At 45.3% G+C, this 56,028-nt stretch carries 66 protein-coding genes (1 of these 66 only partly in view); 18 read left to right on the forward strand and 48 right to left on the reverse strand.

All coding sequences use genetic code 11. The features are described 5' to 3' along the window. The first annotated feature begins 805 nt into the window (after positions 1-805). On the forward strand, positions 806-1,876 hold the full coding sequence (locus ACRN9H_RS16370; protein ID WP_432315151.1) for a porin: 1,071 nt from the start codon (positions 806-808) through the stop codon (positions 1,874-1,876). A 206-nt stretch (positions 1,877-2,082) separates the two neighbouring features. Here the strand turns inward: ACRN9H_RS16370 and parC are convergent, their stop codons facing one another. Genes parC through nudF form a run of 7 tightly spaced genes read right to left on the reverse strand, consistent with a single transcriptional unit; the run spans position 2,083 to position 10,050 of the window. Further along, positions 2,083-4,359 (reverse strand): DNA topoisomerase IV subunit A, encoded by a 2,277-nt coding sequence (gene parC / locus ACRN9H_RS16375; protein ID WP_432315153.1) that lies wholly within the window; start codon positions 4,357-4,359, stop codon positions 2,083-2,085. Further along, positions 4,352-5,536, reverse strand: coding sequence for a PQQ-dependent sugar dehydrogenase (locus ACRN9H_RS16380; RefSeq protein ID WP_432315265.1), 1,185 nt, complete (start codon positions 5,534-5,536; stop codon positions 4,352-4,354). Before ACRN9H_RS16380 ends, parC begins: the two co-directional genes overlap by 8 nt. Positions 5,537-5,584: 48 nt before the next feature. Further along, positions 5,585-7,471 carry a DNA topoisomerase IV subunit B gene (gene parE, locus ACRN9H_RS16385; protein ID WP_432315155.1) on the reverse strand — a complete coding sequence of 629 codons (1,887 nt, stop codon included), beginning with the start codon at positions 7,469-7,471 and terminating at the stop codon, positions 5,585-5,587. A gap of 56 nt (positions 7,472-7,527) precedes the next feature. Next, positions 7,528-8,103: a YqiA/YcfP family alpha/beta fold hydrolase gene (locus tag ACRN9H_RS16390; RefSeq protein WP_432315157.1), complete on the reverse strand. Its 576-nt coding sequence runs from the start codon at positions 8,101-8,103 to the stop codon at positions 7,528-7,530. A 36-nt stretch (positions 8,104-8,139) separates the two neighbouring features. After that, positions 8,140-8,979: a 3',5'-cyclic-AMP phosphodiesterase gene (cpdA, locus tag ACRN9H_RS16395; protein WP_432315158.1), complete on the reverse strand. Its 840-nt coding sequence runs from the start codon at positions 8,977-8,979 to the stop codon at positions 8,140-8,142. Between the two features lie 15 nt (positions 8,980-8,994). Further along, a complete protein-coding gene (locus ACRN9H_RS16400) occupies positions 8,995-9,435 on the reverse strand; it encodes a DUF1249 domain-containing protein (protein ID WP_432315160.1) in 441 nt (146 codons plus the stop codon). A 12-nt stretch (positions 9,436-9,447) separates the two neighbouring features. Beyond that, positions 9,448-10,050 carry an ADP-ribose diphosphatase gene (gene nudF / locus ACRN9H_RS16405; protein ID WP_432315162.1) on the reverse strand — a complete coding sequence of 201 codons (603 nt, stop codon included), beginning with the start codon at positions 10,048-10,050 and terminating at the stop codon, positions 9,448-9,450. Positions 10,051-10,292: 242 nt separating this feature from the next. Here nudF and tolC point away from each other — a divergent pair, with 242 nt between their 5' ends. Beyond that, positions 10,293-11,600, forward strand: a complete 1,308-nt coding sequence (gene tolC / locus ACRN9H_RS16410) for an outer membrane channel protein TolC (protein ID WP_220773800.1) — start codon at positions 10,293-10,295, stop codon at positions 11,598-11,600. A 100-nt stretch (positions 11,601-11,700) separates the two neighbouring features. Here the strand turns inward: tolC and ACRN9H_RS16415 are convergent, their stop codons facing one another. The 3 genes from ACRN9H_RS16415 to ACRN9H_RS16425 are packed head-to-tail and all read right to left on the reverse strand — an operon-like array spanning position 11,701 to position 13,873. Then, positions 11,701-12,408, reverse strand: a complete 708-nt coding sequence (locus ACRN9H_RS16415; protein WP_432315163.1) for a TIGR04219 family outer membrane beta-barrel protein — start codon at positions 12,406-12,408, stop codon at positions 11,701-11,703. A 2-nt stretch (positions 12,409-12,410) separates the two neighbouring features. Further along, positions 12,411-13,379: a DUF2333 family protein gene (locus ACRN9H_RS16420; protein WP_432315165.1), complete on the reverse strand. Its 969-nt coding sequence runs from the start codon at positions 13,377-13,379 to the stop codon at positions 12,411-12,413. 11 nt (positions 13,380-13,390) lie between these two features. Continuing rightward, positions 13,391-13,873, reverse strand: a complete 483-nt coding sequence (locus ACRN9H_RS16425) for a copper chaperone PCu(A)C (protein WP_432315167.1) — start codon at positions 13,871-13,873, stop codon at positions 13,391-13,393. A gap of 33 nt (positions 13,874-13,906) precedes the next feature. Here ACRN9H_RS16425 and ACRN9H_RS16430 point away from each other — a divergent pair, with 33 nt between their 5' ends. Continuing rightward, positions 13,907-14,644 carry an enoyl-CoA hydratase gene (locus ACRN9H_RS16430; protein WP_432315169.1) on the forward strand — a complete coding sequence of 246 codons (738 nt, stop codon included), beginning with the start codon at positions 13,907-13,909 and terminating at the stop codon, positions 14,642-14,644. A 127-nt stretch (positions 14,645-14,771) separates the two neighbouring features. Here ACRN9H_RS16430 and ACRN9H_RS16435 read toward each other — a convergent pair whose 3' ends face one another. From ACRN9H_RS16435 to dusA, 3 genes are all read right to left on the reverse strand, one after another. Next, the gene (locus ACRN9H_RS16435; protein ID WP_432315171.1) at positions 14,772-14,972 is read right to left on the reverse strand and encodes a PspC domain-containing protein; all 201 of its coding nucleotides are present in this window, start codon (positions 14,970-14,972) and stop codon (positions 14,772-14,774) included. 144 nt (positions 14,973-15,116) lie between these two features. Beyond that, positions 15,117-15,407 (reverse strand): hypothetical protein, encoded by a 291-nt coding sequence (locus ACRN9H_RS16440; protein WP_263189446.1) that lies wholly within the window; start codon positions 15,405-15,407, stop codon positions 15,117-15,119. Between the two features lie 207 nt (positions 15,408-15,614). Then, the gene (gene dusA / locus ACRN9H_RS16445; RefSeq protein ID WP_432315173.1) at positions 15,615-16,634 is read right to left on the reverse strand and encodes a tRNA dihydrouridine(20/20a) synthase DusA; all 1,020 of its coding nucleotides are present in this window, start codon (positions 16,632-16,634) and stop codon (positions 15,615-15,617) included. A gap of 120 nt (positions 16,635-16,754) precedes the next feature. Here dusA and ACRN9H_RS16450 point away from each other — a divergent pair, with 120 nt between their 5' ends. From ACRN9H_RS16450 to ACRN9H_RS16465, 4 genes are all read left to right on the forward strand, one after another. Then, complete coding sequence (locus ACRN9H_RS16450; protein WP_432315175.1) at positions 16,755-17,822, forward strand: tyrosine-type recombinase/integrase; 1,068 nt, start codon at positions 16,755-16,757, stop codon at positions 17,820-17,822. A gap of 227 nt (positions 17,823-18,049) precedes the next feature. Further along, complete coding sequence (locus ACRN9H_RS16455; RefSeq protein ID WP_432315177.1) at positions 18,050-18,745, forward strand: hypothetical protein; 696 nt, start codon at positions 18,050-18,052, stop codon at positions 18,743-18,745. Beyond that, positions 18,738-19,310, forward strand: a complete 573-nt coding sequence (locus tag ACRN9H_RS16460) for a hypothetical protein (RefSeq protein ID WP_432315178.1) — start codon at positions 18,738-18,740, stop codon at positions 19,308-19,310. The genes ACRN9H_RS16455 and ACRN9H_RS16460 overlap by 8 nt, the downstream gene beginning before the upstream one ends. Further along, a complete protein-coding gene (locus tag ACRN9H_RS16465) occupies positions 19,297-20,385 on the forward strand; it encodes a hypothetical protein (protein WP_432315180.1) in 1,089 nt (362 codons plus the stop codon). Before ACRN9H_RS16460 ends, ACRN9H_RS16465 begins: the two co-directional genes overlap by 14 nt. A 4-nt stretch (positions 20,386-20,389) precedes the next feature. Here the strand turns inward: ACRN9H_RS16465 and ACRN9H_RS16470 are convergent, their stop codons facing one another. From ACRN9H_RS16470 to ACRN9H_RS16620, 31 genes are all read right to left on the reverse strand, one after another. Further along, a complete protein-coding gene (locus tag ACRN9H_RS16470) occupies positions 20,390-20,602 on the reverse strand; it encodes a hypothetical protein (RefSeq protein WP_432315182.1) in 213 nt (70 codons plus the stop codon). A 22-nt stretch (positions 20,603-20,624) separates the two neighbouring features. After that, positions 20,625-22,523, reverse strand: a complete 1,899-nt coding sequence (locus tag ACRN9H_RS16475) for a hypothetical protein (RefSeq protein WP_432315184.1) — start codon at positions 22,521-22,523, stop codon at positions 20,625-20,627. Position 22,524: 1 nt separating this feature from the next. Beyond that, positions 22,525-22,827, reverse strand: a complete 303-nt coding sequence (locus ACRN9H_RS16480; protein ID WP_432315185.1) for a hypothetical protein — start codon at positions 22,825-22,827, stop codon at positions 22,525-22,527. Beyond that, complete coding sequence (locus ACRN9H_RS16485; RefSeq protein WP_432315186.1) at positions 22,827-23,777, reverse strand: hypothetical protein; 951 nt, start codon at positions 23,775-23,777, stop codon at positions 22,827-22,829. The genes ACRN9H_RS16480 and ACRN9H_RS16485 overlap by 1 nt, the downstream gene beginning before the upstream one ends. A gap of 11 nt (positions 23,778-23,788) precedes the next feature. Next, positions 23,789-26,308 carry a hypothetical protein gene (locus ACRN9H_RS16490; protein ID WP_432315188.1) on the reverse strand — a complete coding sequence of 840 codons (2,520 nt, stop codon included), beginning with the start codon at positions 26,306-26,308 and terminating at the stop codon, positions 23,789-23,791. A gap of 18 nt (positions 26,309-26,326) precedes the next feature. Next, the gene (locus tag ACRN9H_RS16495) at positions 26,327-26,698 is read right to left on the reverse strand and encodes a hypothetical protein (RefSeq protein ID WP_432315190.1); all 372 of its coding nucleotides are present in this window, start codon (positions 26,696-26,698) and stop codon (positions 26,327-26,329) included. A 63-nt stretch (positions 26,699-26,761) separates the two neighbouring features. Next, positions 26,762-31,033, reverse strand: coding sequence for a phage tail tape measure protein (locus ACRN9H_RS16500; protein WP_432315192.1), 4,272 nt, complete (start codon positions 31,031-31,033; stop codon positions 26,762-26,764). 146 nt (positions 31,034-31,179) lie between these two features. Further along, on the reverse strand, positions 31,180-31,905 hold the full coding sequence (locus tag ACRN9H_RS16505; protein ID WP_432315194.1) for a hypothetical protein: 726 nt from the start codon (positions 31,903-31,905) through the stop codon (positions 31,180-31,182). Beyond that, positions 31,902-32,327 (reverse strand): hypothetical protein, encoded by a 426-nt coding sequence (locus ACRN9H_RS16510; RefSeq protein WP_432315196.1) that lies wholly within the window; start codon positions 32,325-32,327, stop codon positions 31,902-31,904. Before ACRN9H_RS16510 ends, ACRN9H_RS16505 begins: the two co-directional genes overlap by 4 nt. A gap of 22 nt (positions 32,328-32,349) precedes the next feature. Continuing rightward, entirely contained in the window at positions 32,350-32,919 is a 570-nt protein-coding gene (locus tag ACRN9H_RS16515; RefSeq protein ID WP_432315197.1) for a hypothetical protein, read from the reverse strand. Positions 32,920-32,921: 2 nt separating this feature from the next. After that, a complete protein-coding gene (locus tag ACRN9H_RS16520) occupies positions 32,922-33,287 on the reverse strand; it encodes a hypothetical protein (protein WP_432315198.1) in 366 nt (121 codons plus the stop codon). After that, on the reverse strand, positions 33,280-33,603 hold the full coding sequence (locus ACRN9H_RS16525; protein WP_432315200.1) for a DUF2190 family protein: 324 nt from the start codon (positions 33,601-33,603) through the stop codon (positions 33,280-33,282). Before ACRN9H_RS16525 ends, ACRN9H_RS16520 begins: the two co-directional genes overlap by 8 nt. A 75-nt stretch (positions 33,604-33,678) precedes the next feature. Then, positions 33,679-35,760: a ClpP-like prohead protease/major capsid protein fusion protein gene (locus ACRN9H_RS16530; protein ID WP_432315202.1), complete on the reverse strand. Its 2,082-nt coding sequence runs from the start codon at positions 35,758-35,760 to the stop codon at positions 33,679-33,681. After that, positions 35,660-37,243 carry a phage portal protein gene (locus tag ACRN9H_RS16535; protein WP_432315203.1) on the reverse strand — a complete coding sequence of 528 codons (1,584 nt, stop codon included), beginning with the start codon at positions 37,241-37,243 and terminating at the stop codon, positions 35,660-35,662. The genes ACRN9H_RS16530 and ACRN9H_RS16535 overlap by 101 nt, the downstream gene beginning before the upstream one ends. Before the next feature lie 21 nt (positions 37,244-37,264). Then, positions 37,265-37,468 (reverse strand): hypothetical protein, encoded by a 204-nt coding sequence (locus ACRN9H_RS16540; protein WP_432315204.1) that lies wholly within the window; start codon positions 37,466-37,468, stop codon positions 37,265-37,267. A 42-nt stretch (positions 37,469-37,510) separates the two neighbouring features. Further along, positions 37,511-39,508: a phage terminase large subunit family protein gene (locus ACRN9H_RS16545; RefSeq protein WP_432315206.1), complete on the reverse strand. Its 1,998-nt coding sequence runs from the start codon at positions 39,506-39,508 to the stop codon at positions 37,511-37,513. Then, positions 39,483-40,016 (reverse strand): terminase small subunit, encoded by a 534-nt coding sequence (locus ACRN9H_RS16550; RefSeq protein WP_432315208.1) that lies wholly within the window; start codon positions 40,014-40,016, stop codon positions 39,483-39,485. The genes ACRN9H_RS16545 and ACRN9H_RS16550 overlap by 26 nt, the downstream gene beginning before the upstream one ends. Next, entirely contained in the window at positions 39,970-40,305 is a 336-nt protein-coding gene (locus ACRN9H_RS16555) for an HP1 family phage holin (RefSeq protein WP_432315210.1), read from the reverse strand. Before ACRN9H_RS16555 ends, ACRN9H_RS16550 begins: the two co-directional genes overlap by 47 nt. Continuing rightward, positions 40,286-40,534 (reverse strand): Rz1-like lysis system protein LysC, encoded by a 249-nt coding sequence (gene lysC, locus ACRN9H_RS16560; RefSeq protein ID WP_432315212.1) that lies wholly within the window; start codon positions 40,532-40,534, stop codon positions 40,286-40,288. The genes ACRN9H_RS16555 and lysC overlap by 20 nt, the downstream gene beginning before the upstream one ends. Continuing rightward, positions 40,416-40,919, reverse strand: coding sequence for a hypothetical protein (locus tag ACRN9H_RS16565; protein WP_432315214.1), 504 nt, complete (start codon positions 40,917-40,919; stop codon positions 40,416-40,418). The genes lysC and ACRN9H_RS16565 overlap by 119 nt, the downstream gene beginning before the upstream one ends. After that, positions 40,909-41,433 carry a lysozyme gene (locus tag ACRN9H_RS16570; RefSeq protein ID WP_432315216.1) on the reverse strand — a complete coding sequence of 175 codons (525 nt, stop codon included), beginning with the start codon at positions 41,431-41,433 and terminating at the stop codon, positions 40,909-40,911. The genes ACRN9H_RS16565 and ACRN9H_RS16570 overlap by 11 nt, the downstream gene beginning before the upstream one ends. Before the next feature lie 445 nt (positions 41,434-41,878). Beyond that, positions 41,879-42,556, reverse strand: coding sequence for a hypothetical protein (locus ACRN9H_RS16575; RefSeq protein WP_432315218.1), 678 nt, complete (start codon positions 42,554-42,556; stop codon positions 41,879-41,881). Positions 42,557-42,877: 321 nt separating this feature from the next. Further along, positions 42,878-43,492, reverse strand: coding sequence for an oligoribonuclease (orn, locus tag ACRN9H_RS16580; protein WP_432315220.1), 615 nt, complete (start codon positions 43,490-43,492; stop codon positions 42,878-42,880). Between the two features lie 8 nt (positions 43,493-43,500). Beyond that, positions 43,501-43,854, reverse strand: a complete 354-nt coding sequence (locus ACRN9H_RS16585) for a hypothetical protein (protein WP_432315222.1) — start codon at positions 43,852-43,854, stop codon at positions 43,501-43,503. Beyond that, positions 43,841-44,059: a helix-turn-helix domain-containing protein gene (locus ACRN9H_RS16590; protein ID WP_432315224.1), complete on the reverse strand. Its 219-nt coding sequence runs from the start codon at positions 44,057-44,059 to the stop codon at positions 43,841-43,843. Before ACRN9H_RS16590 ends, ACRN9H_RS16585 begins: the two co-directional genes overlap by 14 nt. A gap of 55 nt (positions 44,060-44,114) precedes the next feature. Continuing rightward, a complete protein-coding gene (locus tag ACRN9H_RS16595; RefSeq protein WP_432315226.1) occupies positions 44,115-45,371 on the reverse strand; it encodes a tyrosine-type recombinase/integrase in 1,257 nt (418 codons plus the stop codon). Continuing rightward, positions 45,361-46,047, reverse strand: a complete 687-nt coding sequence (locus ACRN9H_RS16600) for a replication protein P (RefSeq protein WP_432315228.1) — start codon at positions 46,045-46,047, stop codon at positions 45,361-45,363. The genes ACRN9H_RS16595 and ACRN9H_RS16600 overlap by 11 nt, the downstream gene beginning before the upstream one ends. Continuing rightward, on the reverse strand, positions 46,044-46,793 hold the full coding sequence (locus tag ACRN9H_RS16605) for a helix-turn-helix domain-containing protein (RefSeq protein ID WP_432315230.1): 750 nt from the start codon (positions 46,791-46,793) through the stop codon (positions 46,044-46,046). Before ACRN9H_RS16605 ends, ACRN9H_RS16600 begins: the two co-directional genes overlap by 4 nt. A 168-nt stretch (positions 46,794-46,961) precedes the next feature. Next, a complete protein-coding gene (locus ACRN9H_RS16610) occupies positions 46,962-47,567 on the reverse strand; it encodes a hypothetical protein (RefSeq protein ID WP_432315232.1) in 606 nt (201 codons plus the stop codon). A gap of 157 nt (positions 47,568-47,724) precedes the next feature. Continuing rightward, positions 47,725-48,348 carry a hypothetical protein gene (locus ACRN9H_RS16615; RefSeq protein WP_432315234.1) on the reverse strand — a complete coding sequence of 208 codons (624 nt, stop codon included), beginning with the start codon at positions 48,346-48,348 and terminating at the stop codon, positions 47,725-47,727. Between the two features lie 31 nt (positions 48,349-48,379). Next, the gene (locus ACRN9H_RS16620; RefSeq protein ID WP_342900756.1) at positions 48,380-48,583 is read right to left on the reverse strand and encodes a Cro/CI family transcriptional regulator; all 204 of its coding nucleotides are present in this window, start codon (positions 48,581-48,583) and stop codon (positions 48,380-48,382) included. A gap of 59 nt (positions 48,584-48,642) precedes the next feature. On the opposite strand from ACRN9H_RS16620, the gene ACRN9H_RS16625 reads away from it, so the two are divergent. Beyond that, entirely contained in the window at positions 48,643-49,365 is a 723-nt protein-coding gene (locus ACRN9H_RS16625) for a S24 family peptidase (protein ID WP_432315236.1), read from the forward strand. Here the strand turns inward: ACRN9H_RS16625 and ACRN9H_RS16630 are convergent. Further along, entirely contained in the window at positions 49,357-50,484 is a 1,128-nt protein-coding gene (locus ACRN9H_RS16630; protein WP_432315238.1) for a hypothetical protein, read from the reverse strand. The two genes, ACRN9H_RS16625 and ACRN9H_RS16630, sit on opposite strands and share 9 nt — an antisense overlap. 152 nt (positions 50,485-50,636) lie before the next feature. Between ACRN9H_RS16630 and ACRN9H_RS16635 the strand changes: the two genes are divergently transcribed. Genes ACRN9H_RS16635 through ACRN9H_RS16680 form a run of 10 tightly spaced genes read left to right on the forward strand, consistent with a single transcriptional unit; the run spans position 50,637 to position 54,723 of the window. Further along, positions 50,637-50,990 (forward strand): hypothetical protein, encoded by a 354-nt coding sequence (locus ACRN9H_RS16635; protein ID WP_012196661.1) that lies wholly within the window; start codon positions 50,637-50,639, stop codon positions 50,988-50,990. After that, positions 50,987-51,247, forward strand: coding sequence for a pyocin activator PrtN family protein (locus tag ACRN9H_RS16640; protein WP_006082040.1), 261 nt, complete (start codon positions 50,987-50,989; stop codon positions 51,245-51,247). Before ACRN9H_RS16635 ends, ACRN9H_RS16640 begins: the two co-directional genes overlap by 4 nt. Before the next feature lie 25 nt (positions 51,248-51,272). Continuing rightward, on the forward strand, positions 51,273-51,620 hold the full coding sequence (locus ACRN9H_RS16645) for a hypothetical protein (RefSeq protein ID WP_432315240.1): 348 nt from the start codon (positions 51,273-51,275) through the stop codon (positions 51,618-51,620). 30 nt (positions 51,621-51,650) lie between these two features. Continuing rightward, positions 51,651-52,280 (forward strand): hypothetical protein, encoded by a 630-nt coding sequence (locus ACRN9H_RS16650; RefSeq protein WP_432315242.1) that lies wholly within the window; start codon positions 51,651-51,653, stop codon positions 52,278-52,280. Further along, positions 52,277-52,666: a hypothetical protein gene (locus tag ACRN9H_RS16655; protein ID WP_432315243.1), complete on the forward strand. Its 390-nt coding sequence runs from the start codon at positions 52,277-52,279 to the stop codon at positions 52,664-52,666. The genes ACRN9H_RS16650 and ACRN9H_RS16655 overlap by 4 nt, the downstream gene beginning before the upstream one ends. Continuing rightward, positions 52,663-53,313, forward strand: a complete 651-nt coding sequence (locus ACRN9H_RS16660) for a hypothetical protein (RefSeq protein WP_432315244.1) — start codon at positions 52,663-52,665, stop codon at positions 53,311-53,313. Before ACRN9H_RS16655 ends, ACRN9H_RS16660 begins: the two co-directional genes overlap by 4 nt. Next, complete coding sequence (locus tag ACRN9H_RS16665) at positions 53,310-53,618, forward strand: hypothetical protein (protein WP_432315246.1); 309 nt, start codon at positions 53,310-53,312, stop codon at positions 53,616-53,618. The genes ACRN9H_RS16660 and ACRN9H_RS16665 overlap by 4 nt, the downstream gene beginning before the upstream one ends. Next, on the forward strand, positions 53,619-53,888 hold the full coding sequence (locus tag ACRN9H_RS16670) for a hypothetical protein (RefSeq protein WP_432315248.1): 270 nt from the start codon (positions 53,619-53,621) through the stop codon (positions 53,886-53,888). It begins immediately after the preceding gene. Further along, positions 53,885-54,115 carry a hypothetical protein gene (locus ACRN9H_RS16675; RefSeq protein WP_432315249.1) on the forward strand — a complete coding sequence of 77 codons (231 nt, stop codon included), beginning with the start codon at positions 53,885-53,887 and terminating at the stop codon, positions 54,113-54,115. The genes ACRN9H_RS16670 and ACRN9H_RS16675 overlap by 4 nt, the downstream gene beginning before the upstream one ends. After that, positions 54,112-54,723: a hypothetical protein gene (locus ACRN9H_RS16680; protein ID WP_432315251.1), complete on the forward strand. Its 612-nt coding sequence runs from the start codon at positions 54,112-54,114 to the stop codon at positions 54,721-54,723. The genes ACRN9H_RS16675 and ACRN9H_RS16680 overlap by 4 nt, the downstream gene beginning before the upstream one ends. Positions 54,724-54,903: 180 nt before the next feature. On the opposite strand, the gene ACRN9H_RS16685 is transcribed toward ACRN9H_RS16680, so the two are convergent. The 3 genes from ACRN9H_RS16685 to ACRN9H_RS16695 all read right to left on the reverse strand — a co-directional run. Further along, positions 54,904-55,035, reverse strand: coding sequence for a hypothetical protein (locus ACRN9H_RS16685; protein WP_432315253.1), 132 nt, complete (start codon positions 55,033-55,035; stop codon positions 54,904-54,906). Between the two features lie 21 nt (positions 55,036-55,056). Continuing rightward, positions 55,057-55,422: a hypothetical protein gene (locus ACRN9H_RS16690; protein WP_432315255.1), complete on the reverse strand. Its 366-nt coding sequence runs from the start codon at positions 55,420-55,422 to the stop codon at positions 55,057-55,059. A gap of 473 nt (positions 55,423-55,895) precedes the next feature. Next, a protein-coding gene (locus ACRN9H_RS16695) for a GNAT family N-acetyltransferase (protein WP_432315256.1) crosses the window boundary here: on the reverse strand, positions 55,896-56,028 show its final stretch. Its footprint extends 398 nt past the window's final position; only the last 133 of its 531 coding nucleotides appear in the window; the start codon falls outside the window, past its right edge; its stop codon occupies positions 55,896-55,898.

Raw genomic sequence — 56,028 nt, forward strand, 5'->3', positions numbered from 1 at the left:
CCCAGCGTTCATCGGTTAGCATAAGTCTTGGCATGGCTTGAGGTTATGGTTACTTTTGGCGAAGCAAATTATAACGTCTTGCCATGCTGTCTAAAAATCACTCTCGAAAGATCAACAGACCCTAGCCTTATCCATCACAATAAGCATTGATTACTCACCACAGTAACAAGGTCACCACGAGTGCCTAACACCGCCATAAATAGCGAAACACTTAAAATCCACAGCATTATTGGCTATGCCCCCATATGAAAATACTAAGACTATGGTCTATGGTCGCGAGATGCGTTTGTATAAAGTACGATACAAAACTATATAAAGCAGCGGCTTTATAGGAACAATGATTCACCTTGTTAGATATTGATTTAAAAGGGATATCAAGCATAAAAGTACAAGGTTTTTTTGATAAAAACGTGTACTCAGCCGCTTTAGCAGTTCAAACTATCTTCCAAACCATAAATCCAACGCAGATATCACTGATTTGCTAGAGTATTAGTATATGCTACAGTTATTTCCGCCGATGTACCGCTTAATACTATTTAGTCACACCTACCACTTAAGTATTATGTAAATAAAGCGGTTTTACCTCCTTTAGATAAATTTGTCGTCAAGATATGCAAAAATGTCCTAGAAATAGCCCAATTAGAGTCAAGGATAGCCAAAAACATGATCTGTACCACAGCTAAAGAATCGTAAAACTGTAAAACTCGGCCACAACTTTTGTTACCAATATTAAGTAGCAAATGTGTTAAACCACACAAAAACCATTAAAAATGGATAAGAACTTAGGTTCGAGGGAGCACAAAACATGAAAAAGACATTCATCTCTGCATCAGTTGCATCTGTACTGGCATTGGCTTCATTCGGTGCGCTAGCCGAAGGCCCAAGCTTCTATGGTCGTTTAGACCTAGCAGTAACGAATACTGATTCAAGCACTACCCTACAAGGCAGCACCAAGGGCGCAACGATTGGCGAAAGCGGCACTTACCTTGAAAATAACTTCTCATGGTTAGGCGTAAAGGGCTCTGAAAAAGTTGCTGACGGCGTAGATATTATTTACCAAATGGAGTTTGGTGTCGATAACACGACTAACTCAGGCAATACCTTTAACGCTCGTAATACTTTCTTAGGTTTTAAAACCGTTGCTGGTACTGTATTAGCGGGTCGTAATGACACAGTATTCAAACAAGCCGAAGGTAACATCGACGCATTTGGTAACACAAACGCCGATATGGACCGTTTAGTGAGCGCTCAAGCAGGCCCAGGTCGTAGCGGTGATGGTGTATGGTACTACTCACCTAAAATTGCTGATTTAGTAACACTGAATGCGACTTACCTGTTTGATGATAACTACGGTACAACTGAAAGCATGTATGCTGCTAGTGCAACCTTAGGCGATAAAGCTTTTAAAGAGCAAAACTATTATCTAGCCGCAGCTTATAACAAAGCGATTGATGGTGTAGATGCTTACCGTGGTGTTGCTCAAGTTAAGTTGGGTGACTTTACTGTAGGCGGCTTATTCCAAAACGCTGAAAGTATTGAAAATGACAGCCGTGACGGTAACACATACCTTGTTAACGTAATTTACAAACTCCAAAACGGCGTAAACCTGAAAGCGGAATACAGTAAAGACGAAGCTGGTTTTGGTAGCTACTTTAAAAACGCATCAGCCGGCATGATTACTGGCAATTATAAGACCGCAGATTTAGATGACGTTAACATTGATCAAATTACCATTGGTGCTGATTACCGCTTAGTTAAATCAACGCTATTATTTGCACACTACGCACATTATGAAGGCGACTTCACACAAGCGGGTATTAAGCAAGATTTGACTGAAGATGATGTCGTTTCTGTAGGCGTACGTTACGATTTCTAATCTCTAATTAAAGAGATAATTAAAAACCTACTGTAGTCATACAGTAGGTTTTTTTATATCTCTAATCTGACTAGCGATTGACATTCGATAATGAAAACAAAAAAGCCACCGAAGTAAGACTCAGGTGGCTTTAGCGAATCTATTACGAGTTGATATATTGCAGGTGAGTGCATCGCACTCTTGAGCACTTTTAATCCATCAAAGCATTAAATGCTCGCTAATGGCTCGCCGCCGTCACCGAGTTCAACGCTATCGACACGTTGTAAGCCTCGCGGTAACTTGGCCCCACGGCGACCACGCTCGCCACGATAGTGCTCTAAATCGCTCGGCTTAAGTGTGAGCTTGCGCTTACCCGCCCACAGAGTGACCGGAGTATCGCTTGGCACGAGCTGCAAGTGCGTCATTAACTCGTCGCGACTCTTCGCTCTTTCTGTCGGGATGCCGATAATCTTATTGCCTTTACCTTTAGATAACTGTGGCAGAGCATCAAGGGAGAACAGCAACATCCGACCTTCGTTCGTAATGGCTAAAAGTGACATTTCTTTAGTACGATCAATCAACTTAGGTGTTAATGATTTAGCGTTTGTGGATAAACTGAGCAAAGCCTTACCCGCTTTATTGCGCGACACCATATCGTTGTATGAACAAATAAAACCATAACCAGCATCAGTCGCTAACAAGTAGCATTGGTCCTCTTCCCCCATCAACACATGTTGCATGGTTTCACCAGGCGCCATATTAAAACGAGTGGTAATTGGCTCGCCTTGGCTACGTGCCGAGGGCAACGTATGGCTATCGGTTGCAAATGCCCGTCCAGACGAATCAATAAATACCGCCGCTTGATTGCTACGCCCCATTGCGCTGCACAGATATTGGTCACCAGACTTATAGGACAGAGATAACGGATCAATATCATGGCCTTTAGCGCAGCGTACCCAGCCTTTTTCAGATAAGACGACTGTTACGGCCTCTGTTGGGGTTAACTCTTGCTCAGTTAAGGCGCGTGACTCATTACGCAATACTATGGGTGAGCGACGATCGTCACCATAGGTTTGTGCATCTTGGATTAATTCTTTTTTGATTAAAGTCTTTAGGCGACGCTCAGAGCTCAATAACTGCTCGAGTTTTTCACGCTCGGCTTCAAGTTCATTTTGCTCGGCGGTGATCTTAAATTCTTCTAGCTTGGCTAAGTGACGTAACTTTAACTCAAGAATCGATTCTGCTTGTTTATCACTCAGTGAAAAACGTGCCATTAACTCGACTTTAGGTTCATCATTAAAACGAATAATCTCAATCACTTCATCAATATTGAGAAACGCGATCATTAATGCTTCGAGAATATGTAGCCGCGAGACGACCTTGTCTAAGCGATATTCTAAACGGCGTTTAACCGTATCGACTCGGAATTCTAACCATTCAGTTAATAAGGTTTTTAGCCCTTTAACCCGTGGTCGACTATCTAGACCCAGTACGTTTAAGTTAACTCTAAAACTCTTTTCTAAATCCGTGGTCGCAAATAGATGTGCCATAAGCTGATCACAATCGACACGGTTTGAACGGGGCACAACCACCAGACGCACCGGACTCTCATGGTCAGACTCATCGCGTAAATCCGCCACCATAGGCAACTTTTTTGCCAGCATTTGGTTAGCAATTTGTTCTAAAATTTTGCCGCTACTGGCCTGATGCGGCAATGCAGTAATAATAATTTCACCGCCATCAACGGTGTAAACTGCGCGCGCGCGTAAGGACCCGCGCCCAGATTCATAAATTTTTGCAATATCGGCCGAGGGGGTAATGATCTCCGCTTCAGTTGGATAATCAGGGCCCGGTACAAAGGCCATTAATTGCTCGAGCTCTAACTTTGGATCATCCAGCAAGGCAACACAGGCCGAGACCACTTCTCTGACGTTATGCGGCGGAATATCTGTCGCCATACCCACGGCAATACCCGTGATCCCATTGAGTAATATATGCGGTAAACGAGCTGGCAACACTTTAGGTTCTTTTAACGTACCGTCAAAGTTTTCGCCCCATTCAACCGTGCCTTGACCCAGCTCACTGAGTAACACTTCAGAAAACTTAGATAGACGCGCCTCGGTATAACGCATGGCCGCAAATGACTTTGGATCGTCAGGTGCACCCCAATTACCTTGACCATCAACCAATGGATAACGATAAGAAAATGGCTGCGCCATCAATACCATCGCCTCATAACAGGCGCTATCGCCGTGGGGATGATACTTACCTAATACGTCACCAACGGTACGTGCCGATTTTTTATGTTTCGATTGAGCAGATAAACCTAACTCACTCATTGCATAGATAATTCGGCGCTGTACAGGTTTAAGCCCATCGCCAATATGTGGCAAAGCGCGATCCATAATGACATACATGGAATAATTCAGATAAGCCTCTTCGGTGAAGCGCCGTAATGGCATTTGCTCCACCCCATCGAGACTTAACTTGATTGCGTCACTCATCTTTTTCTAGTTCCTGTGGTGCTTCAGTACTATCGCTATTCGTTTCATTTTTGAAGAACAAACGATAAACGTTACCTTTTAAATCATCTGAAATGTACATCACGCCATCATCGGCGGATAACAATGCAAAGGGACGAGCGACGGGGAATTCACCATCGAGGAAACTGACAACCGTTTCACGGCTCACCACTTTTTGATCTTCAATCTTTAGCATAACCACTTGGTAGCCCACTTTACTCGAGCGATTCCAAGAGCCATTTTCGGCAATAAACAACTGGTTATGATACATAGACGGAAATTGACTGCCGCGATAAAAAGCTAATCCTGTTGGCGCCACATGTGCAGGCAACTCAAATACAGGGACAGTAATTTTTAAGTTTTTAGGTCTTTGATAGGCAGGCTCAACAACCGTACTAGCGTGTAAATAAGGAAAACCGTAATGACTACCGATGACATCCACACGATTGATTTCGTCGGGGGGTAAAATATCGCCCATCCAATCACGACCTTGGTCAGCAAACCATAATTTGCCATCGATGGGCGACCAATCAAATCCATTGGCATCGCGTACACCAGCAACAATTTGCTCACTGGCACCAGTATCGACATTAATCGCTATAATACTGCTATAAGGCACTGGGGCTTCACATACGTTACAAGGCGCACCAATCGATACATATAAACGGCCATCTGGACCAAAGTTAATCGCCCGAGAGCTCTTCTTTTCTGAGTAAGGTAAATCGCTATAAACTTCTTTTGGTCGACTTGGACGACGCAACCTTTGTTCGATATCAACAAAGCGTACAATTTGGTTTTCAGTAGCAACAAATAAGTCACCATTGTGAAATGCGATAGCATCTGGTGACGTCATCCCTTTAACAATCACATAGCGTTTATCAACATTGCCGTCTTGATTGGTATCAACTAAAGCGTGGATTGTGCCGCTTTTATGGGAGCCAACAAATAACGTACCATTGGTGCCCATTGCCATCTGCCTAGCATCGCCCACATCCGAGGCATAAAGTGATAAACCAAAGCCTTTAGAGACGGTTATCATTATCGACTGAGAAGCCGCTAAGGCGCTATTACTCGTCAATAACGAACTGCTTATCAATACCAGCAAACAGCTAGAGAGCAAGATTAAGCATCTATAATTATTAGTTTTTTTATACAACATTGTCATTTTATGCCTATGTTTTATTGTTATCGGCAATAGTGCACAACATTAAAGTAAAGCCATGTCACCCTTATCTTCAAGCCAGTTCTTACGGTCTGGTGAACGCTTCTTCGCCAGTAGCATATCCATCAGAGCATCGGTCTCTTCGCTGTCATCTATGGTTAACTGTACTAAACGACGGGTGTTCGGGTCCATCGTTGTCTCACGTAATTGTAAAGGATTCATCTCGCCCAAGCCCTTAAAACGCGTGACTTGTACTTTACCCTTTTTATTCTCAGCAGCAATACGGTCTATAATTGCGGCTCTTTCTGCTTCATCCAAAGCATAATAAACCTCTTTACCGATATCGATACGAAACAACGGCGGCATGGCAATGTACACATGGCCCTGTTCAACTAAGATCCGGTAATGCTTCAAAAATAGCGCACATAATAAGGTCGCAATATGCAACCCATCTGAGTCGGCATCGGCAAGAATACAAATTTTGCCATAACGTAACTCCGAGATATCACTGCTATCAGGATCGCAGCCAATCGCAACCGAAATATCGTGAACTTCCTGCGAAGCTAATACCTGTGAGGCATCGACCTCCCAAGTATTTAGGATTTTACCTCGCAGCGGCATGATGGCTTGAAACTCGCGATCGCGAGCCTGTTTAGCACTGCCACCCGCAGAGTCCCCTTCGACGAGAAATAACTCTCCTCGCATCGGATCTTGGCCGCTACAATCGGTCAACTTACCCGGTAGTGCAGGGCCTGAGGTGACTTTTTTACGGGCGACTTTTTTGGCAGCCTTTAACCGACGCTGCGCATTATTAATGCACATGTCGGCTAACGATTCCGCTAACTCGGTATTCGAGTTAAGCCACAGTGAAAAAGCATCGCGCACCACGCCAGAAACAAAAGCGGCGCATTGACGGCTAGAAAGTTTTTCTTTCGTCTGGCCAGCAAATTGTGGTTCTTGTATCTTCACCGACAAAATAAATGCTGCCCGATCCCAGATATCTTCAGGAGAGAGCTTGATGCCACGGGGAATTAAGTTTCTGAACTCACAAAATTCCCGCATAGACTCTAATAAACCTTGGCGAAAACCGTTTACATGGGTACCACCTAGTGGCGTGGGGATTAAGTTAACATAACTCTCACCGATTGACTCGCCGCCCTCTGGTAACCAAGTAATCGCCCAATCGGCGGCTTCCAACTGTGCCTTAAAGCTGCCAACAAAGGGTTCTTCAGGCAACATCAAATTATCGCCGATAGCGGCTTTTAAATAATCTGTCAGACCACTTTCATAAAACCACTCATGGACTTCATTGGTTTGTTTATTGGTAAATTTAATCCGTAAACCGGGGCACAATACGGCTTTAGCGCGCAGTAGATAAATCAGTTTAGAATTAGAAAAATTCGCCGAATCAAAATAACTCGGATCGGGCCAAAAATGCACTCGGGTACCCGAATTACGGCGACCACAGGTACCAGTTGGACGTAACTCCTCAACCTTAAAACCATTTTCAAAAGCAATATCATATACTTGTCCATCACGGCGTACTGTCACTTCAACACGGCGCGATAATGCATTGACGACTGAAATACCCACGCCGTGCAAACCACCCGAGAATTGGTAGTTTTTATTCGAAAACTTACCACCTGCATGCAGTTTGGTGAGGATCAACTCAACCCCTGGAATACCTTCTTCAGGGTGAATATCCACCGGCATACCACGGCCGTCATCGGTCACTTCAAGGGAGTTATCTGTATGTAGAATGACTTCAATTTTGGTTGCGTGGCCCGCCAATGCTTCATCAACACTGTTATCGATAACCTCTTGGCCTAAATGGTTGGGTCTGGAGGTGTCGGTATACATACCTGGACGGCGTTTAACAGGATCGAGTCCGTTGAGAACTTCAATGGCGTCAGAGGTGTATTGATTCGTCATAGGGCACGCTATAGGTTGTAATATCCGGCCATGTTGCGGCTGTGGATGTCGGTTTGTCAAGGTAACTGTAAAAATTGGCTTACAGTTTGCAAGTGCGATGCATAACCCATAAAACTATGGTCGCCTCCTGCTTCAATTCGTAATTGACAGTGATGATATTTATTTAGTGCTTCACGATAATCGAGCACTTCATCACCTGTTTGCAATAATACCAAAAAACGGTCCGGATTGCGGATAATAGCGGTATTAAATTCAGCAACTTCCGCTTTATGCTCAGGTAGGACGACATAATGCTGTTTTGTATAAGGATTAAATTGTGGCCCCATAAATTCATCAAATAATTCAAAGGGTTTTACCGCTGGATTAACTAACACCGCTTTGCCACCATAGGTTTCGGCTAAATAGCTAGCAAAATATCCGCCTAACGATGAGCCTATGTAAGCTAATGGCTCTTTGGCATCGATAGCCGCCTCAACATAAGTGGTTAACAGAGCCATGGCAGCCTTGGGTGTATTGGGTAATTGGGGTTGATGAAAGGCGATTAAAGGATGATGTTGCGCCATATACTTAGCGGTTATCACTGCTTTGTCTGAAAATGGTGAACTATTGAATCCATGAATATAAAGCAGCATATATACCCAAATATCCTCAGGCTGCGGCTATTATGGTTAATACCCGCTAGAGTTGTTGTCGGGGGAAAAAAGGTTACCCGGTACGCGATACACTTTAGTGCTGATGCTACCATCGGCCTTCAGCTCCAGCAAACGATAACCCGGCTGGATACTATCTAAAGCAAAATAAGGTGATAGCGGTTTAAATTGAATACAAGTGGAAGGTGTCGCCATCAACTGTAGGTTGCCATGAGGCCCCTTGTGATGGGTATCGATAGATTGATGAACGTGCCCCCAGAGTAATCCTTTAACCTGCGGATACTGGGCCACTCGCGCTAAAAATTCGGCGCCATTGTCCATACAGTGCTGATCCAGCCAAGTACAATTAACTACGATGGGATTATGATGCATCACCAACAAGGTGTGCAAATGAGGATGCGCCGCAATAGCCTTATCAATTAACTCAAACTGACAATCGGCCATATTGCCACCGGGTTTTCCGCGCACAGTCGAATCTAACATGAGTATTTGCCAATTGCCCGCCAGAATTCGCTGCTGCCCAAAAATCTGTTCACCTTGCATATGCAAATACATGATCCGCGGATCATCATGATTTCCAGGCAAATAATGACAAGGTAAACCAACAGGCTTAACGGCTTTTACAAATTGTTGGTACGATTCAGCTGAATAGTCTTGGCTCAAGTCGCCAGTAGCAAGCATCAAGTGAGCCGGATAATCCACAGCTCTAATGGTATTTAGCACAGCAGCCAAACTCTTTCCGGTATTGACCCCTAAAAGCTGAGCTTCAGGATCGGCAAAAAGGTGCGGATCAGTGATCTGCACTATACGTAAACTTTCTCCTTCAGTTATGGAGTAAGAGACAGCCTCTTTCAGCACATTGAATACCCAATTCTAAGGTTGGCACACTACGCTATATTGGTAACCAATCTTTAATAACTCTTCCAGGAATGCATTTACCTGGTACTTTTCATCACTTTGATACATACGGACATTTGGGTAATCATACACTGGGCGTAATTGATAAATCTGCTGACTAGTTAACACTTCTGCTAATTTAGCATCATGATAAATTCTCACTAACACCTTGGGAGTATTGATAAAGTCTTTAATAGCCAGTGGGCGTGATATCTCAACTAATTGAGTATATTTGGTATTTTCTAAAATACGCATTACTAATATACCAAACTCGCCTTCGAGGCGCCATGATTCACCGACAGCAATCTCTAACGGTAACCATTTCAACATATGACTATAGTTACGCCCGCACAGCGCTAAAAAGTGGCTAACGTTGGGTTTATAGCGTTGTTTTAACTGTAGATTCGAAGCTGTCAAATTATTCCCAACTTAACGCAGTTGTTGATAGTTTAATTGTAACCATTGCAATCCAATCACGGTAGAGGCATTGTCTATCTCACCGTTAAGCATACTATTATAGGCTTGCTCACGGCTCATGACATGCAATCGAATATCTTCATGCTCCTCAGCTAATCCATGCAATCCACGGGCATTACTCGAGTCGATATCAGCCCAATAGAAATAGAAACGTTCTGTGCTACCACCAGGACTCGCCAAATAACTATTAATAAAATGCATACTGTTAGCGACAAGACCGGTTTCTTCGAATAACTCGCGGTGGGCAACATCCACGGCCGTTTCTTCGGGTGCAATCATACCCGCGACGAGCTCCATAAGCCAAGGAGATTTAGTGGTTGCTAATGCAGGAAAGCGTACTTGTTCGATAAGCACTATCTTATCTTGTTTAATATCATAGGGCAGCACCACAACAGCATGACCCCGTTCAAATACTTCACGGGTTACCGGCTGACTCCAACCACCGGCAAATAATTTATGTTTAAAGGTGTACTCATCCAGTGAAAAAAAACCTTGATACAAGGATTTTTTCCCTATGATCTCAATATCTTTTTGCGAAAAAAAAGCGGGTTTCATGCTCTATCCTCAAAAATTAAATTTGCGCCTATAATCAAGGCAATTTGACACATTTTTAAAATAAAATCTGTTACACTTCGAATTTGACTTGAAAGCGTTAGAGTTCTTAGAATCTAGGTCATTAAGTTTTAGCTGTATCGGGAAGCGTCGGGAAGCGCAAACCGCCTTGATAAAGGCATTACTAGTCTAAACAAAGTTAAAATGTTCTCCCTTGGGGGGATTTTGTCTAATAAGGACAGCAAATGAAATTTAAGATCCATACTTTATGCGCAGCATTAACGCTTGCGGCCTCTGCTTCAGTGGTACAAGCTGACGATTTACTGCAGATTTATCAACAAGCACTGACAAGCGATCCACTGGTATTACAAGCTCAGGCCCAGCGTAATGGTTTGTTTGAAGAAATCGAGCAAAATCGCGCACCTTTGTTGCCAACCATTAGTGCTAACGTCGGTTATGACAAAGCATGGAATGATCCAAAAGTTGATACAAGCGGTCTAGTCGGTAGTCTTACATTAAATCAAGTCATCTATGATCACAGTGCTTGGGTAGGTTTAAGCCTAGCTGAAAAAGCCGCATCTCAAGCCGATTCAGCTTACGCATCAGCACTACAAAACTTGATTACGCGCATTACTAAAGCCTATTTCGATGTGTTAACGGCTAAAGATAATTATGAATTTCAAGGTGCTGAAAAGCGCGCCATCGAACGCCAATTAGAGCAAACTAAACAGCGTTTCGCGGTAGGTTTAACAGCCATTACCGATGTCCATGAAGCTCAAGCACAATATGACTTAGCCTCAGCGACAGAAATTTTAGCTGAAAACAGACTGGCTAATAGCTATGAAGCCTTACGTGAAATCACCGGTATCGATCATAAGACCATTAATGTATTAGATACTAATCGTTTCTCGGCTGTCACACCTGCGCCTGCATCATCGAGTGAGTGGTTAAAAATCGCTGAAACCAATAGCATAGATCTCATGACTCAGCGTATTGGTAAAGATATTGCCCAAGAAACCATTAAGCTATATCAAGCGGGCCACATGCCATCTTTAAGCTTAAATGCGGGTTACAACAAAGGGCTTGAACAGAAAACTGGTAATATCAACGATCCTGATTTCGATAATGTTAACGTGGGTGTTAACTTAAGCATTCCGATTTTTGAAGGTTTTAAAGTCAGTTCACAAGTTAAGCAGGCGCAATTTCAATATGTAGAAGCGAGTGAAAAACTTGAACAAGTCTACCGTGGTGTAGTGAAAGATGTTCGCAATAACTACAACAACGTCGGCGCATCGATAAGCTCAATCAAGGCTTATGAGCAATCAGTATTGTCATCAGAAAGTGCGTTAAAAGCCACTCAAGCCGGTTTTGAAGTGGGTACTCGTACTATCGTTGACGTATTAAACCGTACCCGCGACTTGTACGATTCAAAGCGTCAATTATCAGATGCACGCTACAGCTATATCAACTCGATTGTGGCACTAAAGCAAGCTGCTGGCACATTGAATGAAGATGATGTTATTGCTATCAACAATGGTTTAAAAGCCGAGTAATATCGCTCTCGATATTAAAACTTGCTTTGAGACTTATTTTTGAGACATAAAAAAACCGCCAATTAGCGGTTTTTTTATGTCTAAACCCTAACGTAAAGGATTAGAAGTCGATTTCTACACCAGCAAAGTATCCCTTGAATGTAGTATCTGCACTCACACCCGAGAAATTGCTCACATCAAATAGAAACTCACGATAACCCACACGAACGCGTGTATCGACGGTCACGCCGTCAAATTCCCAGCCAAGACCAACTGCATAGTCATAGACACTTGACTCGCTAGCGCCAACCATCAAATCTGCAAAACCAAATAAGCCTATACCAGGAATACCCACTTCACCGCTGGCGTAACCCATGATGATACCATCATCGATATCTTTCTCTTCTGGACGCAAAGCAAGCTCTTGGGTTCGAAATGAACCGTGCATTAATTTGTAAGCAGCACCTAGGTCTACTGACACTATGTCGTTGTCCAATATTTCGTAATACAACACGAAATCCGTGTTACTCAGATCGGTAAAAGCCTTCACACTCGAACTAGAAGTATCACCTTTTTGATCTAGGCTATTTTCACGGATTTTGATATTAGGGATAAACGGTAACGGATGCTCAAGCGCAACCCAATAACTCCCCTGTGCAGATGAGCTATAAGCAAAGTCTTGTTGTGGTTGGCCTTTATTAGCAAAGGTACCATTAGTATCTGCATACCAATAATCACCACCCACTTTAAAACCAAGTACGGTCGCCGCTTGAGCTGACGTTGCAATACAACATCCGAGTATCGCACTAACGAGAAGAGTCTTTTTCATAATTAACCTTGAGATAGTAAGTTCGTTAAATCAATCACCGCGGCATTCGCACGGGATACATAGTTAGCCATAACCAATGAATGATTAGCGACTAGGCCAAAACCGTTGCCGTTGAGAACTATGGGGCTCCAAACCGTTTGCTGAGTTGCCTCTAGCTCACGAATGATCTGTCTTAGGCTTACTTCAGCATTTTTCTTCTTCAATACGTCTGCAAAATCGACTTCCACAGCACGCATAAAGTTGAGTAACGCCCATGAAGCACCACGGCTTTCATAAAAAACATCATCAATCTTCCACCAACTGGTTTTGATTTGATGACTGACTAAATTCGGCGTAGATTGACGGGCGGCATTATCACCAGCCAAGTCAGTGTTTAAACGCTCTTGACCCACACTGGCAGATAAACGCTGCGACATACTACCCAGACGCTTTTGCACCTCTTTCAACCATTCATTAAGGTTGTCAGCGCGGGCATAAAACTGCGCATCTTGGTTATTGGGGTCCATCATACGCACGCGATACAGCTTCAACAATTTTACCGCATGACGATATTCGCTTTCAGCACTCGGGACTAGCCAGCTGGTATGATCGATATTGAGTTTAGATTGGGCTTCACCTAAATCTTTATCGGCAGCAGATTGTGACTGCGAACGACTAAACTCTTTACGCATAATTAGAGCTAAATCACGGGCTTGCTCTAATGCGCCATACTCAAAAGCAGGCATATTGTCCATAAAAACAGAGGGTGGCATCACATCGTTTGATAGCCAACCGCCTTGTTTATCAAGCAGGTTTTCGATGGTGAGAATGAGTGAGGTTGTTGTTGCGTATCCGACCACATTTTTATCACTAGCCGTCAACTGTTGAGGATTGATAGGATCGGGTTCGATACTCCACCATACACTCACGCCATAGCCAATAAGCACTAAAAATAAACCGACAGCGGCAACTTTTTTCCATGTAATTTGCATCAAGCTACTCCTTAATGATGGTGATGATGCTCTTGCTCTGCGGCGATATCTGCTTGTTTATTTACAGGCAAGGTAATCACCATTTTTTCGCCATCGTCGAACTCTAATTGTAGTTCAACTTGTTGCTCCAACACCAATGGCGCTTTTAAGCCAAGCAACATGACATGATCTCCAGACGGCGTTAACGTTAATGCACCATGAGATGGAATATCAAAGCCTTCAACATGGCGCATTTTTACCATGCCTTGATCTTCAATTATCGTGTGTAATTGAGCATCTTTAGCCACATTGGAACTCACAGCAATAAGACGAACCGCTTTATCTGTGTGGTTTTCAAGCGTAAAGTATGCAGCTGTATTTGGCACAGTATCTGGCATGGCACGTACGTGACCTTCCGTCAGCACTACACTCGCCAATGCTGAGAATGATGCACAAGATAAAATTAGACAATTAAACAGCTGTTTGAATATTGGTTTCAATGTCTTAAACTCCATGTTTACCCAATGTCGTCGTAAAGGAAACAACCCATGAGTCATATACAGGTCCAGGATGATCAGGGCGTACGTATTATCAGCTTTAATCGCCCTGATAAACGCAATGCATTTGATCTTAATATGTATAAACAACTGACAGAATACCTGATCGAAGGTGAAGCAGACAACGACATTCGTGCCTTTATGTTATATGGTAAAAATAATTGCTTTACGTCAGGCAATGATATTGCAGACTTTTTGAAAAATAGTGACTTAGGACCAAACCATCCCGCAGTACGTTTTCTATTTTGTCTACTGGAACTCAAAAAACCACTAGTCGCTGCCGTTTCTGGCGCTGCTGTCGGTATAGGCACAACCTTGCTACTGCATTGCGATTTAGTGTACGCAGATAGTACAGCCAAGTTTCAGCTACCGTTTGTCAACTTGGCTCTCGTGCCAGAAGCCGGGGCAAGTTTACTGCTACCTGAACTTGTTGGTTATCAAAAAGCGGCAGAGCTGTTGTTGCTCGGTGAAAGTTTTAACGCCCAGACAGCCCATAGACTTAATATGATCAACGAAATAGTGGCTGATGAAGACTTATTCAGTTATGCGCTATCACAGGCAAAAAAACTGGCGAATCAACCACCACAAGCACTGCAAATTACCCGTCAACTCATGCGTCCACATAAGAACCGCGTACAACACCAAATGCATCAAGAATTAGAACAATTTAGCGCTAGGCTAAAAAGTGATGAAGCTAAAAGCAGATTTCAGGCTTTTTTGAAAAAGTAATCTGTCAGCTACGTACATATACATTTCACATGAGGGTCAAAGTGCCCTCTTGTTGCTAAACGTTTACTTTTATTTTAAAGCCACGGCAAACCATTTAACTTATCAAATATAAGTCCGTTCAATAGGCTTAAACCGGTTTTTTCCATTGTTCAGCTAGCAAAGCTAAAACAAAGTAAATCAGTAAACTCACACTTGGCATAAATACCGTCACGCCAACCCATACCATACGAGTCCAAAAGCAAGACCAACCAAACTTAGATGCCATATCAGCGGCAACGCCACACACTAATCGCTCTGGGCTCTCCATACGTGCTTTTACTCGTTTCATCTCAAACCTCGACTCAATTGATGGTAATTTATTTATCACTATGCCACTGAAACCAGCAAATAATGCCTGAAAACAACGCAAGACTAATTACAGGTAACAGTAGCAAAGTCATTAAAGGTGCTACAAACCACATCTGCGGTTCCCTTAATTAGCACTATATTCATCAGCACTCACCAACTCACTTTTATGTTCAGCATTTAAGCCAAGTTGACTATTAAAATCATAAATAGTTTCTGCAAGCTGAGTATGTAGCGATAACACTAATTCACGCTTAGCGCTGACGAGTAACTCTTGTGTTTGCTTGGTTAATGTTTGTTCAATAGCTCCAGCGACATCCGACATTGGTGTAGCTTCTGCTTGTACTGCAACGCTTCCGAATAACGCACCGAGTAACACACTCACTTGCACTGTTTTTTTAATGGTTAATGTAAACATGATGGCATCCCTTTCGATTAATTTACTTGACGAAAGGAGTATTACAAACTGCATGCCAACTTATAAATTAAGATTAAGCATATGATTTATAATAAATTAAAACTCAAAGGCAAGTAAGGAGAGATAAAGGAATGGATTAAAAAAATGTAAGTGGTGAAAAATACTATTCAACTTAGTAAATCTCACCATTTTTTAACATAAGAAAAACTACACTGCTGTTTCAGCTTGAATATTTTGAAATGCTTGTTTTACTACTTCAATGCCTGCACCGTTTTTATGGGCATTTTCACTCAAATAACGACGCCACGCACGGGCACCTGGTAAACCTTGGAATAACCCAATCATATGCCGAGTAATGTGATTGAGCCGGCCACCCGACTGCAAATGTGCTTCGATATAAGGCAACATAGCCTCAATGACATCTTCACGGCTTATCACCGCCTGTTGGCTGCCACACAATATTTGATCCACCTGCGCCAGAATATAGGGATTCTGGTAGGCCTCACGCCCCATCATCACCCCATCAAGTTGCGCCAAATGGGTTTGCGCTTGCTCAAGTGTGGTAACACCGCCATTAATACCAATATTAAGCGCAGGATAATCACGCTTAAGTTGATATACGCGCGCATAATCAAGCGGCGGGATCTCACGATTCTCCTTGGGACTCAAGCCCTGAAGCCAAGCTTTACGTGCATGAATAGTAAAATCCGTACAACCTTTTGCGCTAACAACATCAATAAACTGCGTGAGAAACTCGTAACTATCTTGTTCATCAATTCCAATACGCGTTTTAACTGTAACGGGAATATCAACGACCTGCTTCATGGCATCGACGCATTCCGCCACCAGCTCAGGTTCGGCCATCAAGCAAGCGCCAAAACGGCCATTCTGCACACGATCAGAAGGACAACCGACATTGAGATTCACTTCATCATAGCCACGCTCAGCCGCAAGTTTAGCGCAGCGCGCTAAATCGACAGGATTAGAGCCACCTAACTGCAACGCCAAAGGATGTTCTTCTTGGTTATACGCTAAATAATCACCGCGACCATGCAATATCGCTCCTGTTGTCACCATTTCCGTATACAACAAAGCATTAGCCGACATCAAACGCGCAAAATAACGATAATGGTGATCTGTCCAATCCAACATGGGCGCTATGGAAAAGGTTCGGTCGAGGGTTTTAGGCGCTAAACCTTGGTGTTGCTGGGTTTTATCTAAATTCATTACAATCCGAAAAGTTAATATTTTTGCTGATTTTTGTACGTTTTTGCATGTTTTGCATTGCTCGGGGAACCTATAGTGATCCACAATGGATTGGACTGAGGGGTTCGGGGAACCAAAAATATGGCATCATATAGCATTCAAAAACGCGAAAAAGCCGACGGCACTGTGCGGCATCGCTGCCTAGTTCGTGTAAAGAAAAACGGCAAAATATTATACACGGAGCAACGTACCTTTACCAAATATGCCGCTGCCGAGGCATGGGGTAAAGATCGGGTGATTGATATTGAGTCAAACGGGTTTGCTACTGAGGATACGGCTCCTGTTACATTGGGCAACATCATCGACAAAGCCCTGACAGATGAAAACATCGATAGCAGCATTGGTCGTTCAAAGCGTTTTTGTTTACGGCTGTTATCGGATTGCGATATTGCTAAATTAAATCTGACTGATATTAAGCCTCACCACATTATCGATCACTGTAAATTACGGCGCAGTGCAGGCACAGGTCCATCTACCATTGCAGTTGATGTAAGCGTGATCCGGTGGCTGCTACGAATCGCTAAATCAAATTTTGGACATGAGGTTTCACAAATTTCGGTTATTGAGGCTTACGATGCACTTTATAGCCAAGACTTGATCGCTAAATCAGGCAAGCGTTCGCGCAGACCGACTACGGATGAGATTGAAAGGTTAAAAGTTGGATTAGCTGCAAGAGCAGATCAACGGGCTGCACACATCCCTTATATTGATTTGCTGGATTTCTCGATACTGAGTTGCATGCGTATTGGTGAGGTATGTCGGATAACGTGGGACGATGTAGATGAAGCACAAAAGGCGGTGATCGTTCGTGACCGCAAAGACCCACGCAAAAAAGCAGGCAACCACATGTTGGTACCACTGTTGGGTGGGGCGTGGGAGATACTGCAAAAGCAACCGAGGAATGATGCGCGGGTTTTTCCCTATAACGAGCGCAGCGTTACTGCAGGGTTTCAGCGGGTGCGTAACGAATTGGGAATTGAAGATTTACGTTATCACGATTTACGTCGCGAAGGCGCTAGCAGGCTATTTGAGAAGGGCTATAGCATTGATGAAGTGGCACAGGTGACAGGGCATAGGAACATCAACACACTGTGGCAGGTATATACGGAGTTGTTTCCAAAGCGTTTACATGATAAAGATATTAACTAATTCACAGTCAAAAAAATTTAATAAATATGTGTCAAATGAGCAAACTATATCTATGGTCATGATATTTGATGCAGAAAAAATTAAGCCTTTAATACTATAATTATCTAAAATCACAGTACGAATAAATGCTAATGGCTATGTTCATCTATATATGCATATAATGCTTTATGACTTTTCTGCCAAATTTATTCAACACAATCATTTCATAATAGGAAGAAGATAAAAGAATGAAAAGCTACTTAAAACAAGAGGATACGATTTCCATTGTTGTTATTGGCTCATTTGATCCATCTATTTTTCATCCTCAATGGTTTATTCGACACCAACTTGTACACGAAGAAGATTTAAAGCCACCGTTTCTTGAGTTGAACGTTGTACATCGCCAGTTGAGCCAATTTAAGTCCTCTTGGTTTGCTTTAGAGGTTGTAGATAATCGCCTCCTTTTGAATACATCTGATATGACAAGAAGTGAAGACCTAAGAGATTTGGCTTGTAATATTTTTAATATATTAACTGAAATTACTATTACAGCAATTGGGCTAAATAGAACTTCAGTATATAAATGTATGACGGTTAATTCTTGGCATAAAATAGGCTACACTATAGCACCTAAAGATATATGGCTTAAATCATTCCCACAAGCAATAACAACACCTGGTGGAATAGGAATGAAAAAGGCTGATATACAACTTGAAAGATGGGATGACATCCCAGGTCATATCTTAATTAGTGCATTTCCATCAAATTACCCACCAGAACAAGAGGTTACACTAACTTTAAATGACCATATCAGTTTTGCTAAATTAGTAGAGAATCGGAAAGATATAACATTTAGCTCTTTTTTAATTGAATACTGGGATGATTTTTATAAAAACTCAGAAGATGGAATAAATAATATTCTAAAGGAAATAGAAAATGAATAATTTGGAACATTCATCTACCGTAACTGCAGATTTCTGGTCTGGATTTTCTTCATCTAAACCAAAAACTTTTCCAATTGAATCGGAGGTGATAGATTTTTCGTTTCATAGGCAAATTTCATCTACAGAAATACCAAACAGCATAAAACAGACGACTGAAATAATCTCTCCAGTTGATTTAGACACGAACAATATAATAGCAAAATCAACTAATAGTTATGTAAGAGTAAGCGATAAAGTTCAAGTTCTGCAAAAATGGGAAGGAGTAGTATTAAGCATCGATCATGTTAATGAGGAGTTCACAGCTCAACTCATAGATAAAACATCACCGATTAATCCTGATGAGATAGTGGTTATGAGTACAGAAGAAATCTCAATCAGTGATACTTGTTTATTGAAGGAGGGAGCTATTTTTTATTGGTCTATTGGATATTTATTTCGCGGCTCAACAAAAAGTAAAAACTCAGCAATTCATTTTAGTCGTTTAAAAGGCTTTACATCTAAAGAAATTGAATTGGCAAAAGAGCAAGGCTCTCATTTGGAAGCACTTTTCCGTGGCAATAAGTAACGATTTACCGGATATAAATGAAATTGAAGTTTCGCTATTTGGTCCTGGCGTTGGCGAAGCTATTTGTGTACACATAGGAAATGGAAAATGGATAATTGTCGACTCTTGTATCAACCCAATATCAAATAATCCAGCATCGTTAGAGTATTTACATTCAATAGGTGTCAATACAGTTAACGATGTAGTTTTAGTTATAGTATCTCACTGGCATGATGACCATGTTAACGGTATTTCTAAAATTGTCAGTGAGTGTACAAATGCATTTGTGGTATTTCCAGATGCAATGCTTGGAAAAGATTTCCTAACATTAACGTCGCTCCAAAATTTGCCTGAACACATTGAAAAATCAGGAGTTTCAGAGATTAGTAAAGTAGTATCGTTGATTGCAGAAAGGATTTCACTAAATAAGCATGACATTAAATCTTATCCAATACAAGCTAGAGCTGACCTTAGATTATTTCAGCATGATAAGGTTGAGATCTGGGCGTTATCACCATCAACAGCGGCAATCTTTCAGTCTAAAATTGAAATTGGTAAGCTACTTAAAACCAATGAGTTGAGAAGAAAACTTGTCCCGATGTCTGAAAACTTGAATGCTATTGCGATATTTATTGTAACAGAACATGGAAACGTACTACTCGGAGCAGATTTAGAAACACATAGTTCTTTAACTCAAATAACTGGTTGGCAAGCGGTAGTTGATTCAAAAAATAAGCCTACAGCTAAAGCATCTATATTTAAAATACCACATCATGGCTCAATTAATGGACATCACCCTGAAGTTTGGTCTGACATGTTAGATGCAGACCCACTATCAATAATGACAGCCTATTCACGTTCTAAACTACCAAAGTCCACTGATATTTCAAGAATAAAAGCATTATCTGGGCATTTATATCAAACGACAATTAACTCACCTAAACTGCCCGTCAGAGATAAAGTTATTGAGTCTTTTTTAAAAAACATAACAAAGTCTAGAATAGTTAAAACCAATAGGTTAGGTCATATTCAGACTCGAATGAAACATGGAAAATGCACCACTAAATTAAATGATTCAGCAATAACTTTAAAATAAATAATTAAACCTCTATCTCGACAAATGGCAAGTCGGGTGCTGTTCCTAGCACCCTGCCGTCTTGTACGTAGATGTGATCACCTACCGTGCCGGTGCCAATGGCGCGGATAGTGTGGCCGCTAGCACTGCTGGCGGTGACAGTGCCATCGGCGTTTACGGCATCCACAATCATGATCATCCGTGGCAATACTAACGCTGTTTGAAGTTGTTTAAGCATGATGCCTCGCTGGGGTTAATAGTTACTCTATTGAGCGGATCACTGTGATGGATTGTTCGATATCGATATCACCGCGATCGCTCACGCTGGCGCGGATACTCCAACTGTCACACGTTCCTTTAAAAACTTCTGCACCTTCACGAATACCAATCAACATGCCAGGCGTTGCGGGTGGCAAATCAACCATGACGGGTAAGGATAGCGTGACGTTGAGCTTGTCGCCTGTATCTGCCAGCGCATTGGTGCCAGCGATGCGAGCCGCTTGGTTATCTACGATCAACTGAGCACTAATATCCGCAGCAGGAATATTGCCCGCGCTGCCAGTGCGTTTCACCTTAGCGCTAATCCCCTGTTGTTCCCCACGCAACCACACAACATCACATAACGGATTGCGGGAGACTGACTCACTGTAATTGGTTATCACAGCATCGTGCACTGTTAGGTCCGGTACCGCTGTTGCCATTTCCCATGGCACTGTTGGCCAGCGTGGGATAATGGTCAGTTTACGGTTGGCATCATCGGCTAATATCATGCAGCCAAGTTGCGTAACGGCTTCGCTTACTGCATCAATCGGTGACTTATTACCCACGCTGAACGCGCCTGCGGGTACGCTAAAATCAGTTATTCCGCTTAGCTCTGCAGTCCATCCTGTATTTAGCAACAGATCACCAATAATACCGCCTAGGCTACGCGGCACAGTGTTAGTGTAACTGATGGGCAAAAGGTAAGGTGATGCTAACTCAGCGGCGCGCGAACGGCCCGTGCTGCTATGGGTTTCAATGCCAAAGGCTTTGCTAACACTTGGCTGCTCGGCAATGGCATAAAACTCGTAACCGTTGATAGTGATCAGCAATAACGCATTATGGGCGCGCTGCGCATCGACGCGGCTTGAAAATTCAAGGCTCACCGATTTAGCCCACTGGCCACGGCTTTGGCTAATGCTACAACTTACGATCACAATCGGTAAATTATCTGATACTCGTACGCATGTGATAGTGGGCTGCATTAAGTAGTACCTGCGGATTTGAGGTTCAATCGGAATTTTAAAATCAAGATTGGGTAAAGTCGGGCTGCCATCAATTACGCCGCCACCATTATCCCAATAGCAGTAATTTTGCGCAGCGGTAAACCGTAAAACAATAGGGTTTGATTGTGTAGATAATGGCTCATTAAATCGAAGTGTCACTCTACCTGTTGGTGGTCGATACTTGGTTGAACAAACCCAACGTGGTTGACTGAAACCCCACTTGATTGAAGTATCATTGCTGACAAACACACCCTGATATTTGAATGACACCTCGACACCCTGTACCTCACCATCAATCCAAGCAACATGGGTGTGTAATTGATGTGCAGCAATGTCGAGCCAGTTAAATGCAGTATCAACCCTGTGACTTTCAGACGTAACCCAATCAAACTGAACCGTGTTTTGGTGGTCAATCGGTAATGTCCAATTAAAGCTAGTATCGGTGCGAACGTCCTCGTTTATTTCCCAGTGGAATGCCCTGGTTATATCTATTGCAAGTTTAGAACTCCACCTTGCGACAAGTGCAATTTCATCTGAGTTGTAGTTTAACCAAGGGGAATCAACACTGACTTGGTATTCATCTGCAAATTCAGCCAACAATAGTGCTTGTTCAACTGTATCCATTGCAAACCAACCAATACCACATTCAATGCCAAAGGTGGTGTCAACAATAACGGGCGGTTCAATATCACCATTAAACCTGAGTTTGATTGGCGACAAGCGATCAGCCCAAGGTGAATCAAACCTCAGTTTTACACCTGTAAATTCATTGAAGCGTAAATGCACAGGTGATGTGCGGTCACTAGCTAGTTTGTCAAACCTGAGTGTGACAACATCACTGAATCTGATTTTCAGCGGTGAAACCCTGTTGACCCAAGGTTTGTCAAATTCCATGCTATTGACTCATATTTACTGTGTTTGCATCAACCAATTCAGCTTTTACACCGTCTACAAATTTACAGTCATATTCGCGTGAGTCATCGAGTATACCCACTACCAACTCGTTTGATGTGGTGTAAATGACTGGTACTAACAGCTTTGCAATGCCTGTTGATGGTCGCAATGTATTGGTAAATATTTCACCTGTCTTTCGATTAAGAACCATTAAGCGTTCAGCGTTGACGTCCATATCAACGGCAATAAGCCCTAAAGGTCTAATCGCAATAGGGGCAACTTTGATGAGCAGTATTTTGAACATTAGTACCACTCCACTATATTGACCCACATTGTTGTGAAATAGCCACGCAACAACATGCAATCTTTACCACCAAAGTTTTTTACAGTCGGCCAGGTGGCATTGCCATATCCTGCAAACGGTAATGCATATAATCCAGGTATAACCCCTCTGTAATATGGGTTTTTACCACTGAACATACACTGTAGGTTGTCAATGTCCGTAGTTGAGGGTGATGGGCTTACAATCATTACGGGTAGCAATACGGGATTGATACCTTGATCTTCCAGCGTGTAATTTGAATTTGCTTCTTGTACTGAAATCGGGCTTGAGTTTGCGCTGTATGGGATAGATTTTGTATTACCGTCTACACCATACATAACCCCACAACCCGAAACCCCACCGTAAGCTAGCGAATGACTGTAATTCACAGAAGTCATATTTGATGTGAAATTTTGAGCGCAAATAGTGAATCTAGTCATATCATTGTTGTAGTTACTATCAATATCACCAACGAAATATGTGACTTCGTTACCAATACTAGAGGTATAGTTGATAGTAATATTATCAACTTTGGGTATCATGTAGAAACCTACCGATGTACCAATGATCACCCAATGACTATTATTTTCTGAATTAAAATGCACAAAAGTGAGACTAGGGTGTGTGAAATTATCCAATGCCGACATTGCTGAACCAGATTTAACGTACAGAGTTCTATTTATTGCATTTGATCCGTCAACAGACCAATATTGTACAAAACCACCACTGCCATCTACTGTGGAATTACGAAATGCAATTTTCTGAGTACCTGTATCCTCAAATGCAACCGACCAGCCCAAACCAGCCTTTGCACCATAACCTGTAACGAGACAGGCCTTTAATACAGCAATGATTTCACTCGGTGTCGGTGAAGCACCTAGCTGTGGTGCACCCGCATCATCCCATCTGTAAACTGTTACTGGTAATCCCATTTCACACCCCTTTAAGATTCGTTGCCACGGAATGCAAGCACTGCGCGGTCTGTAGTGATTTGACTGTGACCGCTTTGCACTGTACGCAGCAGCATTGCAGGCTTTGACGACGCATAACTTCTAAAGCGAATAGCTTCACCCGTTGCCCAACCACCACCAAATGCCCTTGAGCGAATGATAAAATACGGTGCCAGTGTGAGTGGGTTGATGGGTGCAAAGTCGTTGAGTGTGTCACCAGTGGCTATTTGACCAAGACGTTTGCCAACGCATCGGAACGCTGTAGGGCTACTGAATATGAGCACCCAATCTTCATTGATTGCAGTGTCGTTACGCACTTCAATCGGGAAATCAACCACGTTCAAACTGGCCGTGGTGTTGGTTCCGTCTATTTCCCAGTTGTTTGACCACGAGGTCATATCACGCACAGTGCCAATACGTGCTTGCAAGTCACCAAGGTTCTGCACACTCGACACATTTGAACCAATCGGATAACTTCGGCTGAGTGGTGATGCCAGTGTTAATTGGTTAGGTTTGACTTCAGTCACCAGTGCAATTTCACCAATAGTGTCGGTCAAAATAAACGGTGCTGTGAAACCTGCAAAATCACTATTGATGGTGATAACACCTGTGGCCTTGACCCATGTGTAATGAGTGTTAGCGAGTGTCCACAGTGATTTACCATTGGCATCGGTAATGTCAACAAAGCGAGCATCAGCACGAGCATTAATGGTTTGAGCAGGTGTAGGGCTTGCTACAATTTGCACCTGAGTATCTTGCACAGATACGGTGTTCCACGCTGTAAATGCATCAACCACACCACCGTTTTTAATGCGCAGTGGATTCAGACCGTAAAGCTCGGGCGGGGGCGACAGTGTGACAGTCTCATTGATGTCATAACGCAATGAACTCAACTGCACGCGCTGTGTAAATGTGACAGACACTGCACCATTAACAATCGTACCTGTAACACCTGCACCTGTAATGACACCAAGTGCATTGGCACTGGCACTCAATACAGTGTTGGCAGTGGTTGCAACCGTCATGTAGAACGTGTCTAAAACAGGCTCACTCACTTTGAGTATGAAATCAACACTCAAATCACCCGCAGGTATAACTTCACCTGGTGCGGTTGTGGCTAAAAGGCAGCTATACGTGAATGAAAAATCACCTCTGAAGTCCAGATTTTTAGTGAGTACACCTGTTGTAGCATTAATGTACCCAATAACATTTCTGTTTGATTCGATCAGCGGTATTGCTGTGATGTCCAAACCAAACCCATTCTGGCGAGTGTCCATTGTGATAGCACTTCCACCGTAAGTACCATTCACAAATGTAATTCTACCGAACAGCTCATCCTTGACCATCAATCTATTTACTGGAAATGACAAATCTATCCACGAGTAATAGACATCATACTTATCGTCACTTATGTAGCTGACACCTATTGTGTAGCCAACAGGCGGTGTATAGCCTGTGAATATTACAGTAACAGTTGTACCTACGACACTGACATTAGCATTTGCAGCCCATGCACCGACATACTTTACATTTTGTACACCGTTGCTATTGAACCAACCATGCACAAATAAATCTGACAATTCAAAAATGTACGTACTCTGACCTGTAACTGACGGCACTGAAGCAGTTTTGTACACCATTGACGGTATAACGCTTGCACCACCAGTTGTACCACCCTGTGAATCTTCAACACCTTCCAGTGCATTACCAGAACTGATTGCAACACTTCTAATTTTAGGTAATAGCTCAATGCTGGTTTCTTCAACATTTAATACGTTGTCAACAGGTATTGCAGTCAGCTTACTCACACCGTGATATTTGATACCATCGTTGTTGCTTGTATAACGTAGTTTGGTGCAACCCTGTTCACCACCCAACAAAACACCTGGGTCGGGCGTATTGAAAGGCATAGCTGGTTTGAAAAACACTTGTCCACCTGTGCCACCTGTCACGGTTTTTTGTACCTGGCAAAAGTGTTCAAAGCGTGGGTACAACTCATTCTCAGCACCTGGGTACTCAACCGATATAACAATGGTTTGCCCTTGTCTCAGTGTGACGTTTTCATAAAAATCTACACCGTTAAACTGATACACACTTTGCAGGTACGGACGAGGGAAGGTATCTTGACCTGCCAATAAACCAATCAGGTTCCTGCGAATCAACTCACCTGCACGTACAGACGATTCAAGGATTTCAACCATATCGGTCATGCGGTCAGCGTCACTTAACACATCGGATTCAGCAATGAGTAAACTCACCAGTGGGTCAGTTGGCTTTTGACTAATGAAGATGTGACCATCGAGTAATATTGAAGTGTCAACCGTATCAAGCGCAGGGTAAACTTTAACGATATCAACGGCAGATTGTGCGTGGTCAATATCAGAAATAGCTCGAAACACTTCATTGAGTTTACCTGACTCAACCACGTTCTTAGTGCGTTGACCACCTGCATCGTCACTACTGCCCAATTGTTCAGGTTTGAATATTTTTAAGTCTGCTCTGGTAATTGTCATAACGCTCTCGCAAATTGGCTACATTGTTAGAAACTTAACAACCACGTTAGTGAGCTGTTCAAAGCCCCCGACCTCATCAAACACATCTTCGCCGGCTACGGGCGCGCCTGCGGTGTTATCCCAAACCACGTTGTAAGTGGTGCCTTCATAGGCCAACGTGAAGGCGGTTAACGTGATGGCGGCATGGGCTTTTAATTGTTCAAACTCAGTGCGCTGTATCCATCCCGATTTGGTGCCTAACTCCATGGCAATACCCGCTGGGATAATGGTTTGCTGCACCAATGGCGCGCCGTTTAAGGCGCGCTTCATGTTGGCGGCAACGCGGGGGGTGTTGTCGCGGTTTAGCCACAGCAAATCCGCGCTAATCGCGATGGTATCAATGGTGGTCATGGGGTTCCTTAAAGCAGGGTTTAGACTCTAGACTCTATAAGGGCAAAGCCCTTTCTGGCGGCGCTAACCGCCAACCGATTGCAAACGTTTGATCTCGTTCACCAACTCGGTAACAAGGCTGCGTTTCATTTGGGCGTTAAACGTGTTGTTACCCACTTGCAGTTGCAGCACTTGCATATCACTGGTGTTAGCAGCTGATTGGCTAGTGTTGGTTTGCGTGGTCACTGTTGTGGTGGTTGCAGCCGTTGCGGCTTTAGCGGTAGTAGCACTGGCCTCGGCTTGTTTTTTTGCCTCGGCAGCGCTTTGGGCTTTGGCGGTATTATCCGCATTTTGCTGCGTCTTGCGTTCTAGGTCTTGCGCTTGTTTTAGATCACTAAGACTTTTTTGCAGTTTATTAATGAGCTGGCTATCACCATAAGCGGTTGCTGTAGTGATTAAGTCATTAACTTCTTTTAACTCACTTGCAAATTTACGCTCTGCTATATCCTTTTGGTTACCCAAAGCGGCATCGAGCCTATCTTGGATATCCAGCGTAGTTTGATTGATTTCATCGGCTAATTCTCTAAAGCGTGAACGGGCTTCATCTATAGCTTGGTTGAGGGGTACTAGCTGATTATCGGCAAGCTTCACCACTGAGTTATTGGCTAAATCCGCAATTTGACCCAGCTCTTGCAAGCTCAGTGAACCACTCTCAATTTGAGCGACCCAATCACGCATCCTAATGGCATTATTGATTTCACGCCGTTCGCGTTTTTGATCAGCTCCTGCAATTTGATTATCTAACTGCGCTAACCTTTCGGTCATTGCTTGGATAGTGGCATTTGAATAGTCGTATTCAGTATTAAGTGACACCATGACATTGCGAGTTGCTGATGCACTCTGCCTAAAATCATCAATAGTGCTTAGCTGCTCAGCGATAACTTTCGCATTTTCAATACCTGCAGCGGTGTTATCCTTAGTGGCTTTGGTGTTTTGCTTGGTGGCCTCGGTATTTTCGTCAGTCTTTTTACTGCTTTCACCCACCACCTTATTGACTTCACTCAACGTGCCTTTGAGTATTTGTGATTGAGCATCGTACTCTTGCTTAGTTAATAACCCCGCTCTGAAATTACGATCTAAGGCTTCAAGCTGCGCTTCATAGTCACGCTGCAATACCAGCAGCTCAACATAGGTCGCGCTTTCTATCTTTGATAGCTCAACAGACTCGCGCTTCAGATCGGCTAAATTGGCTTCCTCTTTAGCCAACTTAGCCTTGATGATAGTCAGTTCAGCCGTGGCTTTGTTCTCATCTTTTAAGGCGGCTTCAAGATCACGAACCTCTTTCTCGGTCCTTAATATTTTTTCTTGCAAATCCAATTGCGCATCAGACAACAGTCCAGTTGCGGCAATCGATTTGTTCGACTGTTCAACGGCTTTAGTATGTGATACCGCTAACTCTTGCAGTGAAATATTTAGTTCTTTTTCGGTTAGTAAACCCTTTTCATATTGCGCTTGGAGCTCTTTACGCTTGGCAAGAAAATCAGCCGTTATATTAGTTTTATTCGTTTCAACCTTCACAGTCTGTTCAGCTTCAACATTGTAATCCTTGACCGAAGCATTGAGCAGCTTGGTCATATTATTCAATGTTTCAGTTGAAATAATCCCTTGATCGTGTAACTGATTTAACTCAGCTTGACGAGCCATGGCCTCGCCCACTGTGACAGAATACTGTTCTGTTGAGGTGTTAACCTTAGATTGACTAGCGGCAAGCGCACTCGCAGCCTCAGCACCTTGCTTATCTGCCTCTGCTTTTTTCTTACTCGCAGCTGCAGCGTTATTTTTAAACTCGGCCTCAAGTTCAAGCTCACGATTAGCAAGTACAATAGCTGAAGTTAAGTCACGGTATATTTTTTCAGAATCAGCATTATATTTATTACCATCAATGATATTTTTTAAACTAGCTTGCTGTTCTGTACTTAGTTTATTAATTGCACCTTTATATTTATCTGAGGCATCTAGCAGTTTTTCATACGCAATTGAAGATTCACCCGCCATACGTGCAGCAGCGGCGGCCATATCTTTATGATCTTGTTCTATGCTTTTTTCGGTTTCCCTCATTTTTATTCGAAGATTATCGATAAATGTGGTGTCTATTTTTAAACCGCCAAATTCAGCAACTTTGTTTTTAATATTTACGACATCGAATAATGCTTGCTGCGCACTAAGCGTTACCACCTTGAATGATAAAGACAGCGAATTAACACCAAGCTTTATTCTGTCGAATGCTTTTTCAAATAGGCCTACCTTGTCATCAGAGAACGTCTCTACAAAATCATTAGCTGCCTTCGCGAGCTCCACAAAACCGCTAACTAATTCTGGTAGTCTTTCTACCAAATTAACAACATCCTCACGCACCTTATCGATGGCATCACCTGCACCACGAATAGCGAGATCAGTATCATACGAAAATGCTTCACCAATATCGGTAGTTAAAGTGTGGAATTTGTTAGATAGACGACCTAATGCTGATTCTTGTGTAGCATAAGCTTTAATCGCTTCCTTCATGTGGTAATCGCCAGCGGCATAGGCTTTATTACTTAGCTCTAATGCAACTTTTAGACGATCTGTACCATCCGCTAATACACTAAGTACGCCTGTCGCCTCAGTGCCATCAATGCCCATCGATTTAAGGGCATCAGAGACTAATCCGCCTTCGGCCTTAATCTTTTGTAAGCCCTCAAGGAATTTAACCAATACCTTTTCAGGCGCGTCACCGAGATCTTGCTCAATCTGCTTAGCAGTTAGTCCGGTAATCTTAGTTAATCGCTCGAGCGAATCGCCGCCTTTTTTGCTCGCCTCGTTAATCTCAGCGCCAAGGCGTTGCATAGCCGTTCGTGACCGTTCCGCAGGCTGGCCTAACTCTGCCAGCGTAGTACCAAACGCCGCAGCTGCGGCAGAGCCCAAGTTAATTTCACGGGTACCAGAAACAATCTCCTTAGTCATCTGCACAATATCAGCTTCGGTAATCGCAAAGTCGTTACCAAGCGCTACCACAGCCGAGGATAAATTGTGGATCTCAGGGATACCTTCTTGAGTCATCCCTAAAATTCTGGCCAGCATGGTCGCCGCTTCATCACCAGCTAAGTTGGTTGATAACCCTAACGCATCAGCCGCAGCCACCAAACTAAGGATATCTTCAGTCGATTTAGTGCCGAGCTGCCCCGCCACTTCCGCCATGCGCAGCAGCTCATTCGTGCTAGTAGGGGTGACGTTTTCGCTGAGGTTTTTAAGCTCATCGGCCATTTTCACCACAGTATCACGGGCAAGGTTGGTGGTTTTTTCAACCTTAGTAATAGCGGCTTCTAACTCACCGTAGTTTTCAACGCCACTTTTTACCGTTTGCACCGCCTGCTGTGCTGACAGCAATACCGCATAAGCCTTAGCCAGCGTGCTCACTGCCTTGGTGGTTAGGTCAGTTTGTGCGTTAGCGACCTTGGCCGAGTTTTTAGACTCAACTAATAATCTATCGTGCTGTGCTAATTTATCGTTAACCCCTTTAAGCGCGGCTTCTGCGCCAGCTTGTTTGGTTTTTAATTCTTGGCTAGCATCGGCAAGTTTACCCATATCAATGCCGGCTTTATTGAGCACGGCTTGTTGCTTATCTAATTGCGCTTTATTGCTACCAAGGCTTCTGCCAAGGTTAGTTAACTCATTACTAGCCGTTTTAACTTTAAGTGCATATTCAGCTTTATTACGACCAGCCTTTTCAACCTCAGCGTCTAACCGCGTCAACTCGCCACGTTCTTGTTCAAGCTCATTTGCCAGTTTACTGGCGCTGGCAGCGGTATTTTTTTGTGCAGTCTCAAGCTGCTGCAAATCGGTTTTTGCAGCGGATAATGCTTGCGCCTGTGCTTGGCTGGCCTGTGCACCTTTATTTTGAGTCGTGGTTAAACGTTCAACTTCGGCGCGAGCGGAGGCTAGTTGGCTATCATAATTAGCCAGCTGTACTGCTGTTTGGCTGTATTCATTTTCGAGTTTAGACGTTGAGGCAGCCGCATCTTGCTGCGATTTTTCAAGGTTTTTTGCCTCAGTGCTAGCCTGTTTCTGCTCTTGCTTTAATTTGTCGAGCGCTTGGGCATTATCGACATAGGCAAGTTTCCCCTTATTGATAGATTCAGTTAGTGAGTCTATTGCCTTAATCGCCTCTTGCTGGCGCTTTAAATCATCAAGTTGCTCATTGAGCTTTTCGCTTTCGCGCCCCAACTCCTGCAACGCTTGCTCAGACTTTTTAGCCTCAGCAGAGAACAGATCTTTACCTTGGATGACTAGATTGATTTCTTGGTCTTTAAAACTCATGATTGGATCTCGTTATATTATCTGTATGCAGGAACGGTTAAGTTAAAAGGCAAAGCTTTGTTATTGCTTTGGTTTTTAACCTAGTCGGTTAATAAAAAAGCCCACAACACTGAATCAATGCTGTGGGCTTGGCTAAACTGACGGGCTTACGATGCCGCGCTACGGACGAAGAACTTAGACTTACCGGTGGCAACAACTGACGCATCGGCTAATACACCGCCTTCAATATCAAAGCTACCAAAGTCATCGCCGATAAGGTCCATGCCCGCAGTGGGGCTTGGCGTCCATTTAAAAAACTTCAATGTCCACGGTTTGCCAGTGGCATCGTTTACGCCGTCGATCACCACCGGCACCGTTTGACCCGATTCGGTAAGCGCTTGCATCGCGTTACCGGCTTTTTTGGTATACGTCACTTTAAGCGGTTGCTCTGCTGTAATCGAACCTGTCGATAACGCACGAATACCGCCCGCACTCACCACATAGTCGGTGTCTTTGATAAACGTAGTCGCGGCAGAGGTATCGGTAACAACAGGCTCAACCGTGGTATCAATCATAAACGCGGTGTCGGCTAAGCCATCAAGCACTGCGATGATCGACTCTGGTGTAGCCACCGCACCCGCGGCTAGCACTTCCACTTTACCGCGCAAGGCTAATGCCATGTTTTGGTTACTAAAGTCGTTAAGGGTAAAGGATAATTTAACCGATTTAACACGGGTAATTTCAGCAGCATTACCGCCACCACCACGGTAATTGGGTTGGGATTTTGTATCTTGTTCAATGGCAATTTTAACGCCTGAGGCGTTGCCAACATCGCGGCCAGCAACGTACACGATGCCTGAGCCGATGTAACTTTCGGTTACGATTTCACTCATAGTGAGTCTCCAAATTTAACGGTATTAACAAGGGATAGGGTGATAACCGCTAACCCATGTTTTTCATGGGCTTCGGGCATAATGTATTTACAGGGCTCAGACTCTTTAAAGCTGATCACCGAGGGCAACCAGCTGGGTTTCTCAACTGATCTTTCATCGAAATAAAACGTGGTACGAATATCACGTACCAAGTTAATTAAGTCAGCGGTGGGCGTTTTGGTTGCTGTCAGATTAATGCCAGCAACCACTTGCAGCGCCAAATCATCACGATACTTATCTCGACCATTAACGGCGCCAAATCCGTCGGTATACGGCTGCAAAAACACAAATTTGCTTTCTTTGGCGATAGACTGCACGTAAAAACCTTCACGCACAGTCGCGCCGTTAACCAGCGCAAGGCGGTCTAAGATTGCTTGGATCATGTGGAGTCCTTAGATTGCGAGGCTAATTGCCGCTGTATTGGCCGTAACGCTCACGCAGAAAACGGATAACAGGCGGTTCAATCTCTTTTTGTATTGACCTAAAACTGCCAGCGACTGACGGGCCGTACATGGATTTATTGCCTGCGGCTTTGGCTTGTTTAAATGTGCGCCACTTTTGCCCTTGGAAACGCTGATACATCAAGAAATTGCCGTTTTTACCAATGAAGGTAAAAGTACCTTTAAACCAATGCGGTTCATTGCGTATTGGGTTGATCATGTGCCCGTCAGAACGTGACGCAACGCGCCTACCTGTACGGGTTAGTGGCCGCGCAAACCGAGTTAAGGTACTCGGCCGAAATCTTGCGGTAACATGACCTTTTAGGTTGCGTGGGTCGATACTGTAGGTAAACAGATTTTCTACATAGCTTTTTGATACGTATCCATATTTATTAAAGATGGCATCAATAGCGGTTTGTTTACCAAACTGAACCGTATCTATAATCGCCTTGGTTATCGCTGGCGTTTGGGCGGCACGAATGCGGTTAAGCTCTTTGGTGACAGCCTCCATTCCTTCAATCTTTATTCGCGCCATGATTAACCCTCTAGCTGAATATAGATAAAGGTGACACAGACCGAATCCATGCCAACCCGCTGAGTGAGCCTTGCTAGCTGGCCGTTAGGTACAAACTCACCCGCCAAGTCAATACTGCCAAGGGCAAACTCATCACCTGAATTTACCGCTCCTTCGGATTGTAAAAACTCGGCACGGCTAATTAGCTCGGGAACATATTCATTAGACGATGCCGCGATTTCGGCACCGTTATCATCAAGGCTGACCAGGCGAGTAAAAGGCGCTGAGCCATCAATTGGGGTAAAAAGGCACGGATCAGCCAACCGCTGAAACACCCGCACCATTTTACCCCGCACGCGCTCAGCAAAGGCCCTGCCCACATTAGGCATTGATCTTCACCCAAACCGTGGGCGATGGGTTTGCCGCAGCAGCCCATGCTTTGCCAGCTAAGGTGTTACCCGTGTCGAGCGATGTGAGCTCTTTGGCGGTGGCGTCCCAATATACTGCCGCACCAACCGCGAGCACATCAGTGGACTTTTTCGGCAGTTCAAACACGCCTTCAGTAATGCCCGTGCCTTCGGTATCAGCAGCAATAGCACCCACTGCCACTACCAATAATTTACCCAGTAATACCGCCGCGCCACTGGCAACCGCTGCCGCTGGCGTAAAGCTGATGGTCTTGCCATCTTGCACATAATTTTTCATGTGAATAATCCTGCTTAAAAAACTGAATGAAAAAGGGCTATCGTTTGATAGCCCTTTATGATGGATTAGCGCTACTTACACGCCTGTTGATTTAACCAAGCCACGGTAATCAAGTGGTGCAACGCCCGCATCGATACGCACTTTGGTGGCTACGCCGTCAATATTGAAGCCTTGTTGCTGCTCGATGTAAGGTGTATCGATACCGTCGAGGTAAGCCACCTCAATAGTGTCGCGGCCTTGTCCAGCGGAAAGAAACCATTCTTTATCGCTGTGATCATCCAAACGAGCCTCGGCAATCACTTCGGCAAAGTTTTGAATGGGGTTAGCGATACCCGCGTTCACATCGGCACCTTTAACTGAACTGGACTTGATGATCTGGTTCATGGTGGTTTCGAGTGACACAGGACACAGCACAAATGCAGGACGAATATTGAGACTGCGATTACCCGATTTTTGCTTGCGCATTAACATGCGGTTGGCATCGAGCGCAGCGACACTAGGTACGCCTGCACCTAAGTTGCCGTGGTCAGCGTGGAACAATGCTTTGCCATCGCTCATTTTAGGGTTTTGCGTTAGCACCGCATAAACCAAGTCTCCAATGGTGCCTTTGGCGGCAAAGCCCATTTTCATTGGGATATCAGTCAACATACTCATATCGTCGTTAATGATGGCTTGGCGAGTAATGCTGAACAGTTCGCCATAGGTGGCTAGCGCGATTTGTTGCGCATGGTCGCCAACGGTGACGTACTTATATTCAGCACCTTCACGTACTTGGCGCAGACTGTTAAAGTCGCCAAGACCTATACGTTTAGCGATATTAAAGTTTCCTAGTTGACCTTTTTTAGTCCAGCGCTCAAAAGTTTCTTCGGCGGTTTCCCAGCCCATTAACACTGACTTATTCGCCACATCTAACAGGATATTGCCAAAGTCACTTGAACTGTGGGTAAAGGCTAAGCCGACCATATCCATTTTGTTGAATCCTGCGCAGCCGATGCCGCGATCCAACAGTGAGGCGCGTGCCAACTCAAGCATGGTGTAGCTCGAATAGTTGTTGCTAGCTTCGGCTTTTGCATGGCCGGAACGTGCCATTAACTGAGCACGAATCGAGTCACCTACGATATTGCCGTTACCCGAGTGAATGATAGTGCGAGGTAATGTAGCGCACGGTGTGGTGTTCTCACCCAGCTTTGCCAAGATCATGTCTTTGGCTTTATCAGCATTGATGTTGGCATCGGCTAAACACTCATTCTTCAGATCAGTCAATTGCGGGAACATAGCGAACGCGGCGTTAATGCCGGTCATGCGCGCAGTATTAAACGCAATTGCAGCTGCTTGAATGGTGGCAGCATCTGGTTGGGCTGCAAGTGGTGCAGGAACCTGAGCGCTGATAACAGGAGCTGGCGCAGGCGCGGGTTGTGGTGCAGGCGAAGGGATGTTTCCCTTTGGTGCAAACAGGTTTTTTAGATGTTCAGGCATATTAGTAAAATCCTTAAGACGTTTTGAATTAAGTGATGCCGCCATTTGCAGCGGATCGGTTAGTGTGTTGGCAAAACCTTTTTCCACTGCTTCGCGGCCTGTTAACCATGTTTCAGCGGCTAATAAGGCGTGAAGTTCATCTTCGGGTAAGCCTGTTTTTTGTTGATAAGCCCCGACTAAGTTACCTTCTACTTTGTCGAGTAAGTCGGCGTATTTGCGCATATCATCCGCATCACCTAGGGTGCCGCCCCATGGCTTATGGATCATCATCATGGCGTTTTCAGGAATGATGATTTCATCAAAGGCCATGGCAATAACACTGGCCATTGATGCCGCTAAGCCATCGATGTAACACACCTTGTGCGCGGGGTGGCCTTTGATCATGTTGTAAATCGCCATACCCTCAAACACATCGCCGCCTGGCGAATGAATACGGGCGGTGATAGTTCCAACCTTGCCAAGCGCTTGCAGATCACGAGCGAACTGTTTGGCTGAAATGCCCCAACCGCCAATCTCGTCGTAGATCATCAACTCGGCATTGCCGTTTTGTGCCTTTAAGCTGTACCAGCTATTTGAGGGCTTATTGCTCTGGTTCAGCGTTGCGGCGGGCGCGGTCAGCGCTCCGCTTGGCAGCATTGCGCTTAGTGCTGCTGTCGCTATTGCTATTTTGGTTTTCTTCACTGGTTGATTCTCCTAGCGATGGGTCGGGGTCGTTGGCCGTGACCATGTTGTTTTCGCGGTTGTATTCCACCTCGCGTTTGCGCTGGCGTTTTACTTCCGCAGGGTTACGGCCACGGGCGCGTGCCCATTCGGCCTCAGTCGCGGCATTACCCGCAATCATCATTTCCCAGCCTTCGGCCTCTTTGCGTGGGTCAATCCATGGCATGGTGGGGCCGTAGTACACGGCATCAAATAAGGTGCGCATGTCGATATCAGGCGGCAACACTAAAGGATCCTGCTTGTTGAACATTTCCATTTTTAAGAAGTTGCGGAACACAGGGCGCGACCAACCGGCACAAAACCATTGCTGCATAATGCGGTTCGATTCGTCTTGCTCAACCAACTCTTGGCGTTGGCTTGAGTAACTGCCTTTGTAGTCACGGGCAATGCTGGAATAACTACCGCGCGTACCTGCTGCACAGGCTTTTAATTGGCCGTTGCGAAAATCAACTAGATGCACATTGGGGCGGTTTGACTCAATCATGCCCACATCTTCACCGGGCTTTAGGTCGTCAAATGTCATGCCTGGCGCAATAGGAATACTGCGGTTATCGTGCTCGCCACTTTGATCGGCAATAAACATGCTGGCATCGCCACGCTTGATGTAGAACGCCAGTGCAGCGGCAATCCTTGCGGCTACGCGCTCAGATTCTTCGTAATCTTTTATGTCACCTAAGCGGGTTAAAATGCCGTGAAATATCGACACACCGCGCAGCTGGTGCAGGCGCTTGAACATGCCTAGGTGCATCATGCTCGATGCGGGTACCACTTTAGTTTTGTGGCGAAAGCCCAGCTGATCGGCTGGGTGGTCGAGCAATACGTGATAGTTAACTACTTGTCCCCAGCCGTTCACCTCAAGCCCTTGGCGCACTCGGCTGGATAAATCGTTAAGCTCAAACGGGATAAAATCTGGCTCTAACGCTTCGATACTGTATTGGGTACCCTGCTCGTTCGGGTGGCCGAACTTAGCTATTTTACCCAGCACATGTTGGCCAAAACATTCGCCGTCACGCAGCGCAGTACGCAACACTAAGCGCTCAAGCTCGGGGCGACTAAAGCGACCGGTTACATCGCACTTTAATGACCATGCGCCAAAGCGGCGGGCAATATCATTGGCTAATTCGTCAAGAATTTCACCGCTAATACTGCGCGGTTGTGGCTCAACGACAATACCTTGGGCACCGACAACTCGTTCTTCCATGCGGTCGAGTATGCCAATGCTGAGGTCGTGGTTTTCATCTAACCAGCGGGCTTGCTCACGCAGGCTTTTACCTGCGGCAAATACCGCTTGGTTAGCTCCGCGCGCTTCTTTATTGGCTTTATGCGTGCGGCTTGGTTTGGCAGCTTCGTAGCCTTTTAGGTTGCGATAGCTCATTGCTGCCGCTTCGCGCTGTAATGCTAAACGCGGGGCAAATATCGCCAGCGCATCATTGATAATGCTCATTTATGCCCCTAGAGAGTTAAGTTAAAAACTGGCTAACTTGACGCCACCCTGTGGACGGCTAAACGCGGCGAGATTACGTTGCCACTCAAGCCGACCTGCGCGGATTTCGCCTAGGTCCTCGGTGGTCATGGTTTTGCCGTTAATGGTGGTTTGCTTGCCATCTAGTACATCAAGCTCGGCCTGAAAGTACGCATTGATCATCTGTTGGCATTGGGTTTTGGTCATACTGTTATCCTTGGCTTTATGGTATTTACTACAGCCTATTTACTACAGCCAACCGCCAGAACTGCTACCGCCGCCACCGTTTAGGTAAGCCGCATTCGCATTGGCCTGTTTTGCGGCTTTGGGTTTAGGTTCTTTGGGTTGGTCGCTTGATATGGCGATCGGGGTAACTTGTGAAAGTTTGTCGAGGTTGATGCCGAACTTTTCTATCGCGATATACAGCGCGGCTAGGGCGTAAACAAAACAGTCTAATGCCTCGTTGCGGCGCTTTCCTGCAGACCATTTATAGATAACTCGCCCTTTATCGCGCACCTGAACCTTGCGTTCACTGGTGAGCTGTTGCAGCTCAACGTCATCACATACCGCTTCGTTTAGCGGAAAGTGAATCGCTCCGGGTTTACGCACATCAACATCGGGCGCAATCCGCAACATCGACATCAACAACTCTTTGGCGTTGTCGGTACCGACCTCGGTTAAGTACACGCCTTTGGCGGTTCGCTTGCGTGGAAAGTTAGCAATCGGCTTGCCGTAGACGTTGGCGCCTTTAAGTGGGATGACCCGCATTAGCCCGAGCTTTTTACTCATGGCATACACGTCATCGGTGTAATGGCCGCCCGAGTCCCAACCCGCTACGCCGATATTGAGCACAACACCATCGGCACGGGCATAACTTTTGGCGATACGCTCGGCCACTTTGTCTTTTAATACTTGGCTTGCGGGGTCGCCGTGTAAAATAAAGCGGTCGATTAATGCTGCCTCTTTACCCGCGCCCCAACCCCAAATGCGGCCTTCGTAACGGTCGTCTTGGGTGTCGATACCGCAAGTTAAATACACCACCCAGTTAGGCACTTTGCCACTGGGGTACATTTCGCGGCGCTTTGCTAATTCTTCCCACTCTAAGCGCTCGCCGTTGTCGTTATCCCACGGTTGGCCTAGCTTAGTGTTGGTGAAGGTTTGCAGCTTTTCTTTATCGCCTTTGGCTTTAAAGAACTCAGTAACCAATTTCGCCCAGCTGTTGAGCGAGTTATAGGCCGACCATATGTGAATCGAGATATTGGGCGGCGTGGTGATGTCGTTTCCGTCGGCATCATAAAAGTCTAAAAAGTCTTTTGTGCGGATGCCGGTGTTTTCGCATATCCACACTGCGCTTGGGTGCAGCTCCATATCGTCGAGCTGATTGTTTTCGATACAGCAACCACAGTGCTCACACAGATAATAGGCTGTGCTTGGGTCGTGCTCACCCTTCTCATTCTTGCGCCACTTAATCCCAAAGGCTTCTTCAGGGCCGCCCCACTTTAAATCCTGCAGCTCAAAGCAGTGCGGGCAAGGCAAGTTGAACTTAAAATAATGCGGTGATTCGCTGCAGGCTTTTTCAATCTGGCAGGTACCGAGCACTTTAGGCGTAGAACCGCGGATCGACTTGGGGAACATCGACAGTTCGATACGAGTATCACCAAGCGATGTGGCGTTACCTTCGTGCTCGATGGATTCATCAAAACCCGCTAACTCATCGTAGATCACATCATCGGTGGAGATTTCGCGATAGTTAGCGGCAGCGGTACCACCGCGCACCATCAACGTTTTGCCATTGGTGAATATTTTATCTTCTAGCGTGCTGTCTTTATGCTTGCGCCCCATCCAAGGTGCAAGCGCGCGCCAAACGGGAATATCACGAATCGCTGTTTCAACGTGCTTTTTCATGAAGGTTTTGGCTTGACCATCACGAGGTTGATAGATCAGCACGTTGCGTTTTTTGTGCTCAATCTTGTAAGCAGCGTTAGCCATGAGCATTTTGGTGTAACCGACCCGCGCTGACTTCATTAAGTTAAGCGTGCTGATTTGGTCGTTACCCATGGCATTAAGAATGCCAATTTGAAACGGTAAGCTTTCCCACTTGCCCTCGGTGTAACTTGACTCAGACGACATGTAAAAATGCTCGTCGGCATATTCAGAACAGGTGAGCATTGGCGGGCGATAGAACGAACGCAGCCCAGCGGATACGGCGGCTTTCAGATTTTTAATCTGCGCTGCCGATATACTCATCTAATAAATCCTCAATGCCATCCGCGAGATCGGCGGCGGTGTTTTGGCTTTTAATCACCTCCGCCTTGATAGCGTCGATTGTGCGTTCTGGAATGTCGGGAAATTTGCGTTTTACCCGTATATGTATTTGATCAAGCACTGGGGCAATTTGCGCAGCAATGCGATTTAGCACAAAGGTAGCAAAGAGTACTTCGACCACTTCTTTACGGTCTTTTTCGTTTTTAAGCTCTTGGCCATCGGCTTGTGCACGGGTTAAGCGCCAGCGTTCAAAATCGATATTAGGCGCATCGGGATCATCTTCATCGGGTTTAGTGATGGCTTTTTTGCGCTCGTTGGCGACCCTGTTACCCACCACATCGGCCATTTTGTATAAACACTCACGACCGCGCTTGCTGTGCACTGGCACGTCCCACTTATCAAAAGCTTGGGTGCTGATCTCAAGGCTTTTGCATAGGTCGGTTTTACTCAGTAGAACAGGCTCGGGTGGTGATGGTTGAATGCGGGCCATTAGGATGCTCCACTTGTTTTAGCAGGGCGGCTTTCAGTTGCATGTCGGCAGCGTGAAGTTCTTGTTTGCGCTTTTCGTCTTTTTCTTCTTGTAAGCGCTCACGTTGACGGCGAAATTCTTGATAAGCAATGTTGCCCAAAAAAGTGAGGAAGGCGAGTAATACGCCAATTAACATCGCCACTTTATCCATAGTAAAGGCACCTCCCAATGTGCTCATTAGTGACGATATATAGGCACTCAACGTAAACCCTTTTTGGGTGGCAACATCATTAATGTATGGATTGTTCATGCTGTTTTTCCATTCGCCATGTTTCGAGTTTCTGCCAATCGGTATCACACTTGGCGATCACGGCTAAGAGTTGAATGATGCAATCGGGCAGATCGGCATTAGCGTCTGAACTACATTTGGCTGGCAGGCACTGGCTCATTAAAGATTGCGGCGGTAACACATATTGGGTCTGCTTGGTGACTACGGTGCGCACAATAGGCGGCGTGCTTGAGCAGCCGCTTAACATCATGAGGCACAGCAGTATTAGCCCAGCTTCGGGTTTGTTCATTGGCTGAGGTCCTTAGTTTTTTAATGGCATCTCGCTGATCAGCAAGCTGACGATCAATCTCGGCCTTGGCTTTAGCGGTTTGTTCATTGAGCGCTAAGGTAAAAGCGTAATCCTTAGCAAGCCTGTCACGTTCTTTTTCCTGAGCTTGCAGTTCATCGGTGATGTCTGTGAGATCATCTTGCAGCATGCGCTGGTTAACGGCGGCGGTTTCTAGCTGCGAGTATTTTAACGCGAGGTCAGCTTTAACGGCGGTCAGACTTAAGCCAAGTAGCGTTATCACTATGATGAGCGCTGCGATTAAATACAGGTGCAGCGAGCCCGTGGCATTAATGATTTTATTCCACATATAAATCCTTTAAACAGATTGGTTGCTCTTTTGCGCGGCGGGTAATTAAGCCTGGTAACTTGACGCCCTTTGCATAAACAAAACCATTACAGCCATATTTGCCACACGCCTGTGTGAGTTGGTGGCAAGCGGCCACCCGTTCGCCACGCAGTAACAACTTGCGCAACGTTGAGGTTTGAAAAGTGCCGGAGCCAAAGTTATAAATCAGACTCAGGTAAGCGGCATGCTCACCCTCGGTAAGTTGTACCGGATACGTTAGCCGCCTAAGCTGCCGATCGGCTTTGCCTAAATCCTTGGCGAACATTTCAATACATTGTTGTTCACTAAAAAACTGATTGCGCTCGAGCTCGGGGCCAGTGTGACCAAAACAAGCGGTGATAATATCCACCGGATCAAGATAGGTGTGCAGTATTGGCTCGCCGTTTGGCGCTTCGGCTGGTGCAATTAAGTTAGCACCCGCTAGCGCAACGGCAGAAGTCAGCCCCAGTGCCATGAGCCTTTGCTTTAATGACATGGGTCTTACTCCTTTAAAATGAGGTTAGCCTTAACGCTGCCAACGGTTAGATCAACGGTGAGGTAAGCCGCCTCTAACAGCTGATGTTTTTAGTGTCTTTCAACGTCCGTAGCGGCAATGTCGAACACCACGGCAACACATACCCACCACGACCACCATTGCAGCGGCCGCTTTTGTTCAGCAGGGGTTAGCTAACGAACAGCTATTTGGATGTTTGCGAATAAGAAATGGCGACAAATAAAAAGGGCCCCTAAAAGGAGCCCTTGGCAGAGAAATAACGTGCGACTGAATAAATGTAACCTTAGCAAGCGTATACAAATGTACTCGATTTTAAGGGCCTTGAAAGCGGCAAATGTGCCGCATAAAGCGACAAAAGTGCCGTTTCGGAATTTGTAAATATGTGATACGTGAAAACTTAATCACAGAGGATTTATCGTTTTACTTATCACTTAAGTGATTTTTCACTCATTTCCACTAGTGTGAAAGCTGCTCTAACATTGCCGATCCGCCCAATTGATTTGGCAGCAAATATCCAAAAAACAAATCCAAAAAAGATACCTAAAACAAACCAAGTAACTCCAAGAACTTCAGACCATTCAAATATTTTAAGTACAGAAAACCAGATATCTTTTTCAATTACATAAACTCCAATAGCAAAGCTTAAGGAACCTAAAAAACCAAAAATCATGTACGATATTAAGAAAATAATTTCTCTTGGGAAAACACTAATGCTCCCTATTGATTTTTTTATGTAATTATTTTTTAAATTTATTGAGTTAAGTTTGTTAGATAGCTTTAGGTACTCTTTCCCTTTTACAAACAGTTCGAATGCACGACTTGGATTTGAATACTTTAGCAAAACGTTGATCTCGTCATACGTGAGACTGCATCGATAAATCAAGCTAAAAACCTGCTCAGTGAGGTACCGTTGCTTTAAGCTTGGTTTATGGAGATTGGCACTTAAACTGGACTGAGCTATTTCAAGATTTTTATGACGAAACTTGTTTTTCTCGAAATAAAGGTCAAACATCAACTTAATAAAACCGATCAATACCGTAAAAGTAGCGGTTATAATCGCTAAACTTGGCCAAGTAATGGCCTCTGTTGTCGCAACACTTGGCATTCAAAACCTCCGTATGTTTGTTCTACGCACTTATAGGATCAAAAGTTGGTATATTAGATCCCTGTCGATCTGCTAATAACAGCACATGCATTACAAACAATTTTCAGAAAAATATCAATTGGTTAGTATGGATTTATAAGTGAGTGTGGGAAGGGTGTTTTAGGGGGCTCATAAAACAACAACCAACCTCCCCAAAATTCTCATATGTAGTGAAGCATTGCGCGTCACCGCCCCCGCAGTGAAGCGAGCCGGAAGGACCCGTGATGATAATAGGTCTCACCCAGCCATGATGATAACAATTCTCACTTGACTTATCCGCGCCTAACCTATTGACAAAGATGATATTTCACAGCCAAACAACTCGTCGCGATAGTACTTGAGTTCCGCTATCGATTCCCTAATATCGGCTAAGGCTTCATGCTGATACTGCTTAGCCTTAATCGCATTACGCTCTACATCAGGCGCCCAAGCTCTAGCTGCTAGTCCTAGTGCTGATATGTCCAGCTGCCTGTAATGCATGTACTCATGTAGCTCAGGCATTTGGCACATGATAAACGAACGATCAAACATGATTGAGTTACCCGCAAACACTACACCCGTCTTAGCTTTACGCTCATGCTTAGGTATTCCCAGTGCTTTCAGGTGTTCGATAACCATCTGCTCAGCCTGTGCTAACGATACTGATGACGCACGAACAGCAGCTAACAACCCACTCTTGGTATGCACATCTAACGCCCACTCGTGTGACCTTGCAATGCTCTCATCATCTTGATGTACAACAACGTGCAGCGCTTCACCCACTTGGTTTAGTTCACTATCAGTAACGATAAAGGCCAGCTCAAAGATAGGGTAATACTCCATACCCAGCATCCCATTGTCTAAGCGGCCGTTAAGCCCACCCGTTTCTAAATCACCAAACAAAAAGAATTGATCCACTGTCCACCTCACTTTGCTAATTGAATCTCTGCTCTTATCAACCAATACACATACGACTTCTTACTGTCGAACCCCATCAATGCCCACTGGCCTTTGCACACGTAACAGGTGCGAATCGCCCGAATACAGTTTGGCGATAAGCACTCAATCATTCTATCAAACTGGACCACATACTTAGGAACGCTCAACTCCCTAACCAACACACACCCATAAACCTGCACCTCACCTAACTTATCGCAAGCACTGCGATTAGCAAAACCTATACCGAGTTCTTGGAACGCCCAATAACGACCCCAGGCATTGAGCCCAGCACGAAGGGCTTTCATGTTAATAACCTGCTCTTGCGCATCACATACCCGCATTCGCCACCTCCGTGATCTGGTCTATCGATAAATGAAATACATCATCCACTATTGAGCGCAGATGGTTATAAGGCACGTTACTCTTGCCATTCTCCCATCGCTGATACGTTCGGCGGCTTATCCCGTAAAACGCCGCCACTTCGTCCTGAGAAAGCCCCTTGATCGCCCTGCCTGTTTTTAGAATTTTTGCAGCTGGATGACTCATAAAACCACCTTAAATTGTGCCATTGCATACTCTTGTAAGGCTGATGCAACGATCATCACAGCCACCCACTCGCACCAAGGGTTTGAGCACTCCCAACTTTCTTAGGCGATCTAGGGATTATCTCGGGCGCTACCTCACTAAAACCGAGCGAAATTAAATGCGCGTGATACGCATCAAGCGCACTCAACATGCCCTTATCCAACGTCGAATGAACATAGGTACGCAAAAGCACAGGCAAAGCATGATTAAGCAACCGCTCACCCACCATAGTATCTACGCCCATATCTTGGATAATCGTCCGGCAAAGCTTGCGCAAATCATGTGAGGTAAACTCCTTAAACCGAATCGTCTCACTCCAATAATGCGCAGTACGCTGGCTAATCGCGCCAACATCACCCGCAAACAAAAACGCCCGCTTACCCACATTTTTAAGCTGCCACTGCAAATAATGCTGGATCAACGCCTTAGCCGTAGGCGTTAACGGTAGCCGGTGTTCTTGGCGGTTCTTCGCGTTCGCCGCAGGAATAAACCAAAACTCACCCGCAAAATGCTCCCATCGTGCCAATCGGGTTTCACCAATGCGCGTCCCAAACATCAGCATCAACATAAACAACATCGCCACCGGCATAAATGCATCACGCAAAGCCACAAACAACGGCCCTAAGTCCGACTCCATCAAGCGCGTATCAGGCTTAGGTGATAAGGTTAAACTCATAGTCACTCGATACCCCATCAGAGGATTAAGCAATAACAACCTAAAATCAGCCGCCAAACTCAACGCCCGCTTAAGCACATTCACACTCAAACGAATATAATGCGGCGCATAACCCTCATTCAGCATCAGCTTCACCAACGCACTATCGACCACCAAAAACGACAACTCAGCCAAGGCCACATCCCCCAACTTAGGCAACAACTGCTTACGCATAATCGACCTACAGTTATCACGCCAGCTCGGGCTTAACGTCGTATTACCATCCAAATAATCCCCATACCACAACAGCAAATCAGTCACAGTCGCAAACTCACCGCGCAACACATCCGCGCCCGCACTGCGCTTAGCCAGCATCACAGGTAAATCCGCTAAAAACGTCTTAATGCACATGCTTGGCCACACGCCTTGCTTCTTCCAAACCGTCTTATCCCCCTCATTAATCACCAAATGCACACTCGCCTTCGCCCTATCCGCCGTTGCCCGTAAACGCACCTCAGGAAACTGCGGGTCCCTAAAATCCCGCGTCAAACCGCTACGTAACCAACGGCACAGCGCAGCATCGTTCAACTTACCCACCTCAACCCCGCTAGCAGCCATCGTTTGCCCCCTTAAGCCCAAGGTTTGCCCGTAAATTAGCAATAATCGATTTCGCCTTTGCCGCCTCAGTGGGCCGCGTCACCGTTTCAGGTAATGCCTTTGGCAATTCCACATCGGTCAACTCGCCACGGCTAAAGCGCCTGCATAACACTGTGTAATTGCGCTCAAAGGTCATTAACACGTCCTTTTCAAGCCCAGTCGCAAACATCCAACTGCCCGTCTCGCGCACCGCTAAGCGCACCACATCGTGGCTCCACGTATGCTTATCAGGGTGATGGTAATGGCGCGTTGCCTCCTTAAACGCCGCTTCCAACGTGGGCAATCCCAAATCACAGGCAGTCGGTTGGCACCACAAAGCAAACTGGCGCGGTGTCGGCCAAAACTGCCTATCGCCCTGCTCGCGTCTAGCGCGATTAAGCCCCGCTTGCACTTGCTCACGGCTCGCAATCCCCTGCGCCGCCAAGGTTTTAAGCCACTCGCCTTTGTGGGTCGCTTCGTCCTCAGGCCGCGGCGCACTCACAGGAAACAACACCCGCAACTTGCTAAACACGCTGTCCACAATCGCCATATCCATCGCCGTGGGCTCGGGTTGTGCTACCCGCGCGCCCTGCCCAACCAGCGGCTGGCGGATTAAGGTCTGCAGTGATTTCATGCTCGTATTTTGCTTGGCAGTCATATCAAGGGATCCTCAGGGTCATACACCGCATGGCGCCAATCCACTTGCCCAACCGCGGCGGCCATCGGTCTTGGCAACGGCGTTAGCCAATGGCGTTCGCGGATAAACTTGGTAATACCCAACACAAACTGGCCGTTCGCGCTAAAGCCCCAACTGGTGTCCAGCGCCGCAGCCTCCTTCAACCAAGTCACCGCCAACACGCAATCGGCGTCGGTCAGTTTTTCGGCCTTCCACGCCTTCCACGCAGCCGCATCCGTCCCGCCCTTTCGATGAACGGGATACGCTTTAAAAAACGCATTGAAAACCAACTTTGAACAACTCGCAGGACAAGAGTCTTTTAAAGATTCCTTGATAGGTTCAAAAGAGTGACTGATTCCGGTGCTATCTGGTGGCACAGGGGGTCTGCTATCTGGTGGCATACCTATGCTATCTGGTGGCACCCCTTCGGTGCTATCTGCTAGCACAGGGGGTGCTACCTCGTAGCAGATTGAAATCGTGTAAATATTAGTTAAATTTCCCTTAGGTCCCTTACGATTTTTAATCGTCACAAACCCCATATCAACCAAGGCCGCAATATGCTTTCTCACTGTGCTATGACCAATCTCGCACTGGTCAGCAATATGCTGATGGCTCGGCCAACACTCGCCATTATCGTTCGCGTTGTCGGCCAGCTTAATCAACACCAGCTTGCGCAGTGGATTACCCACCTTGGCCTTCATCGCTTTTACCATCAATTCCATGCTCATAAGCCACCGCCTAACTGCGCGACAGCCAGCACAAAATTGACGAAATCATCATGTATACGTAACATGTAATCGCCTCTCTTAGGTATTAAGCCCGCACTCAGTCGCCAAACTTCAGCGGGCTTTCTTATTTCAACTTCAACCCTTTATGTTTTGTCACATCATCAATACTCAGCCATCCAAGTGATAAATATCCCGCGCCAAATTAGTCCGTAACTGGCTATAAATATCGCGCCGCTTGATATGCTTGGCCTGATTAACGGGGTCAATCCGTGTCACCTCAATCGAACGTTCGGCGCGCATTTCTTCCATCTGCAAGTAACCCAAAAACCAATCCACGCACACCCGAGGTAACATCAAAGTGCCTTCATCACCTAAAATCACTCGACGCACCACTTTGTTGGCGATCTCCACTAAGCTGACGGTATCTAACGCCTCTAACTCGGGTTGCGTTCGCAACAGCTCAACAATGCGGCCCACCTGCAAGCGGCTAAAATTATCAAACGTGCTAAAACCGTAAAAAGTCGCTAACTCACGCCGTAAATCAACTTGGCACATGGGTAAGGTGTTTTTACTCAAAGCTGCCGCCTGCATCATCAGCACGTTAGCCTGAGCAACCAATAACGCGACCTTTGAATCGACCACTTCATCCTCTCGCCGCATATAATCCGCAAACGCTGGTGTAACAGGTTCATCATCACGATTCGCAGCATCGCCATGTACCGAACACGCGGCGCCGCCCTCCAAACAACAAATCAAACATTCAGGATCAAACATACCGCCCCCTTGCATGCCTTAAGCCGTGGTATCAAGGCCGACAATTGACCCAAAGCCCATGCTTACGTAACATGCTGTTGCCTAACTTAGGTATTAAGCCCGCTGCCTCCACAGCTCTAGCGGGCTTTCTTATCTTTACCGCTAATCAACATGCCAATCACTTCTCGGCCGCGAATTGCGCCGCCTTACCGCCATGACTCGCTAAATACGGGTACGCCAGCTCTAACGCCGCCATGCTGGCTTGCGTAGTCGCAGCCGACTCTTTTAACTCACGGTGCGCCGCCACTAACTGCTCACGCTTCGGTGCCGGACCCAAATGGATCACCGCCACTTGCGCCTCGGCGTTCTCTTTGGTGAGCGATGCCGCCATATCGGCCACATGCAACACATGGCCGTCACTCATGCGGTCGGCAATGACCGTCACCCCGGTGCAACCAAACACATCGTTGAGATACTGCACCCGCAAATGCTCAGGCAGCGCCGCCACCAGTGCTTGCTCAACATGAAACAAGCGATCCGCCTGTGGATGTTGGCCCTCGTATTGGCCAAGCCAACGGAACAGCTTTTGGGCATTTATCCGCGCATCGTTGTGCACATCTTGCGTGCTCGCAAAGCTAATCCCCTCCGCCGCTAACACCTCACACAGCCCAAGGCGCTCAACCGCCACAACAAAATCTATCGCCAGCGCAAAGCGTGTCATCTTGGGTAACTCCAATACCCGATGAATCGTTTTCATCAACAAATTCAGACGGCTATCATTTTTACGTGAATGGGTTTTCATGTGTACTGTCCTCCTTCAACCTACAGTGAACCTAAGCCACACTCGCGGGCTTAGGGTTATCTAAAACAACAACGGGGTTAACTTTGAGTGCGCCATCAGTTAGGCGCTCAATTTGATAAGCGCGGAGTTCGGGCACGTCTTCACCCCATTGGCTAATTGCAGAAGGTTTGATGTTCAAAACCTGAGCGAGCTTGGTTTGAGAACCATAAAATTTGACGGCATCATCTTTTGTCATGGGTTGATCTCCACACTGAGCAAATAAGTTTTCTTACACAATAGAAAGAAAGGAAACTTATGTCAACAAAAGATAAGATCACTTACATGAAAACACTCGGTCAGCGCATACGCGAAAAGCGTAAAGAATTAGGCATCACCCAAAAAGCACTTGGTGCTTTAGTTGGGGTTTCTGCTGTTGCAGTAACTCAGTGGGAAAAAGATGAGACAGCCCCAAAGGGCGCAAATTTATTTGCTTTAGCGAAATCACTGAAATGTGATCTCAGCTGGCTTCTAAATGGACAAGTCGCTACGAAACCTGAATCGAATGCCGAATGGGCTGGCGGTTTTGACCTATGGGACAGCGATAGTCCACTGGGTGAAGATGAAGTCGAAATCCCCTTTTACATGGATGTCGAACTATCTGCGGGTGAAGGTATTACAGAAGGTGTTGAGTATAAAGGCCCTAAGCTACGCTTTGCCAAAAGCAGCCTTAAGCGCCAAGGCGTAAACACGGACCATGCGGCCTGTGTCAAAGTGAATGGCAACAGCATGGAGCCCGTATTACCCCACGGCTCAACTGTGGGTGTGGATACCTCAGCCACCGAAATAGTTGATGGTAAAATGTATGCCATTAACCACGATGGCATGATGCGCGTCAAAATGCTCTACAAACTCCCCGGCGGTGGCCTGCGCCTACGCAGCTACAACCTCGATGAGTACCCCGACGAACATCTGGACACAGAAAAGCTAAAACATATCAAGATCATCGGTAAGGTGTTTTGGTACTCAGTATTAATTTAGCCTGCACGTACAACCAATGTAATATGGCGGCAATGTTTTTATTGAATTTAAATTTATTGTTTTAATATTTTTACTTTTGCATGAATTGCATTTATTAATCCCTAACTCATTCCTCTTGTTATAACTAAAACCTTTTAAATTACGCTCAGCAATAAAAAACGTATTAATAATCAAACTTGACTTTATTATGTTAAAATCATAACAGTCCTGCAGCGCTTTCCCATTTTCTATATTTAAACAAAAAAGATTCTCGCAAGGCCATTTTTTAAACAACCGTTCTTTGAATTCAGGATGGTTAATAGCAAACTCATGCGCTTTCTTCACTCGATGTAACTTTTCAGTGAGCACATCCTCAAACATCTCATTTACATCTTTCACTCTTAGCATTTCTACAAGTTTTGTAAGGCTGATATCATCTCCTCTTACCGCGAAGTCATCCCTAACCGCTCTATGCCATTTATCATAGTAAACATCATCTTCATCATCAACAACATGAACACCGTTAAACTTATACCTATCCATTAAAAACTTTAAGTAATAACAATCTTCAACAAAATCAGGTGATTTAATAAAATCTGTAATTTTTTCTATTTCTTTATCTTCAAATTTAAAATCTGGCAGTTTAAACATTTCTAAGCATATTTTTTTATTCTTTAAAAACTCATGCTTATTTGATTCAGTTTTCAATTCTTGATACTCCACAAGCTCACACTGTGCATCAGTCAAAAACAAGTCAAAAGTAGTACACTTTACTTTGTGAACGATAAATAAATAACAAAGGATATAAACTGATTTGTAATTGCCTTCATACTCATCATAAAAAGGGGCGTCATCGATTACCTTTCTGATAAAGTTGGCAATATCTGAATCAATATTAGAAAAGACAAATTCAAACGGCGCCCCTTTATTCAGTACAAATTGGTGCTCATTTAATATCGTAACGGAGCTAGCCACTGTCAATGCTGCTGCATCATCAGCATAAGAATCGATTTGTTTATGATTTTCTCCCCTTTTTTTATCCTCTTGTTCAGCCCATAAGACAAGCTTTTGCCACAGATGCTTAGTGAGAAAAAATAAGAACAATAAAAACAAACCTGAAAATGCGAACATAAATGCCATAAACCCTCCTTAGTTCAATCGCTTACTCTACATTAGCACTCGTTCAAAAAACCACCAAAACAAAAACACTCAAAAATAAGTTAACTTTTCAATTGACGGCAAAGATAAGTTATCTTATCTTTCACCTTGTGCCCACTACCGAGGACAAGGAAATGATTCTAGCGAAAGTTCACACCACACCTAAGCAACGCGATGAGTTTCGTCTACTGGTTGCAATACGTTTTGCCTGCTTGATGGCGTTGGCCAAGGGCCACACCGACCCAATGGATTGCCCGCGAGTGCAAGCCCGTTGTGCCGAACTGGTCAAGCATTTTGCCTATCACCACCCTAGCCCTGCGTTTTACCGCCAGTTCATCCGCCACACGGGCGAACTCGGGCTCAACTTCTGCCTGCGCTTTACTGAGCCCCAACAAGGTTTGTACGGCAAGGTGATGGTGTGGCGTAACGAACAGGCGGCCACTAACGTGCATCCGCTGCAACTCACCCAAGCGGAGCAACCAACATGAAAGGCATCAACACCGCGTTTTTGCTTATGGCCCAGTTCAACAAAGTGATAGTGCCACTGGATCAAATCAGCAAAGAGTATTTTGGCCTCGAACCCCGTACCGCGGCCAACTATGCCAAAGCCGGCCGCTTGCCCTTAGCCGCCTTTCGCACCAGTAACAGCAACAAAGCGCCTTGGATGGTCAATGTCACCGACCTTGCCGAATACCTCGACAAGCAACGCGACGCCGCCAAGCAAGATCAAATCAACTTAGCGTAATCAGCGGCTCAGTGGGGAGGTATCTATGTTTTTTGTTTACGGCGTGTCCATGACCTTAGCGAAAAATCAAGCGGCCAAAAAGTGCAGCACCTCAGTAGGCGCGCACCCTAACCGCCGTCAACTGAGCCCCGACGAGTACCAAACTAAGTTGGATGATATGGCGCAGCACTTGTTTGAAACCATGAAGCCACAACGCCTGTCGCATTCGTTATCGACACCCGCGCTGTGCCAGCAATACATTGTTTTAGCCATGACCCAAGAAGCCCACCGCGATGTGCATATTCGCTATCACAAGCTGTCGGACAAGGTGAACCCCAAAACCAAGAAACCCATCATCAATCTGGTGGTGTTTAACGGCGAAGCCGCAGCTTAGCCCTGCTGATTCAAAAGGAAGGAATAGCGTATGACACACCCAACGAGAGCGACATTTTTAAACGATGTGGCCGAACATCAACTCACCATTCTTAAAGATGATGGCGTGTTCCGCCACATGGTACTCAGCCAAGGCAGCTTTGAGCATCGCTTTGAGATCACCACATGGCCGCAGCATCTTTGCATCAGTGGCGATATGGGCTGTTACGTATTTTCTCGGGTTCAGGACATGTTTTGCTTCTTTCGCCAAAGCGGTGATGACTGGGGCGTGAATGCGAGTTACTGGGAAGAAAAGGTACTGGCTGAGTGTAAAACCGATGGCACTCGTGAGTTTGATGCCAAGCAAGCCGATCAACGCCTTGAGCAGTTTTTGCAGTGGTTTATTGAAGGGCTTGACCCAACGAACGAAGAAGAAGCAGAGGCGATTAACAGCGCGACCAATGCCGTTAAGGAGTTTACCCAAAACCGCGAGAACGCCGAGTGGGATGTGGTTTATCGCCTCAATAATTGGGATGAAGAAGATGCGGGCGGCATGACGTTAGATGATTTTTGGGATGGCTGGAAAGACCCTTTCACCTATCGCTTTATCTGGTGCTGTTTCGCGATTGTGTTTGCCATCCGCCAATACGACGAAGCCACCCAAAGCAAGGAGGCAGCATGAGCAACGAACATGATTTTTACGCCAAACATTACCCTTGGCTCAATGCAGATCAACGTGAGTGCTTTGACTTTCTCTGTGACATACACGGCGGTGGCAATCACATGTTTGGCAAAATCCAAGCCTGTGGTGAGCACGGGTTATCAATCAACAGTACTAGCGCGCATTACATGTCTACCTTCGACTATAGCGCCCTCACGACTGCAGTTGTTCTTGCACATGACCGCATGATCCGCTTTCAAATCGAGCCATCGGGCCCGCGCATGTTAAAGCTCGTTGCACATAAGCGCCATCAGCGTGAAGGCCGAATGAATGAGCGTCACCCAACCATAGAGGACGCGATTAACAATGTAAGGAAGCAATACCCATGTGACGAGGTGGCAGCATGAAACAGCGCCCTATTATCTTCAACACCGAAATGGTGCAAGCCATCCTTGATGGCCGTAAAACCCAAACGCGCAGAATGTTTAAAGCTCAGCCGCATGATGATTGGGCGCCATTTTCTAAAAATGCCGAATGGTATACACCGACAGTGATTGATAAGCACGGATTCTATCAACCAGCCAATGATGAAGTTTTTGGCGTTAGCGATGAAGATTGCGCGTTTGTTTCGCCGTTCGGCACGCTTGGTGATCGGCTGTGGGTGCGTGAGGCAATGACCAAAGCACACTGGCCTGATTTGCATTATGTCTGTGGCGGATTAACGGCAGGCACAGGTGATGAAGATTTTGATTACCGTGGCGCAGAATATCGCGGGTTTATTCCGTCTATCCACATGCCACGCTGGGCGGCGCGCATTCTGCTGGAAGTCACTGTGATCAGGGTTGAGCGATTGAATGAGATCTCAGAAGACGATGCCATAAAAGAGGGTTTTGATCATTCACGCTCAGCCGCGGCGAAATCGGCGGGCTGGTATGAGAAGCCGCGCACCGCATTCCTGCGCACTTGGGAGCAAATCTATCACAACGTTGATGCTAACCCGTGGGTGTGGGTGATCGAGTTCAGGGTGATCAGTACCACAGGCGGTGAAGCATGAACCACTTACTCCCAGGCTTTGAATCACAAGAGCGCGTTGCGTTATTGCTATCGCTCACCCGTATTAGTTCGCCCGAGGTGATTGCCGCGTTAACGCTGCATTACACCAGCGCCCTGCCCGCCGAACGCGCGGCAGCGAGCCACGGGATTGAACTGTCGAACTTTATGCGCGGGCAAAAGAAGCTGGAGCAAATCGCCGCCACGGTCGAGGCCATTAAAGCCATCGACTGGGCCAAGCTGCAATTAACTCATTTGCAATCAAGCGCTTTGCTAACAAGCCCTTTGCAACCGAAGCAGGTGGCCTAAATGACTCAATCAGCGGCGTTTCGCCATCTGCTAAATCATTACCGCAGCCATAAGTTAAGCCTGTTACTCAAGGCCAAAACGGGCAACAGCATCAAAATCGCACTGGCGCTCGGCGCGTTAGATTGCCTGTACTGGCAAGCATTGGGCAACGGGCAAACCAATCTCGCCAAGGGCATTAACCGCACCATAGTGTATTCGTACCGATATCACCCAATGCGACTGCCCTGCCATCCGCTAGCCACTCGAACAGCGAATAAGGAGGCCGCATGAACATGTTCAGCACTAAAGAGGGCGTGGTCACGCTATCTAAGCCCTACTCCACCTTGATGTGCGATCAACAGCAAATCGAAGTGAAGTACACCCCAAAAAATTACCGCGGCTGGGGCATTTGTAAGTCTTTTAACGCCAGCGAGTGCAGCGACTTTGGCCAAGCCGACGCCGAAGTATTCGCACTCAATGCAGAATCAAAACTCAGGATAAAAGGAGAAGCAGTATGAGCACACCCAAGATTAAAGCGTTTCAAGTACAAGAACATTGCGAGGGCGCAGCGTGCATTGTGTTTCACCAACATGCTGCTGCCGCTCGTCGCATAGGTGCGGGCGAACTCAACCTGACGTTTGAAGATGATATGTCAGTCACTCGCTGCCCTGAATATGACCAATACGCTGAGCAAGGCAACGTGCCTTATCAAGTGTTACTGGCCGATGGTTGGTGTTTTACCTGTTACCAGTGCGGCAACCTAATTAGTGCCGAAGACGATGAAGGCAATGCGACAAATATTGACGCGGTGATCTGCGTCGGTGAGGCGTTTTATTGTAACGCGGCGTGCCAATCACATAAGCAAGCTGACATTGCGCAGCACAATGCCAAAGCCGACGCCTTTAAGCAACAGCTGTTATCACTGCGCCCTGATCTGACCTTCAAGGCCTTTAACGGTGCATATCCACAACTGTATTGCACTGCGACATTTACTTTTGAGGGTGCTCAATATGGCGGCTCAGTGGCCTATGACAAGGCTGGCGAGCTTGATTGGCGAGTATCAAACACTGATTTGCCCGCATGGCAAACATACCAAGCCCAGCGCCAAGGAGAAGTAGTAGAATAGAGTTGTTAATTAGGTACTTAGTAGGAATTAAAATAACTGATAAAGATATCAATTGAGATAATTCTTAATAAAAATCTAAAGGCTAAAACTATCAGATGCAATTCACTTGAAACTAGTTACTTTTCGATAGAGATCAAAAAAGGAGCAAATGCTCCTTTTATCTGTATTCAAGCAACGGATCTAAGCAGCTAGTTTAGCTTTACTTTGAATTGAGCGTTGAAATTCAGAATTGAGTTGCTGCATACGTTTAGCACAATTTTCTGCTTTATCAAGCAATTTAGTTACTTCAACATGATCATAGCGTTTTTTCATATTCCTTGCTCCATTTATATATTAAACGTAAGGTTTTTCATCTAAAGCAGCTATAGCTGCTCCAAGTGCATCATAGCAATGGCTTTCTATCGCTACAGCTAAATCTCTTGCTAAGCTAATATACTCATCTAATCTTTGAATAGTAGCTTCAGTAATTTGCTCTAAAAATGTAGATAAACCAACAATGATCACCTTATACTCTTCAAGTATAACAACCATTTCAGTGAAATTTGGGTCGTGTGCTCTTAGATCTTCAATAGGCGCTAATTTTGCAGTTCTTAACATCGAACTGATATCTCCAAAAATAGAACCATGCAACCCATTGAATCTTTTTACTGCCTCAGCAATTTGCTTAGTTTGAACTTCATTCTGTTCTTGATCAGCCATTCGACGTCTACTTGTCTATTTGATTATAACACAAATTCAATTGAGGCGAGATTGTACGGAAAACAAACTGCCTATACAAGTAGTTTAGTACTAATTTTTTATACTCAAAAAGTAGCCTATGCCTAAGACTCTCACACAAATATACGCCAAGTACAATAAGTATGAACTTCAAATACAATTTTAGTTCTACTATTATATTAAATGGTAGCCCTTGCGAATAAAGTGACATAAGTCTCTATCTAAAAGAGAAATTTTGGTCAGTTGAGCTACATATTTAACTATTCTCTTAACTGCCCAACCTATCGTTCGATGACACCAGTGTGTCAACCTCTGGGCTACAGCGATTAGCTCTTGAACTAAACTCTGTTGCCAAGTTGCTCCAGCTAGGTTGTTGTTAGCTTATTGGCGACTTTCACGCAGATTATGTAAGCGCTGTTCTTCGTACCAAAGGGCAAGGAGACAGCATGAAGCATCTAAGTGAACAACTGACCGACTGTTTTCATTGGAATAAACATTCTTACGCGACCATTGATTTCACAAAGAACCTCGAAACCATATTTTGCGTAGAATGATTCAGCTTGGCTAGTTAAGCAATCGACAACAATG

It is taken from the genome of Shewanella sp. MF08487, assembly GCF_050848685.1.
In the GTDB taxonomy this organism is placed as follows: Bacteria; Pseudomonadota; Gammaproteobacteria; order Enterobacterales; family Shewanellaceae; genus Shewanella; species Shewanella glacialipiscicola.

Bases quoted from the DNA above. Each gene is read 5' to 3' on its own strand.
- ACRN9H_RS16370 (WP_432315151.1), top strand. From the start codon at position 806: ATGAAAAAGACATTCATCTCTGCATCAGTTGCATCTGTACTGGCATTG.
- parC (WP_432315153.1), bottom strand. From the start codon at position 4,359: ATGAGTGACGCAATCAAGTTAAGTCTCGATGGGGTGGAGCAAATGCCA.
- ACRN9H_RS16380 (WP_432315265.1), bottom strand. From the start codon at position 5,536: ATGTTGTATAAAAAAACTAATAATTATAGATGCTTAATCTTGCTCTCT.
- parE (WP_432315155.1), bottom strand. From the start codon at position 7,471: ATGACGAATCAATACACCTCTGACGCCATTGAAGTTCTCAACGGACTC.
- ACRN9H_RS16390 (WP_432315157.1), bottom strand. From the start codon at position 8,103: ATGCTGCTTTATATTCATGGATTCAATAGTTCACCATTTTCAGACAAA.
- nudF (WP_432315162.1), bottom strand. From the start codon at position 10,050: ATGAAACCCGCTTTTTTTTCGCAAAAAGATATTGAGATCATAGGGAAA.
- tolC (WP_220773800.1), top strand. From the start codon at position 10,293: ATGAAATTTAAGATCCATACTTTATGCGCAGCATTAACGCTTGCGGCC.
- ACRN9H_RS16415 (WP_432315163.1), bottom strand. From the start codon at position 12,408: ATGAAAAAGACTCTTCTCGTTAGTGCGATACTCGGATGTTGTATTGCA.
- ACRN9H_RS16420 (WP_432315165.1), bottom strand. From the start codon at position 13,379: ATGCAAATTACATGGAAAAAAGTTGCCGCTGTCGGTTTATTTTTAGTG.
- ACRN9H_RS16425 (WP_432315167.1), bottom strand. From the start codon at position 13,873: ATGGAGTTTAAGACATTGAAACCAATATTCAAACAGCTGTTTAATTGT.
- ACRN9H_RS16430 (WP_432315169.1), top strand. From the start codon at position 13,907: ATGAGTCATATACAGGTCCAGGATGATCAGGGCGTACGTATTATCAGC.
- ACRN9H_RS16435 (WP_432315171.1), bottom strand. From the start codon at position 14,972: ATGAAACGAGTAAAAGCACGTATGGAGAGCCCAGAGCGATTAGTGTGT.
- ACRN9H_RS16440 (WP_263189446.1), bottom strand. From the start codon at position 15,407: ATGTTTACATTAACCATTAAAAAAACAGTGCAAGTGAGTGTGTTACTC.
- dusA (WP_432315173.1), bottom strand. From the start codon at position 16,634: ATGAATTTAGATAAAACCCAGCAACACCAAGGTTTAGCGCCTAAAACC.
- ACRN9H_RS16450 (WP_432315175.1), top strand. From the start codon at position 16,755: ATGGCATCATATAGCATTCAAAAACGCGAAAAAGCCGACGGCACTGTG.
- ACRN9H_RS16455 (WP_432315177.1), top strand. From the start codon at position 18,050: ATGAAAAGCTACTTAAAACAAGAGGATACGATTTCCATTGTTGTTATT.
- ACRN9H_RS16460 (WP_432315178.1), top strand. From the start codon at position 18,738: ATGAATAATTTGGAACATTCATCTACCGTAACTGCAGATTTCTGGTCT.
- ACRN9H_RS16470 (WP_432315182.1), bottom strand. From the start codon at position 20,602: ATGCTTAAACAACTTCAAACAGCGTTAGTATTGCCACGGATGATCATG.
- ACRN9H_RS16475 (WP_432315184.1), bottom strand. From the start codon at position 22,523: ATGGAATTTGACAAACCTTGGGTCAACAGGGTTTCACCGCTGAAAATC.
- ACRN9H_RS16480 (WP_432315185.1), bottom strand. From the start codon at position 22,827: ATGTTCAAAATACTGCTCATCAAAGTTGCCCCTATTGCGATTAGACCT.
- ACRN9H_RS16485 (WP_432315186.1), bottom strand. From the start codon at position 23,777: ATGGGATTACCAGTAACAGTTTACAGATGGGATGATGCGGGTGCACCA.
- ACRN9H_RS16490 (WP_432315188.1), bottom strand. From the start codon at position 26,308: ATGACAATTACCAGAGCAGACTTAAAAATATTCAAACCTGAACAATTG.
- ACRN9H_RS16495 (WP_432315190.1), bottom strand. From the start codon at position 26,698: ATGACCACCATTGATACCATCGCGATTAGCGCGGATTTGCTGTGGCTA.
- ACRN9H_RS16500 (WP_432315192.1), bottom strand. From the start codon at position 31,033: ATGAGTTTTAAAGACCAAGAAATCAATCTAGTCATCCAAGGTAAAGAT.
- ACRN9H_RS16505 (WP_432315194.1), bottom strand. From the start codon at position 31,905: ATGAGTGAAATCGTAACCGAAAGTTACATCGGCTCAGGCATCGTGTAC.
- ACRN9H_RS16510 (WP_432315196.1), bottom strand. From the start codon at position 32,327: ATGATCCAAGCAATCTTAGACCGCCTTGCGCTGGTTAACGGCGCGACT.
- ACRN9H_RS16515 (WP_432315197.1), bottom strand. From the start codon at position 32,919: ATGGCGCGAATAAAGATTGAAGGAATGGAGGCTGTCACCAAAGAGCTT.
- ACRN9H_RS16520 (WP_432315198.1), bottom strand. From the start codon at position 33,287: ATGCCTAATGTGGGCAGGGCCTTTGCTGAGCGCGTGCGGGGTAAAATG.
- ACRN9H_RS16525 (WP_432315200.1), bottom strand. From the start codon at position 33,603: ATGAAAAATTATGTGCAAGATGGCAAGACCATCAGCTTTACGCCAGCG.
- ACRN9H_RS16535 (WP_432315203.1), bottom strand. From the start codon at position 37,243: ATGAGCATTATCAATGATGCGCTGGCGATATTTGCCCCGCGTTTAGCA.
- ACRN9H_RS16540 (WP_432315204.1), bottom strand. From the start codon at position 37,468: ATGACCAAAACCCAATGCCAACAGATGATCAATGCGTACTTTCAGGCC.
- ACRN9H_RS16545 (WP_432315206.1), bottom strand. From the start codon at position 39,508: ATGAGTATATCGGCAGCGCAGATTAAAAATCTGAAAGCCGCCGTATCC.
- ACRN9H_RS16550 (WP_432315208.1), bottom strand. From the start codon at position 40,016: ATGGCCCGCATTCAACCATCACCACCCGAGCCTGTTCTACTGAGTAAA.
- ACRN9H_RS16555 (WP_432315210.1), bottom strand. From the start codon at position 40,305: ATGAACAATCCATACATTAATGATGTTGCCACCCAAAAAGGGTTTACG.
- lysC (WP_432315212.1), bottom strand. From the start codon at position 40,534: ATGATGTTAAGCGGCTGCTCAAGCACGCCGCCTATTGTGCGCACCGTA.
- ACRN9H_RS16565 (WP_432315214.1), bottom strand. From the start codon at position 40,919: ATGTGGAATAAAATCATTAATGCCACGGGCTCGCTGCACCTGTATTTA.
- ACRN9H_RS16570 (WP_432315216.1), bottom strand. From the start codon at position 41,433: ATGTCATTAAAGCAAAGGCTCATGGCACTGGGGCTGACTTCTGCCGTT.
- ACRN9H_RS16575 (WP_432315218.1), bottom strand. From the start codon at position 42,556: ATGCCAAGTGTTGCGACAACAGAGGCCATTACTTGGCCAAGTTTAGCG.
- ACRN9H_RS16585 (WP_432315222.1), bottom strand. From the start codon at position 43,854: ATGCGGGTATGTGATGCGCAAGAGCAGGTTATTAACATGAAAGCCCTT.
- ACRN9H_RS16590 (WP_432315224.1), bottom strand. From the start codon at position 44,059: ATGAGTCATCCAGCTGCAAAAATTCTAAAAACAGGCAGGGCGATCAAG.
- ACRN9H_RS16595 (WP_432315226.1), bottom strand. From the start codon at position 45,371: ATGGCTGCTAGCGGGGTTGAGGTGGGTAAGTTGAACGATGCTGCGCTG.
- ACRN9H_RS16600 (WP_432315228.1), bottom strand. From the start codon at position 46,047: ATGACTGCCAAGCAAAATACGAGCATGAAATCACTGCAGACCTTAATC.
- ACRN9H_RS16605 (WP_432315230.1), bottom strand. From the start codon at position 46,793: ATGAGCATGGAATTGATGGTAAAAGCGATGAAGGCCAAGGTGGGTAAT.
- ACRN9H_RS16610 (WP_432315232.1), bottom strand. From the start codon at position 47,567: ATGTTTGATCCTGAATGTTTGATTTGTTGTTTGGAGGGCGGCGCCGCG.
- ACRN9H_RS16615 (WP_432315234.1), bottom strand. From the start codon at position 48,348: ATGAAAACCCATTCACGTAAAAATGATAGCCGTCTGAATTTGTTGATG.
- ACRN9H_RS16620 (WP_342900756.1), bottom strand. From the start codon at position 48,583: ATGACAAAAGATGATGCCGTCAAATTTTATGGTTCTCAAACCAAGCTC.
- ACRN9H_RS16625 (WP_432315236.1), top strand. From the start codon at position 48,643: ATGTCAACAAAAGATAAGATCACTTACATGAAAACACTCGGTCAGCGC.
- ACRN9H_RS16630 (WP_432315238.1), bottom strand. From the start codon at position 50,484: ATGGCATTTATGTTCGCATTTTCAGGTTTGTTTTTATTGTTCTTATTT.
- ACRN9H_RS16635 (WP_012196661.1), top strand. From the start codon at position 50,637: ATGATTCTAGCGAAAGTTCACACCACACCTAAGCAACGCGATGAGTTT.
- ACRN9H_RS16640 (WP_006082040.1), top strand. From the start codon at position 50,987: ATGAAAGGCATCAACACCGCGTTTTTGCTTATGGCCCAGTTCAACAAA.
- ACRN9H_RS16645 (WP_432315240.1), top strand. From the start codon at position 51,273: ATGTTTTTTGTTTACGGCGTGTCCATGACCTTAGCGAAAAATCAAGCG.
- ACRN9H_RS16650 (WP_432315242.1), top strand. From the start codon at position 51,651: ATGACACACCCAACGAGAGCGACATTTTTAAACGATGTGGCCGAACAT.
- ACRN9H_RS16655 (WP_432315243.1), top strand. From the start codon at position 52,277: ATGAGCAACGAACATGATTTTTACGCCAAACATTACCCTTGGCTCAAT.
- ACRN9H_RS16660 (WP_432315244.1), top strand. From the start codon at position 52,663: ATGAAACAGCGCCCTATTATCTTCAACACCGAAATGGTGCAAGCCATC.
- ACRN9H_RS16665 (WP_432315246.1), top strand. From the start codon at position 53,310: ATGAACCACTTACTCCCAGGCTTTGAATCACAAGAGCGCGTTGCGTTA.
- ACRN9H_RS16670 (WP_432315248.1), top strand. From the start codon at position 53,619: ATGACTCAATCAGCGGCGTTTCGCCATCTGCTAAATCATTACCGCAGC.
- ACRN9H_RS16675 (WP_432315249.1), top strand. From the start codon at position 53,885: ATGAACATGTTCAGCACTAAAGAGGGCGTGGTCACGCTATCTAAGCCC.
- ACRN9H_RS16680 (WP_432315251.1), top strand. From the start codon at position 54,112: ATGAGCACACCCAAGATTAAAGCGTTTCAAGTACAAGAACATTGCGAG.
- ACRN9H_RS16685 (WP_432315253.1), bottom strand. From the start codon at position 55,035: ATGAAAAAACGCTATGATCATGTTGAAGTAACTAAATTGCTTGATAAA.
- ACRN9H_RS16690 (WP_432315255.1), bottom strand. From the start codon at position 55,422: ATGGCTGATCAAGAACAGAATGAAGTTCAAACTAAGCAAATTGCTGAG.